General features: G+C 60.0%; 49 protein-coding genes and 1 pseudogene (1 of these 50 running past the window's edge). 11 read left to right on the top strand and 39 right to left on the bottom strand.

Features of this window, described 5'->3' with window-relative positions; all coding sequences use genetic code 11:
• The 22 genes from trbE to NKI96_RS26795 all read right to left on the bottom strand — a co-directional run.
• Positions 1-968: the start of a conjugal transfer protein TrbE gene (gene trbE, locus NKI96_RS26900; RefSeq protein WP_352807001.1), read on the bottom strand. The gene continues 1,483 nt to the left of window position 1, outside the view; only the first 968 of its 2,451 coding nucleotides appear in the window; it begins with the start codon at positions 966-968; its stop codon lies beyond the left edge, outside the window.
• On the bottom strand, positions 962-1,234 hold the full coding sequence (locus NKI96_RS26895) for a VirB3 family type IV secretion system protein (protein WP_352806999.1): 273 nt from the start codon (positions 1,232-1,234) through the stop codon (positions 962-964). The genes trbE and NKI96_RS26895 overlap by 7 nt, the downstream gene beginning before the upstream one ends.
• Complete coding sequence (locus NKI96_RS26890) at positions 1,231-1,542, bottom strand: TrbC/VirB2 family type IV secretion system protein (protein ID WP_352806997.1); 312 nt, start codon at positions 1,540-1,542, stop codon at positions 1,231-1,233. Before NKI96_RS26890 ends, NKI96_RS26895 begins: the two co-directional genes overlap by 4 nt.
• A 12-nt stretch (positions 1,543-1,554) precedes the next feature.
• Complete coding sequence (gene trbB, locus NKI96_RS26885; protein WP_352806994.1) at positions 1,555-2,523, bottom strand: P-type conjugative transfer ATPase TrbB; 969 nt, start codon at positions 2,521-2,523, stop codon at positions 1,555-1,557.
• The gene (locus tag NKI96_RS26880; protein WP_352807057.1) at positions 2,520-2,933 is read right to left on the bottom strand and encodes a CopG family transcriptional regulator; all 414 of its coding nucleotides are present in this window, start codon (positions 2,931-2,933) and stop codon (positions 2,520-2,522) included. The genes trbB and NKI96_RS26880 overlap by 4 nt, the downstream gene beginning before the upstream one ends.
• A 115-nt stretch (positions 2,934-3,048) precedes the next feature.
• Entirely contained in the window at positions 3,049-5,079 is a 2,031-nt protein-coding gene (locus NKI96_RS26875) for a conjugal transfer protein TraG (protein ID WP_352806992.1), read from the bottom strand.
• Between the two features lie 315 nt (positions 5,080-5,394).
• Entirely contained in the window at positions 5,395-5,844 is a 450-nt protein-coding gene (locus tag NKI96_RS26870; protein ID WP_023724113.1) for a nucleoside 2-deoxyribosyltransferase, read from the bottom strand.
• A gap of 7 nt (positions 5,845-5,851) precedes the next feature.
• Positions 5,852-7,474: an SIR2 family protein gene (locus NKI96_RS26865; protein ID WP_023724114.1), complete on the bottom strand. Its 1,623-nt coding sequence runs from the start codon at positions 7,472-7,474 to the stop codon at positions 5,852-5,854.
• Positions 7,475-8,641 carry a GIY-YIG domain-containing protein gene (locus NKI96_RS26860; protein WP_050593830.1) on the bottom strand — a complete coding sequence of 389 codons (1,167 nt, stop codon included), beginning with the start codon at positions 8,639-8,641 and terminating at the stop codon, positions 7,475-7,477. It abuts the gene before it with no gap.
• Entirely contained in the window at positions 8,641-9,222 is a 582-nt protein-coding gene (locus NKI96_RS26855; protein WP_023724115.1) for a hypothetical protein, read from the bottom strand. The genes NKI96_RS26860 and NKI96_RS26855 overlap by 1 nt, the downstream gene beginning before the upstream one ends.
• A gap of 63 nt (positions 9,223-9,285) precedes the next feature.
• Positions 9,286-10,185 carry a hypothetical protein gene (locus tag NKI96_RS26850; protein ID WP_031200395.1) on the bottom strand — a complete coding sequence of 300 codons (900 nt, stop codon included), beginning with the start codon at positions 10,183-10,185 and terminating at the stop codon, positions 9,286-9,288.
• Positions 10,186-10,196: 11 nt separating this feature from the next.
• On the bottom strand, positions 10,197-12,560 hold the full coding sequence (locus NKI96_RS26845) for a S8 family peptidase (protein ID WP_352807055.1): 2,364 nt from the start codon (positions 12,558-12,560) through the stop codon (positions 10,197-10,199).
• Positions 12,561-12,663: 103 nt separating this feature from the next.
• Complete coding sequence (locus NKI96_RS26840; RefSeq protein ID WP_023724118.1) at positions 12,664-13,746, bottom strand: AAA family ATPase; 1,083 nt, start codon at positions 13,744-13,746, stop codon at positions 12,664-12,666.
• Positions 13,747-14,225: 479 nt separating this feature from the next.
• Positions 14,226-14,705 carry a ubiquitination-like system serine protease family protein gene (locus tag NKI96_RS26835; protein WP_502900308.1) on the bottom strand — a complete coding sequence of 160 codons (480 nt, stop codon included), beginning with the start codon at positions 14,703-14,705 and terminating at the stop codon, positions 14,226-14,228.
• Positions 14,706-14,791: 86 nt separating this feature from the next.
• Entirely contained in the window at positions 14,792-16,291 is a 1,500-nt protein-coding gene (locus NKI96_RS26830; protein ID WP_352806988.1) for a phosphotransferase, read from the bottom strand.
• Positions 16,281-17,636, bottom strand: coding sequence for a HesA/MoeB/ThiF family protein (locus NKI96_RS26825; RefSeq protein WP_023724121.1), 1,356 nt, complete (start codon positions 17,634-17,636; stop codon positions 16,281-16,283). The genes NKI96_RS26830 and NKI96_RS26825 overlap by 11 nt, the downstream gene beginning before the upstream one ends.
• The gene (locus NKI96_RS26820; protein ID WP_023724122.1) at positions 17,633-18,010 is read right to left on the bottom strand and encodes an E2/UBC family protein; all 378 of its coding nucleotides are present in this window, start codon (positions 18,008-18,010) and stop codon (positions 17,633-17,635) included. The genes NKI96_RS26825 and NKI96_RS26820 overlap by 4 nt, the downstream gene beginning before the upstream one ends.
• The gene (locus tag NKI96_RS26815) at positions 18,010-18,246 is read right to left on the bottom strand and encodes a multiubiquitin domain-containing protein (RefSeq protein WP_023724123.1); all 237 of its coding nucleotides are present in this window, start codon (positions 18,244-18,246) and stop codon (positions 18,010-18,012) included. The genes NKI96_RS26820 and NKI96_RS26815 overlap by 1 nt, the downstream gene beginning before the upstream one ends.
• Positions 18,247-18,542: 296 nt before the next feature.
• Positions 18,543-18,701 (bottom strand): ribbon-helix-helix domain-containing protein, encoded by a 159-nt coding sequence (locus NKI96_RS26810; protein WP_245272483.1) that lies wholly within the window; start codon positions 18,699-18,701, stop codon positions 18,543-18,545.
• Positions 18,702-18,784: 83 nt separating this feature from the next.
• A complete protein-coding gene (locus NKI96_RS26805) occupies positions 18,785-19,156 on the bottom strand; it encodes a hypothetical protein (RefSeq protein ID WP_502900307.1) in 372 nt (123 codons plus the stop codon).
• A gap of 532 nt (positions 19,157-19,688) precedes the next feature.
• Positions 19,689-21,104 (bottom strand): mannose-1-phosphate guanylyltransferase/mannose-6-phosphate isomerase, encoded by a 1,416-nt coding sequence (locus NKI96_RS26800; protein ID WP_352807050.1) that lies wholly within the window; start codon positions 21,102-21,104, stop codon positions 19,689-19,691.
• A 240-nt stretch (positions 21,105-21,344) separates the two neighbouring features.
• On the bottom strand, positions 21,345-22,331 hold the full coding sequence (locus NKI96_RS26795; protein ID WP_023711832.1) for a nodulation protein NodZ: 987 nt from the start codon (positions 22,329-22,331) through the stop codon (positions 21,345-21,347).
• A 969-nt stretch (positions 22,332-23,300) separates the two neighbouring features.
• On the opposite strand from NKI96_RS26795, the gene gmd reads away from it, so the two are divergent.
• The 3 genes from gmd (at position 23,301) to NKI96_RS26780 (ending at position 27,087) form a co-directional block, all read left to right on the top strand.
• Positions 23,301-24,371: a GDP-mannose 4,6-dehydratase gene (gmd, locus tag NKI96_RS26790; RefSeq protein WP_023672397.1), complete on the top strand. Its 1,071-nt coding sequence runs from the start codon at positions 23,301-23,303 to the stop codon at positions 24,369-24,371.
• Positions 24,371-25,315: a GDP-L-fucose synthase gene (gene fcl, locus NKI96_RS26785; protein ID WP_023724128.1), complete on the top strand. Its 945-nt coding sequence runs from the start codon at positions 24,371-24,373 to the stop codon at positions 25,313-25,315. Before gmd ends, fcl begins: the two co-directional genes overlap by 1 nt.
• 350 nt (positions 25,316-25,665) lie before the next feature.
• Positions 25,666-27,087, top strand: a complete 1,422-nt coding sequence (locus NKI96_RS26780) for a phosphomannomutase (protein WP_023711834.1) — start codon at positions 25,666-25,668, stop codon at positions 27,085-27,087.
• A 186-nt stretch (positions 27,088-27,273) separates the two neighbouring features.
• Here NKI96_RS26780 and NKI96_RS26775 read toward each other — a convergent pair whose 3' ends face one another.
• The 4 genes from NKI96_RS26775 to pdxR form a co-directional block, all read right to left on the bottom strand.
• A complete protein-coding gene (locus tag NKI96_RS26775) occupies positions 27,274-29,670 on the bottom strand; it encodes a transketolase (RefSeq protein ID WP_023711835.1) in 2,397 nt (798 codons plus the stop codon).
• A 51-nt stretch (positions 29,671-29,721) separates the two neighbouring features.
• Positions 29,722-30,672 carry a PDR/VanB family oxidoreductase gene (locus NKI96_RS26770; RefSeq protein ID WP_023711836.1) on the bottom strand — a complete coding sequence of 317 codons (951 nt, stop codon included), beginning with the start codon at positions 30,670-30,672 and terminating at the stop codon, positions 29,722-29,724.
• 6 nt (positions 30,673-30,678) lie between these two features.
• The gene (locus NKI96_RS26765; RefSeq protein ID WP_023711837.1) at positions 30,679-31,170 is read right to left on the bottom strand and encodes an MOSC domain-containing protein; all 492 of its coding nucleotides are present in this window, start codon (positions 31,168-31,170) and stop codon (positions 30,679-30,681) included.
• A gap of 156 nt (positions 31,171-31,326) precedes the next feature.
• Positions 31,327-32,832, bottom strand: coding sequence for a MocR-like pyridoxine biosynthesis transcription factor PdxR (gene pdxR, locus NKI96_RS26760; protein WP_031198324.1), 1,506 nt, complete (start codon positions 32,830-32,832; stop codon positions 31,327-31,329).
• A gap of 74 nt (positions 32,833-32,906) precedes the next feature.
• On the opposite strand from pdxR, the gene NKI96_RS26755 reads away from it, so the two are divergent.
• Positions 32,907-34,139 carry a trans-sulfuration enzyme family protein gene (locus NKI96_RS26755; protein ID WP_023711839.1) on the top strand — a complete coding sequence of 411 codons (1,233 nt, stop codon included), beginning with the start codon at positions 32,907-32,909 and terminating at the stop codon, positions 34,137-34,139.
• A gap of 52 nt (positions 34,140-34,191) precedes the next feature.
• A complete protein-coding gene (locus NKI96_RS26750; protein WP_023711840.1) occupies positions 34,192-35,094 on the top strand; it encodes a dihydrodipicolinate synthase family protein in 903 nt (300 codons plus the stop codon).
• Positions 35,095-35,207: 113 nt separating this feature from the next.
• Here the strand turns inward: NKI96_RS26750 and NKI96_RS26745 are convergent, their stop codons facing one another.
• Complete coding sequence (locus NKI96_RS26745) at positions 35,208-35,396, bottom strand: hypothetical protein (RefSeq protein WP_156935522.1); 189 nt, start codon at positions 35,394-35,396, stop codon at positions 35,208-35,210.
• Positions 35,397-36,243: 847 nt separating this feature from the next.
• Here NKI96_RS26745 and NKI96_RS26740 point away from each other — a divergent pair.
• From NKI96_RS26740 to NKI96_RS26725, 4 genes are all read left to right on the top strand, one after another.
• Entirely contained in the window at positions 36,244-36,702 is a 459-nt protein-coding gene (locus tag NKI96_RS26740; protein WP_023711841.1) for a (2Fe-2S)-binding protein, read from the top strand.
• 3 nt (positions 36,703-36,705) lie between these two features.
• The gene (locus NKI96_RS26735) at positions 36,706-38,913 is read left to right on the top strand and encodes a xanthine dehydrogenase family protein molybdopterin-binding subunit (protein WP_023724130.1); all 2,208 of its coding nucleotides are present in this window, start codon (positions 36,706-36,708) and stop codon (positions 38,911-38,913) included.
• 366 nt (positions 38,914-39,279) lie between these two features.
• Positions 39,280-39,732, top strand: a complete 453-nt coding sequence (locus NKI96_RS26730) for a hypothetical protein (protein WP_156936514.1) — start codon at positions 39,280-39,282, stop codon at positions 39,730-39,732.
• A gap of 328 nt (positions 39,733-40,060) precedes the next feature.
• On the top strand, positions 40,061-42,124 hold the full coding sequence (locus tag NKI96_RS26725) for a carbamoyltransferase family protein (protein WP_023724131.1): 2,064 nt from the start codon (positions 40,061-40,063) through the stop codon (positions 42,122-42,124).
• A gap of 644 nt (positions 42,125-42,768) precedes the next feature.
• Here NKI96_RS26725 and NKI96_RS26720 read toward each other — a convergent pair.
• Positions 42,769-43,407, bottom strand: a complete 639-nt coding sequence (locus NKI96_RS26720; protein ID WP_023672382.1) for an FMN-binding negative transcriptional regulator — start codon at positions 43,405-43,407, stop codon at positions 42,769-42,771.
• Between the two features lie 49 nt (positions 43,408-43,456).
• Positions 43,457-44,101 carry a helix-turn-helix domain-containing protein gene (locus NKI96_RS26715; RefSeq protein ID WP_023704120.1) on the bottom strand — a complete coding sequence of 215 codons (645 nt, stop codon included), beginning with the start codon at positions 44,099-44,101 and terminating at the stop codon, positions 43,457-43,459.
• A gap of 89 nt (positions 44,102-44,190) precedes the next feature.
• Between NKI96_RS26715 and NKI96_RS26710 the strand changes: the two genes are divergently transcribed.
• Together NKI96_RS26710 and NKI96_RS26705 are read left to right on the top strand one after the other, a co-directional pair.
• A complete protein-coding gene (locus tag NKI96_RS26710; RefSeq protein WP_023685532.1) occupies positions 44,191-45,336 on the top strand; it encodes a trans-sulfuration enzyme family protein in 1,146 nt (381 codons plus the stop codon).
• Between the two features lie 549 nt (positions 45,337-45,885).
• On the top strand, positions 45,886-47,532 hold the full coding sequence (locus NKI96_RS26705; RefSeq protein ID WP_023704122.1) for an MFS transporter: 1,647 nt from the start codon (positions 45,886-45,888) through the stop codon (positions 47,530-47,532).
• A 406-nt stretch (positions 47,533-47,938) separates the two neighbouring features.
• Here NKI96_RS26705 and NKI96_RS26700 read toward each other — a convergent pair.
• The 10 genes and pseudogenes from NKI96_RS26700 to NKI96_RS26650 form a co-directional block, all read right to left on the bottom strand.
• A pseudogene (locus tag NKI96_RS26700) lies at positions 47,939-48,333 on the bottom strand (nodulation factor fucose acetyltransferase NolL); the annotation flags it as partial.
• A 1,287-nt stretch (positions 48,334-49,620) separates the two neighbouring features.
• Complete coding sequence (gene rlxS, locus NKI96_RS26690; RefSeq protein WP_023724133.1) at positions 49,621-51,588, bottom strand: relaxase/mobilization nuclease RlxS; 1,968 nt, start codon at positions 51,586-51,588, stop codon at positions 49,621-49,623.
• A gap of 186 nt (positions 51,589-51,774) precedes the next feature.
• A complete protein-coding gene (locus NKI96_RS26685) occupies positions 51,775-52,431 on the bottom strand; it encodes a lytic transglycosylase domain-containing protein (RefSeq protein WP_348524588.1) in 657 nt (218 codons plus the stop codon).
• Between the two features lie 17 nt (positions 52,432-52,448).
• Complete coding sequence (locus tag NKI96_RS26680) at positions 52,449-52,997, bottom strand: S26 family signal peptidase (RefSeq protein ID WP_023708048.1); 549 nt, start codon at positions 52,995-52,997, stop codon at positions 52,449-52,451.
• On the bottom strand, positions 52,994-53,263 hold the full coding sequence (locus tag NKI96_RS26675) for a helix-turn-helix transcriptional regulator (RefSeq protein WP_023672373.1): 270 nt from the start codon (positions 53,261-53,263) through the stop codon (positions 52,994-52,996). Before NKI96_RS26675 ends, NKI96_RS26680 begins: the two co-directional genes overlap by 4 nt.
• Positions 53,264-53,434: 171 nt before the next feature.
• Positions 53,435-53,758 (bottom strand): DUF736 domain-containing protein, encoded by a 324-nt coding sequence (locus tag NKI96_RS26670; protein ID WP_023672372.1) that lies wholly within the window; start codon positions 53,756-53,758, stop codon positions 53,435-53,437.
• Complete coding sequence (locus tag NKI96_RS26665; RefSeq protein WP_352806982.1) at positions 53,755-54,804, bottom strand: hypothetical protein; 1,050 nt, start codon at positions 54,802-54,804, stop codon at positions 53,755-53,757. Before NKI96_RS26665 ends, NKI96_RS26670 begins: the two co-directional genes overlap by 4 nt.
• Before the next feature lie 59 nt (positions 54,805-54,863).
• Entirely contained in the window at positions 54,864-55,631 is a 768-nt protein-coding gene (locus NKI96_RS26660) for a hypothetical protein (RefSeq protein WP_352806980.1), read from the bottom strand.
• A 265-nt stretch (positions 55,632-55,896) separates the two neighbouring features.
• Entirely contained in the window at positions 55,897-56,316 is a 420-nt protein-coding gene (locus NKI96_RS26655; RefSeq protein WP_023724610.1) for a DUF2958 domain-containing protein, read from the bottom strand.
• Positions 56,317-56,563: 247 nt separating this feature from the next.
• Positions 56,564-57,526, bottom strand: a complete 963-nt coding sequence (locus NKI96_RS26650) for an ArdC family protein (protein WP_352806977.1) — start codon at positions 57,524-57,526, stop codon at positions 56,564-56,566.
• Positions 57,527-57,671 lie beyond the last annotated feature (145 nt).

Below are 57,671 nucleotides of genomic sequence, written 5' to 3'. Positions count from 1 at the left end.
AATGCCTGCAGTGCTGCATCGGCATCGAGCGCCTTGTTGTCGGCGTCGCTGTCGACGAGAGGCACCGGTTCGTTGGTCACCACCTCGCGCAGAATAGCCGCGATCGATTTGCGCTTGGCAAACCATTGCCGGCGGAGCCGAGTCAGCGTCTTCGTGGCTTCCGCCTTGTCGAGAGGAATGAAGCGCGTTATCCACCGATAGGCGAAATCCTGGTGATTGAGCGCATCGAGAATCCCTGGCCGGGTGAGGTTGGGAAAGCCGAGAACGGTGAGCGTGCGCAAATGCTGCTCGCCCAGCATCGGCTCCAAGCCGCCTGTGAGCGGCTCATCGACAAGGACAGCGTCAAGATACATTGGGGTTTCCGGCACGGCGACCGGATGACGGCGGATCGAGATCGTGCCGTGCAGGTACGTTAGGGTCTCGGCATCGTCGAGCGCGCGCACCTCGGGCAGGAAGCCCGAAAGAAGATCGAGAACGCGGTCAGTCTCGTCTCGGAACCGGGCAAGCTCCTGGCGCCAGTCTCTTTCCCCTCCCAAGTGATGCGAGTCGACGAGAGCACTTTCCGCGCGCGCTTGGCCATCGGGCCCAGGCATGAAGACCAAGGTCAGATGATAGATGCTCTCGAAATGCGCGACCTTGCCCTCGAATGCCGCGCGCCGTTCCTCATCGATCAGCCATGAGGCAGCATCGGGAAGGGCCGAGCTCGGATAGCCCAGCGCTTCGATGCGCTCGGCCTCGAAGAACAATGCCCAGCCAGAGCCGAGCCTTCTCAGCGCATTGTTTGCCCGCGCGCAAATGCCGATAAGTTCGGCCTCCGTCGCGCTTGCAAGGTCTGGCCCACGAAACCGCAATGTCAGCTGGAAGCTGCCATCCTTGTTGAGCACGATGCCGGGCGCGACGAGTGCTGCCCAGGGCAGATGGTCGGCAAGCCGGTCGGCTTTGCCGCGGTATTCGGAAAGCTTCAGCATGCAAGCCAGCCCTTTTGACGAAGATGACGGACAAGCACGCTGGCAAAATCCGGATCACGCCGTGCGGCAAAGACCGCGAGCGTGTGGCCGGCGATCCAGAGGATCAGACCGGCAATCCACTGCTGCAGGCCTAGGCCGATGGCCCCGGCCACCGTGCCATTGAGGATCGCCACCGCCCGCGGCGCACCGCCGAGCAGGATTGGCTCAATCAGTGCCCGGTGGACAGGCACCTCGAAGCCCTCGATATGCTGCTCCCCGGTGCTCATCCGACCAGTGCTCCGCCACCGAAGGAGAAGAAGGAGAGAAAGAAGCTCGATGCCGCGAAGGCGATCGACAGGCCGAAGACAATCTGGATCAGCCGGCGGAATCCGCCCGCCGTGTCGCCGAAGGCAAGGGTCAGGCCGGTGGTGATGATGATGATCACCGCGACGATCTTGGCGACCGGCCCCTGCACCGACTCCAGGATCTGTTCCAGCGGCTGTTCCCAGGGCATGCCGGAGCCGGCCGCATACGCCGGTGCGGTGACAACAAACGCGAGCAAGGCGGACGAAAGAAAGCGAAGCTTCTTGCACATGAAAGTGACCTTTCAAAGCTGCTGGAGTTGCGGAAGGGTGAGCGGGGTGAGGGCGTAATCGCCGCTGCCGTCGAGACCCGTGACCTCGGCGATCGCGTCAACGCGGCGCGCGGATCCTCTTCCGGCAATAAAGATGACGAAGTCGACGGCATCGGCGATCAGCCGGCGGGGAACGGTGACAACGGCTTCCTGGGCGAGCTGCTCGATCCGATAGAGCGCCGAGCGTGCCGAATTGGCGTGAACCGTGGCAATGCCGCCGGGGTGACCGGTGTTCCACGCCTTCAGCATATCGATGGCTTCCGCGCCTCTGACTTCGCCGACGATGATTCGGTCGGGCCTCAGCCGTAGGGTCGAGCGCACGAGGTCGGCAAGCGTCACCGAGCCCCGCCTCGTCCTCAAAGCAACACAGTCCTTGGCCGCGCATTGCAGCTCGCGGGTGTCCTCAATGAGGATCACCCGCTCACCGCATCTGGCGACTTCTGCCAGTAGAGCATTGGCAAGTGTCGTTTTGCCCGACGATGTGCCGCCGGCGACCAGAATGTTGCGCCGCTCGCGCACCGCCTTCCTCAGGGCATCAGCCTGCAGCGGGAGCATGATGCGATCGGCGACATAGTTGGCCAGCGTGTAGAGTTTTGCCGCCGGTTTGCGGATGGCGAAGCATGGCGCCAGCACGACCGGCGGTAGCAGACCCTCGAAGCGCTCGCCTGATGGCAATTCGGCACTGACAATCGGATTATCTGCATGCGCCTCGGCGCGCACGTGGGAGGCAACCAGGCGGATGATGCGTTCCGCCTCGGAAGGATGCATGTGCACGCCGGTCTCGACCCGGCCTTCGCCCAACCGGTCGAGCCTCAGCGCGCCATCGGGATTGACCATCACCTCGATGACGGTCGTATCGGCGAGTGCCTCGGTGATCGCCGGCCCCATGGCGGTGCGCAGCATGGCGCGGCGGCGGTGGTCGGCCTCTGGATGAAAACTCATCCTTCCCCTCCCCCGTCGTTCTTGTTGCCAAGCGCACCCTTCCCGGAAGCAACCTGGCGCCCGACCTGCTCGACGAACTTGTCGAACCGCTCCTGGGCAATCGCCTGTGTCGCCCGATCCGGGACTGGGGTGTGGGCATGAAGCGTGATCGAAAAGCGGATAAAGAGCGCCAGGCTCTCCAGGATCATCTCGACATCGCGCCTGACATGGCCGAGGTCGCGGGAAAGACGGTCGAGCCGCTTGCCGTAGCGCTGATCGAGCTCGTTCTCGCCGCGCCGTTCGATGAAGGCCTCGACCGCTCTGGCCACGATCGCCGATTTGGTGGTCGAAGGATTGCGGCTGAGGGTCTCGAGCTTCTCGCTCAATTCGGGTTCGAGCAGAAATTGGTGGCGAATGCGGTGAGACTTCATGCGCTCGTTCCGATGGACCAGCGCTGATGCGCCGGTGAGAACGAGCATCGTCGAGATCCGCAAAATCGCTTATGGGCGTTATTTACGCCGAGATACGCCCGAGCCGGGGAAGCGCTCAGAAGCCGGGCACGATGTCCCTGTCGTCGCCCCGTCCCTCGTTGATGCCATAGGCGCGCGCGGCAGTGGAAATCCGATCCATGACGCGCTTGTCGGCGAGTACCTCGCTGTCATCGTCGGCGGGCTTGAACAGGTTGTCCTGGTGTGGCTCCTGCGCGACGATGGTCTGTTCGTCGGGCAGGCCGGGATGTCGCTGCTGTTGCACGCCGCCTTCGTCTTCGATCATCGCGCCGGGGCTTTCGTCGTCGGTGGCTAGACGGCGGTCAACGCTGCGGACCTGCCCAGACCAATCCTCTGGACGCAACGGAGGACGATCGACATAGGGACCGTCGAGCAGCGCCGGCGCAGGCACCACTCGCTCGGTGAAATTCCGATCCTCGTAGTAACGCAACTTCTTGGCGCGGATCGGCGGCAACCCCGAAACCAGCACCAGCTCGTCGGATGGTGGCAGCTGCATCACCTCGCCCGGAGTCAGCAGCGGCCGGGCAGTCTCCTGGCGGCTCACCATGACGTGCGAGAGCCATGGTGCCAGCCGGTGGCCGGCGTAATTGCGCATGGATCTCAGTTGCGTCGCTGTGCCCAGCGCGTCCGAAATGCGCTTGGCCGTTCGCTCGTCATTGGAGGAAAAGGCAATCCGCACATGACAGTTGTCGAGAATGGCGTTGTTTTCGCCATACGCTTTTGAAATCTGATTCAAGGATTGCGCGATCAGATAGGCGCGAATGCCGTAACCAGCCATAAAGGCGAGTGCGGTCTCGAAGAAGTCGAGCCGCCCGAGTGCAGGAAATTCGTCAAGCATCATGAGCAGCTGATGCTTTCGGCTCTTCTTGGGATCTCCCTCTAAGCGCTCCGTCAGCCGTCTGCCGATCTGATTGAGCACCAGTCGCACCAGCGGCTTGGTGCGAGAGATGTCTGATGGAGGCACGACCAGATAGAGCGACATCGGTCGTTCTGCATCCGTTAGATCGGCAATACGCCAGTCGCAGGCCGATGTTGCCGCCGCCACAGTGGGATCGCGGTAGAGCCCGAGAAACGACATGGCGGTCGAAAGAACGCCTGAACGCTCGTTCTCTGACTTGTTCAGCACCTCACGCGCCGCCGAGGCCACGACAGGATGAACCTTGGGATTGTCGGGCGCTCCAAGGTGGTTGGTCGTCATCATTCGCTGCAGCGTCGTGGCAAACGAGCGTTGCGGGTCCGACAGGAAGGTGGCGACACGAGCGAGCGTCTTTTCTTCTTCGGCGTACAGCACGTGCAGTATGGCCCCGACCAAGAGTGAGTGACTAGTCTTCTCCCAATGATTCCGCCGCTCCAGCGCGCCTTCCGGATCGACGAGAATGTCGGCGATGTTCTGAACGTCGCGGACCTCATCTGAACCCCTGCGCACTTCCAGCAGCGGGTTGTACCGCGCCGACCTTGGATCGGTCGGGTTGAACAAAAGGGAGTAGGTGAACTTCGACCGCCAGCCGGAGGTCAGCTGCCAGTTCTCGCCTTTGATGTCGTGAATGACGGCCGAGCCGGTCCAGGAAAGAAGCGTCGGAACAACTAGTCCGATGCCCTTGCCCGAACGTGTCGGCGCAAAGGCCATGACGTGTTCCGGCCCGTCATGGCGCAGATAGTGATGCTCAAGTTTGCCAAGGAAAACGCCGGCCGGCTGAAACAGGCCTGCCTTCTCGATTTCCCGAGCCGCGGCCCATCGTGAGGAACCATAGGTGGTGACCAACCCACTCTGCCGCGCGCGCCAGAGGGAGCCAGCTATTGCGGCCGCACAGCCCAGGAACCCGCTGGCTCCGGCAAGTGCGCCCGCCTTGTCGAACACCTCAGGCGCGTAGGCATCGAAATGGAACCACCAACCGAACAGTTGCCACGGCTTGTAGATCGGCCAGCCGGCTACGACAAACCATGGGGATCCGAGTTGCGACTGATAGTCTAACGTTTGGGCACACCATTGCGTTGCTGTCCAAACACCAAAGATGACAAAGGCGAAGACAACGGCGATCTGCCCAATTAGAACCTTGGTGGGTGTCATGGCGCTGTTCCTGTCTGTGCCTGAGGCCAAGCATCGAGCCATTCAACACGAACGCGAATGGCCGTCAGGCACTACCTGCTGCGATGGTATCCGATCGACGCTCGGCGTGGGGCAGGTAGCCGAAAAGCCACTCCTGCCTTCTTTTACGCCTCGCTAGCAAAGCCGATCATGGCCCGCCGGCAGCTTGCGCCCTGGAAATGGGGCCACACGGGGTCTTCAAGTTGAAGGAATTGATGAGGCAATGAAGCAACGTAATGAGTCTCTTTGCGGGTCGACGAACACCCCGCGATCATGACCGGGTAGCATGTCGCCCCTTCAACCTGCGTCGCGTGCGGAGAGAAATCCTCCGCGTAACCAGGCAACGAGTTCGATGGTGTTAGCAAATATCTTCTTACATCCTGCAACAATCATAGGATTGTCGCCAGAGGGTAGCAATGTTCGATCATCGGTCTTGAGACCAAGGCACAACTTGTTGAGCGCACGACCGTAGCCAATTTCAAATGCCACGCCTTCATCAATCGTGCGACCATCCAGTACAGCAACGATACAATCGCACCTTCTAATGGCATTGATGTCCGCCTCAAACACCAATTGCCTCGCAGCCTCCACTGGCATCCCTCCATCCACTAGATCGCGCATGAGCTTTCCGTCGCGTTGGGGAAGAAAAACGTGCGCCATAGGCTCAAGAAGGCTTGTCAGCCGCTCATTGAAGCTGCGCTCAATGTCGTTGAATAGCGGGGCTGCCAGATAGATACGCATGGACATTCGAGCATCATTCATAGCGCGCAATAATCGTGTTGAGCTCGGTCGGTTCATATTCCTCAAATAGAACGTGCCGAGCCACTTTGCGAGCAATGTCACCCGGACTGTTCTCATCAGTTGAGAGGACAAACGACGGATTGTAGATCGTTTTGAGGGTCATAGTCTGTGCATCAAAATAGGGTTGCTTGCCCGCCTCCTCCGGAGGGCGACCTCGCGCCATATTTCGCTTCACTAGTGTCTTGGAGTCAGCCTCAATAAATATGATCTCTCCTTTCTGAAGAGGCTGATCGCGAGTTACTAGATCGCGCAATGCATGAGACTTTATCTTATTCTCGTCATCGCTTTTAGAGAAGGCATAAAGATCCAAAGGGGCACGATCCATAAAATGAAGCCCCGCCGTCGCCGCATGCATACGACGATTCTTCTCCTTCAGTTCCGAATATATGAATTGATCGATAATTGCCTGCTGCTCTTCACCGATTTTACTCGACGCCATATACATCTCACGAGGAGGTGGCCGTGTCCATTCTTCGTGTGTGTGAAAGCATCGCAAGTGCTCAAGCAATGTCGACTTCCCAGAGGCGACAGGCCCCACTATATAATAGTGATACCGAGAGCGCCGATCCTCTCCAAGCGTTTCTACGGTTTCACTGAATCCTCTTTCATCAAGATTAAGGATCTCGAGAAAATCTCCGATCTCAGCAGACGTTAGAAATATCGTTACCAAGTTATAGAGTTCGAGATTGGCCTCAAATATGTCCTGCCTTCTCGCCTCTGATAGGGCCCCTTCTTCCTTGATCCAATATATCATATAGTGATGATTAGCTGGGCTCTTATCACGGTTGAGACGTAGGTAGTTTTTGAGAGAGCTGTCGGCAAGCGAATGACCAATCAACAGCATTGTGTTTTGAACAAAGCGAAGAAACAGATACTCAGAACTGACACCCGGGGAACGTGCACGAGCATCCGCGAAAGAATCTTCCGTGAATATCAGTTGGGGGCTGCGCTTCTTAAGGCTGGCACGGGGCAATATTCCGTTGACGTGATAAACTGTCGTCAGATTCCCTCGGTCCGTAAGAGGTGGTTGCCAAGTGACGCTTAGGGCGTTACCGGACTCGCTGCCAAAGGCGCTTTGCTTTACTTGCTCCCCTATCGCATCAGCCAGGAGGTCGTCGAAGTTGAAATTTATTACGAGTGATACTTTGCGAGAAAGGTCACGCAGCTGTGCGAGATAGGGATGCGTTTGTATAACCTCGGCGATTGTTTGCGGGACTTTCTCATAGATCGCCTTGTGAATAGCGTCGCCCCATTCATATTCGACCGTAGCGGACCTAAGCTCTGCCGGCTCCGTGACAGGACATGCCCCTCTAAAGCGATGATAGATGATCTGTCCGAGATATTCAGGTTGGAGCCCCGCCGCAACGTGTGCTGCTAAATCATCAGGGAGGCCGCCCTGAATCTCCGCAAGCCTTTTCAATAGGTCCTGCCATCCAGGCACCTTGGCGTCGATTGAAATCCCGGCTCCGGTCACCAGGTTCAGCCGTTGCAGTCTCAGCCTCTGGTAGAGGTGGCACAAAAATCGAGGGAGACGCGGTTGTCGCGCGATGGCGGCATGAAGATTACTAACCATCATTCAGACCTCGAATATCGAGGCGATTGAGCCCGCTGCGGCTGGATCATATTTCCCCCCGACCCCACGGATGTTCCATAGTCCAGATTGGCGGATTTGCGCTACAGGAGATTTAAGGCCGAGCCAGTCAGGACTGGGATAATCAATTGTCCGCATCGATTCGCTCAACAATGCAATCAGCTGCATCTCAACCTTAGCTCGCAAACTTTCCTTGCTAGGTTCGTCATCAACTTCGAGCAGAACCACCTCTAAACCCTGAAGATACCGAGAGACCGCAAGCTCATGCTCCATCTCCAAACTCTTCACCTCGGGGCGCGCGTCCTGACCCTCACCCCAAGTCGGAAGGCTGCCATGGCCGAGGCCGGCCTCCAGCATCGCTCTACCAATGTGCAGACGGAAGATGGAGCCACGATGGTTGCCGATCTGACTGGAAGGTCCTAGGTGATTGCGCAATCGACCCCGCAGAGAGGCCTTCGAGCCAGCGCTAACTGCGTGGGTACCGATCCGCACCACTCGGTAACCAGCGCCCCGGAAGTTCCGTTCCGCGCCGTCCAAGAAGATATAGACTCCGCGTTTTGGTACGGATCTCGACGAAAGTTCCCTGAACGAGAACACACGGTCCGCTATACGCTCTTCAGCAATCCAATTATAGAGCCGATCCAGGTCCTGTATCCTTGCGGCCATTCGTTTTGCTTCCGTTAGCCAAATGGCGTGGTCAGAGTATCCAAGCCCCAACCAAGGCGCGACGATATCCAACGGAGAGGCCCTAGCTCTGTTCAGCTCCAGCAACGGCATACTGTATTCGTTAGCAGCAAGCAGCGTCACCTGCCTGCTTTCAGCACGAGCAGCAAGCGCATCAAGCACCTGCTCAGCCCAATCGCGTTGATTGGCTTCAGGCAGATCGGGGAGATTGAGATCATACGGCGCGATAACCATCTCGCCCCCGACGATCCCATGTTTGCCCGACAAAATTGCGTAGGGCGCCCCGAGCGATCGAACAAGATTGATGCAACTTTTGAATCGGTCCGAAGTATAGAGCTGATCTGCGGGGGCGGCTTCTTGGCGCTTCTTTCGGCCGCACCCAATGACAATGAGTGGAACGACACCATTGCGACCCAGAACAGCTTCTCGGAGAAGCATGGTCGGAGCCTCGAACAGTTCGCCCTGCATCAAGGCAATCCTTTGGCTGGATCCGCGGCTTTCATGCTGTGGAATGGCTTAGCGAGAGCGAGCCGACAAAGGACCAGACCAGCCGTTAACGCCACTGGGTCCCGATCGACAACGATTCGACGAATCCTTGCGGCGCCTACGTCATGGCTATCACGCAGTGATCGGCCGACCTTAAGCTGAACAAGCCTGTGATAAACAGCAGCCTCAGCGCCATATGGCTTTTTGGTAAGGCTCGCGCGCTGCCAAGGAGCACTGGGCTGCGTCCGTGTGCGTGTAAGATCGGGTGCAATTCCTATGCAGCTGACTACGGCAGTTCTGTTTGTCGCCACCGAACTTCCAGAGGCTGCCGCGCCGCCTGCCTTCTTAGCCAATAGGTCTATTCGTGCGAAAACCGGGCTGACGTAAATATCGAGCATAGGCAGCTCAGCCGGCAACGTGGCGATGACCCCCAGATCGTCCAGCACCTCGTCAAGTTTGCGACTCTTGTGAATGGAATTGGGTTTCGTGCCGAGGAGAGATGGGAATTCTCGGACGCCCAAACCCGTCTTGCCAAGTCCGTCAATAAAGTCATCATAGGACATGATCGAGCACAGCTTCTCACACTCTGTGACTTTGCTGCATTGAACCATGTGTCCCCTCGACGCTCAAGGCGCTGCTTGAGCGGCTCGAGTGACCCCAAAGATCATGTAATTGAGAGCGATCGGGGGAGCGCCGCTGAGCTTGGGAGCGACAGTTCCGCTCTGCCTGCTAAAGACGAAATCGCTCCAATTCCAGCCGACCTCATTTGTCTGCACAACGACATATGAGCCTAAACGCAATTTGGCGGAAGTGGCCGTTTTCGAGAAATCCAAGCCTAGACCGAATGAAAAGACAGGCCGGTTGTTGCCTTGCTTCTCGATCGCACGAACAACGCCCTTAGCGAGCTGAACGAAGGGCACGAGCACGGGCTGCGCGGTGGTAAGAAGCGATAGCCCTTCCTTGAAAGCAGAGTTATCCAGCGCTTCCACCAACATGTCGGTTCCGCCGCTGCGAACGTTGATGGTGCGCCCTTCGAAGCTCAGGCCGTCGTTGCCAACGTTCACTCCGACGAAGATGGGCAAGCTTAGCAACGGGGCTGCGCTGCCGTCAGTGGCGATGGTCTTCAACGCAAAGCGCATCTCCTCCGACTTGCTCCCAGCCTGGTTCTTCCCCGTAAATTCGCACAGGATCTCATGGCGTCCGAAGCCCGGATAGTTGTGAACGTAGAATCGATCGAGGGTGATTTTCAAACTTGCGCCTCGGAGCTTTTCATCGGGCGCCATCGACGTTGCGTGAACGATGTCCAGTCTATCTCCTGCCGAAGACCCATTCTCAGGAATGAATCCGATCGCGGCGCCAGTATTGGCCCATTGGTCGTTGGTGAAGAAGGGAACGCTGATCGCCTGACTTCGAGCCCCCAGCTGATGGAAGCGGGAAGCCGCTTCATCATCACCGATCTCCTCCAGATAGGCGGCGATCTCCAAAGGATGCCGCTCTCCGATGCAATCTGATTTGTTGAATTCCATTCGGTCCCCTTTCAAACACGAACGCGCGGCCTTGGCCGGATGGCTTCGCGAACGGAGGCGTAGATGTCCTCCAGCACGGTGGCGCCGACTTCCAACGTCATCGCGAGCGCATAGGGAACCGCAGCCTGCTGGAAATTCCGGTGGGTAGCGCGCGCCTGGACTCCTATGAACAGTCCGCTGGAATCCATGAATGCAGTGCTGTTGCTTCCCTCAAGGATGAAGTGCGCCACGGTTCCGCGCCTTATATCATCTGGATGGGGCTGCATGATCGTCTTCACACCTCGCCAGAACTTACGCTTTCCGTCCTGGTCGACGACGTCCAGCATCACACCCCGATAGGCGATGGAGGTTGGATGGATCGGGGGCAGCCATGCGAGCGTCATCGTGATCCTACGGATCTCCCTTGAGCGGATCATGCTGGTTGGGATTGGAATACGGTACTCGTGAAGCTGCTCGTGGCTGATCTCATCATCGGCAAGCAGGGTGACACGGTTGACCGCACCTGATATCACCCGCTCGACCGCCGGCTTGCCGTATCCTAGGAATTTCGTGACCGTTGCCCTGCGCCGCCGCCATTGTTTCGTGCCCGGCGGTGGATAGGAGGCGTCAAGCAAGGTACCGGCATCACCCCACTGGGAGCCATGCACCAGCAATGCTTTTGTGGCGAGAGCCGCCCGTTTGAAATCTCGCAGGCTGACGCCATCTTCAGCCAACACCTCTTCAAGAGCGTCGACAATCTGGATACCTGAACGCGTTACGAGAGCTGCTGCGTTGCTCGTTCCGGTCGAGCGACGGGTACGCGTAACAGATCCGGCCGAAGGGTCGGGTGCTGCTGTCTCCAGTCCAATGTGTCCAATCTCGTCCGGCCAGACAAGGTGCCCATCGGCGTGATCGGCTGCCCTTGCGACCTGCCGACCTCCAATGTCCACAATCTCCGGCTTGAGTGAACGGTTGATCCCAGGGCCGATTGCCGATCCGAGATTTGGAACGCCAATCGGCGCGAATGGGTCAATAGTGCCTGAAGGGCAGGCGCCCGCCCCGTCCGCATGCACGGCACCCACGCTTAGGACATTCATGGCCTCGGCAGGGCTGAGCAGACCGCGAATGCCCTTGCTTGCTTCGACCGCACGAATTAGCGCGATCTGTCGTTCCAGCGGAGAAGCCGCGTTGAACGATGCCTGGTCTGGATATCCGGAGGGAAACCGTGCTGTTATATTTCCGGCGCTGACCACGAACAGGATGCCGTATTTGTGCGATAGCCAGTCAAGCAGCCGCGCCCAGGGAGTTGGCCGACGGACGAAAGGCCCTTCTGCGTCGCAGATCGAGTGATTGATGATCAGGACGTCTGGCCCCGCCGGCCCAGCGTGCTCGTGCCCTTCCTTCAGGGCGAAGACCGCCCGATAGATGATGCCGATAGGAAGAAGGTCCTGATCGGTACGCTCGTCATTGAGATGCTGTGGTGCGGCCAGGACAGGAACCGCCTTGAGGCTTCTCGTCAGTGGCGCCTCTCCATTTGCTAGATCACCGTGGATGATCAGGGAAGCAATCGCAGTACCATGATATCGCCGAGCGACGGGAACCGAGGCGCTCGGCACATCAACCTCGATGACATCCACCCGCCCATCCAGAAGCCCGTGGTTCTGCATTGGATATCCATCCAAGATCGCGGCCACCGCGGGACGCAGTCCGTTATTTGCGCCCTCACGCAGGCTAGTCACCGCAGAGTCCGGCTCTGAAAGAGGCCTAGTGGCGTATAGCGACTGGGGACGGATCGACATGATCGGGTCGGCATTGGCCAAGCGCCCAGTGCGGGAGCTGATCGCGCTAGCCTGTTGGGCCGGGACCTCAATCAGTGCCACTTGGTACCGGATGGGCTCGATCGTCACGAAATCGACAATTCTGCCATCGACCGCAGAAAGGATGCCGTCGAGCGCCTGCTTCGCATTCTTGCGGAGTTCCTCGTTCTCGTGGAACCACAGATCGAGTTCAAGGCGTACGGGCGCCTGCGGATCCTTCGCGAGACGGCGATGGATGAAGAACTGGGTGGCCGGTTCAATCCTGTCAGAAGCATTCCACAACCGGATCTTGGAAAGGTAGCCGAATATTTTCCACCAATCCTTTTCGTCTTCGCGAGGCGATAGCTTCGACTCGAACCGCCGCCACATGGCAAGCAGCTGGCGCATGCCGTTCTCGGTCGGCATGGTGAGGTAGAGGCGAGACATAGCGGAATCGGCATCTCCCGCGTCGTCCTGGTCCGCATCGTCCTCGGTGACAGGGTCGGGGTCGGGGCCGACGTAGTCCTCGGTCAGCCACTCAAATCCAAGCTGCTCGGCGGCGGCAACGAACCGTTCAACCGGACCGATGGTTTCGAACACCAAGGCCCGTTCGGGAGAAGCGAACGCTGCATTCGTGGTTGCCCCAGCTTCTAGTGATTCCTTTAGGAGGGCGATGCCCGGAGCCAGCCTCTTGGATTGTTCCTCAGAGGAGCGAGCCCTTGGGAAGCGAGCCCTTCGGCTCCCCTTTAAGCGCTTGAGCACGTTTTCGCTTCGGCGAATCCGTATGATCGGACGGTCTGCTATCTTCAGTCTCCCCCTGAATCGACCGTTTCCGCCGGAGCTTGGCCAGACCTTCAAGCAACGCTTGGTGGGCGGCAAGTTTTCCGCGAGACAAAACGACCTTCCTTCTCACGTCCAAAGTGAACGCTTCGATATCCGAGAAATTCAGGCCGTTCAATGTGCGTACGAACTTTTCCTCAATAAATGCAATAGAGTTGCCGTAATCTTTTTGGAGTCGATGGAACCACTGGGATATTTCCTGTGGACGTGGAAGTGGCACGTCCACTCGAAGCTCGAAGCGCCGCCATACGGCCCGATCAAGGAGTTCTGGGTGGTTGGTAGCGCAGACAATGACGCAGTTTGCCGGTATTGAGTCCATCTGCAGTAGCAGCGAACTTACCACGCGCTTGATCTCTCCGGTCTCCTGGGTGTCGCCACGTTCCTTGCCAACCGTGTCGAACTCATCGAAGAACACCACGCAGGACTGCCCGGCGACAAAATCGGTTAGCTTACGAAGGCGAGAGGCGGTCTCGCCGAGATAGCTCGCAATAAGTCCGTCATACCGGACGACGTAAAACGGCAGCCGCAGCTCGTGCGAGAGGATTTCGGCCAGACTGGTCTTGCCTGTTCCCGGCGGCCCGACCAACAGGACCTTGTGCCGAGGCTCGAGACCGTGGGATCTCAACAGTCCCATGTCTCCGTACTCGTCAATAAATTCCTGGATTTCTGCCGACGTGTCCGGAGGCAGGACGAGATCCTTAAGCCTTCGGTTCGGCCTGAGCTCGACAAGTACATCGCTCAGCTCTGGTGGGATGGCATATCCACGCACTCTCGACGCATTAGACCTCTTCCTACGGTTTGCGTCGATTGCGTCGACTATTCGCTCAGCGATTCCGTTCTGCTGTTGGGCCCGGGCCTCGGCAACAAGCGCCTGAAGCGGCAGCGAAGCACGATCGCTAGAAAAGCTAAGATCGTCATCCTTCCGTGCGATGCCGGTTCGCGCCATTATCCGTTACCTTCCGCGCTCGACTCGTCCCCAATACGGCGCTGTTTCCCGTAATGATAAGGCAATTGGCAGCCAGCGCCAGAGGCAGTGCCCAAATAGCTGCCCTCTCCTGACGATCTACTGTCGTTCGAAACCCATTAACGTTCGGTTTTAAGGGCTGCCACGGCGATTCGAAGGTCACACGGCTTCTATGAGACGTGCAGTACCTTCTTCCACGCCGCGCCGCCATTACGAAACGCTCGGGCGGCTTCTTGTCGACAGATGTTCCAGGATACCCTCTCACTGTACAACACTCGGGACTTGTTTGCACATGGTGACGATCAAGCGGCGCCGCGAACTGATCTAACATCCAGCAGTCCTGAGATAACTTGCAGACGATCACAGGTTCAGCCCTGGCAAGCTGAAGACCGACGGTCCGCCACGCTGTTGAGATGATCCAATGTCCCACTCTCGCTCTAGGCCGCCGGTCGCACGGCTGATTACCAACGCCTTTTCCTGGCCCGAGAGGTTGGGACGCTATCACTCGCCAGGCGGAAGCTGGACCGCTCGGCGCCGGTTCCTTCGACAGCGATCCCCGAGTTCACCAATGACCGGCATGCGTCGAGAACCGACCAAGGCAGTTCATCCACCGCTGCCGCAATATCAACGAAGCTCGCCAGCTCGTCAGTGAGTCGACCTTCGACAGCACGTTCGAGTGATGAATTGCGCCGCAGGATCCAGGCATCGTTGGTCCAATGGATGACGTTGTCCCAGACGATGAAGTGTGCCCCGCATCCAGTGTCTCGCCACACAGAAGGGAAAAGGGTCAACCCGCCCTCGCGTTGATAAAGGCGCCAGGCCGGCCCGGCACGACGGTCGAGGTTAACCGTCAGTATGTCTCCGCATCCATCGGGGCATCTCATGACAAGGGACCGCGGAACTCCGCGCTCTACAAGTGCAACGTCTCCGGGGTTATCCACCTGCTCGGTGGCTTCGGACTGACGTTCAACCGCGCCCTTGAACTGTACCGCGTGCGTTTTCTTGAGCACCCAACCGAACTCCCGACCTACCAGAGCGAAGGATTTGTCACGCGATCCAGAAGGTCCACCGCGCACTTGTAAGCAATGGCCGCATCCGGGGTTTTACCTTTGGCATAATAGAGCAGCCCGACGCAGATCGCGATTGTATACTCGCGCCTCAGATCGAACGAATGGGACTGACCTTCTTCAAGGATGGTCGTACGCAATGCAACGATCGCGTTGAGCCGATACTGGGCGTTTCTGCCTTGCAGGAGATGTTTAAGCGACATAGCGAAGAGATCTCCGGTATAAAAATCTTCCAGCACTTGTTCGGGCAGCGGTTGATCAGCCTGCAACTCCGCGTCGAACGCAAGCCCCATTTCCAAGCGGGCGACGTCGTGGGACAAAGGACGTCGAGCTGCCCGCGTGAAGTCGATCAGAACCGCTTCCGCGTCGCCGCAGACGAACACGTTGCGCAAATTGAGGTCGTCGTGAGCGCGACATACCGGATGCTCCTCAGCCTGAAGTCCAGCGAGACGAACAAAGAAGCTTCGTGGCGAAGCGCCAGCGTAACTCTCCTTGGTCAATCTGTCATAGGTGCGCTCAAGGCCTTTTAGATATGCGTCATGCCGTGCCGCAGGTAGAAACTCCTGAAGAAGGTCTAGTCTCTTTTTTTCGGGGTCTTTTCGCCAACGACCCAACACAGTTCGATAGATCGCCTGGATGAGCACTTTCACATCGCGGTTGATCACAACCTTGTCCAGGCGGACGGCATTCTCGACGAAGCGGGAGACCGCAAGCTGGTGCTCAGACCCCACAACGCAACGATCCAGGCACAAAGGCGCGCATCCGCGATATGGCACGCGGTCAGCGACCACGTCCCTGTACGTATTAATGTGTTCTTCCATCGCCGCCGCGGGGCCTGACTTTACGATGAAAGGTGTGTTTTGCTCCAGGCCTTCCGTCTCGACCTTCCAAACGGACGAAGAAGATTTGCCACCATTCTCCTCGGAAATAAGGATGCCCGAGTAGTCGTGAAACGCGCGACGGAACAGAAGCTCCAGTTCGGGCAGCAGAGGCTTCGGCAGCTCATTCCCATTTTTGTCGCGGATCGCCAGGCTGCTGTTCATAGAAGGGCCGCACCGGCATCGTGCGCAGGTCTCGGCAATGTTATCCCAGTCAGAGTCTGGAAGCACTGCGAGCTGCCGCAGCACCACACCAGTATGCTCTTGCCACTGCGCCAACACGCCTGCGCCCGAACGCGCCACCGCCTGTCCATTCGCTTCCTCGCCCCGTTTCGTAACGACAATGACGAGTATGCCGCGCTGTGCGGACGAAGCGGCGAGGCGTCGAAGACGCTTGACCAAATCCAATCGGCCCTCGTCCGCCGGCAGGGCACCGGCGAGCACGATCAACGCCCGGGCGCCTCCGTCATCAAGATCAGAAAGCGACACAAGCGGCTTCACGGCAAGTCGCCGGGCGGAGAAAGGCGTCGGGTTCACGGAACCTCCGTCAACCAAAACGGTCGTGCGCTCTTCAGCTTTCATGTTGGCGCCAAATCATGGGCCAACTGTCTCCTCTGGCCAGGGCATTGTCCTGAGCACATACAACGCAGGTCGGATCTGATCTTGAACTGACAGGCCGCACCGATCCTTCAATGGGCCGCCCAACAAGATGCCGCGCCTCCCCAGGGAACCCGGTCACTGCCGAAAGGAACATCGAGACGGCCATGGAAGAGGTTGCTGCGTTAAGGGAGATCACGGCCGGCTGCGGCTCGAAATGGCCGACGAAATACGGATCGGAGCGTGAATCGGCGAGAAGATCGCGTCTCACTGCGGCGGGATCAAGAAGGGAATGGCAGTTAAGGCAGGCCAGCGACTCGGCAAGCATTTGGACCCTAGTCGACATCGCGGCAACGACACCCTCCCGGGCGTCGATCCGCACTCCAACGTCGATCATTGGCAAACGATATTGATAGGCGATCTGATTGAGGACGGCGCGGCTGCCGTGCGAATCCGTGCAACACATGACAAAATCGCCGTCGAGCAACGTCCGGGCCACGGGCTCGTCAATAACGGATTCCGGTAAGGTCATAACCTCTATGTCGCGTTTCGCGCGTTGCGACGCTTCGGAGGCCACAGCGACCTTTGGTCGGTCAATGTCCTTCTGCTCGGCCCCCATCAATCGGTTGAGGTTGGTTCGCTCGACCTGTTCAGGATCAATCAAGTGCAGCCGACCAACGCCCAGCCGTGCGAGTTCCTCAACGACCACTGAACCGGTGCCGCCTACGCCGACAACCGCCACGGTGAGATCGTTGAGAATCCGCTGCCCTGCGGGGCCGAACGCTCGCACATTGCGGTCGAACACTTCCGGCAATGGGGCCGGATCTTCCGCGTCAGTCTCAGTTGGGTAAGATCGAACACTGCGCCCGATTTCCTGTATCCGATCGATGGTGAATGTGGTCTCGCCTTTGATATCGAAGAGGCGGCCACGAAATCCCGCCGGCCCGGCGATCAGGAATCCATGCGGCCCTTGCGGGCACCGAAAATGCAGCACCGGAGCCAAGAGTTGCTGCGCTGCGTCGTCGACCGATGAGAACGCCAGTCTGCGTTGCACAGGATGCGAATGCGCAAGAATTACGCCCGCTCGCTCCAGACGAGCGCGTTTGAGCACCCTCGACAGGAACATGGGAGTCAACGAGACTTCTATCGGGCTGCGGGCGATATAGTCGTCCGGAGCCGGGCGAATGATCTCTCTAACGATCAACCTCATCCCGCCTTCGAAACGACCACTGTCAACGATCAACGCAGCAGCAGTTTCAAGGGGGGCAGGCGCGATGAGGTCATCGCGAAGAGCCGTCCATTCTCCAGCCCGGAACATCAGACGGTTCATCGCGCCTCGCCCAGCCGCCGCCGGATTACATTCAAATAGGTAAGCAGATTGTCGCTGTTGGGCTTCCAGGTAGACGCATGCCAGGAAAACCACAGCCACTCCGAGGGCACTCCCGGGGTGGCCTGCTGCCCGGTGTTTTGCGGGCTTCCACCGTGTTCGAGGGCGAGCGCCGGCTCGGCCCAGAAGCAATCGGGCGCAGCCTGCGGATAGCCCGCAGGCACCACGAACTTTATGCCAACCTCGGCGCGGTTCCAGCCCTTTGGAAGCTGCACAGCCGGCATGCTGACGACTGCCGTACCTCCGGCCTGGAGTTCAAGGGTCGCGTTGGGGTGCTTTCTGCTGATATCCTGAAAGTGACGTTCGAGGATCGACATTAGCCAAACGTCGCCGGAGGAACCGTGTAGAAGTGCATTCCGTTCTTGAGCGTAACAGCTTCATTATCCCCAATCTGCCGATCGGCATCATGGCCGTGCCCCTCGAGGAACAACTGATATTGCTGGTCCTTGCCGGCGAGCTGCTTCAGCTCCGCACCGGTCATGCTTTCGCTTGTCGCTTCGATATGGACCCCATCAATATTGATGGAAAATTTCGGATGATCTTCTTTGGCCATTGTTCCCTCTGCAAAATGAACCCGAAAAAGAGTAGCCTCGGCTGTTCAAAGAGAATCAGAGCCGCTGCCTCGCTTTTATCGTGAAAGAAGTGATCGCAGAAGGCGAAATCAAGTTCCCCCGCCGCGACGAACACCCGCATTGACACGTCCTATGTAGGAACAGCACCACATTTTTTCACCCCCATTTCGTTGATAATGATGCTGCAATTCAAATCCGGCCCTCCAGAGTCATTTCGGCGTCGCGCCTGACGTGGTCGAGATCGCGGGGAAAGACGGTCCAGCCGCTTGCCGTGGCGCTAATCGAGCTCGTTTTCGCCACGCCGTTCGATGAAGGCCTCGATCGCTTTCGCGACGATTGCCGATTTCGTGGTCGACGGGTTGCGGCTGAGCGTTTCCAGCTTCTCGCTCAATTCGGGTTCGAGCAGAAACTGGTGGCGAATGCGGCGAGACTTCATGCGGCTCGTTCCGATTGACCGGCGCTGATGCGCCGTGCAAACGAGCATCGTCGGGGTCCGCAAAAATCGCTTATGGGCGTTATCTACGCCGAGATACGCCTCAGTTGCGGAAAGCGTTCAGAAGCCGGGGATAATGTTCTTGTCGTCGCCCTTCCCTCGTTGAGGCCGTAGGCGCTCGCCGCGGTAGAAACCCGGTCCATGACGCGCTTGTCTGCGAGTACCTCGGCGTCATCGTCCGACAGATTGAAGAGGTCGTCCTGATCAGGCTCCCGAGAGACGACGACGTGTTCTTCAGGCAGGTCGGGATGACGCTGCTGTTGCACGCCGCCGTCTTCTTCGATTGCCGCGCCGGCGTTTTCGTCATCGGCAGCGAGACGGCGGTCAACACTGCGGACTAGTCCGCTCCAATTGTCGGGGCGCGACGCAGGACAGTCCGCGCACAGACCGTCGCGCAACAGCACCCGTTCGGTGAAATTCGGATCCTGGTACTAACGCAACTTCTGGCGCGGATCGCGGTATGATGTGGGCTTAACCTGCGCAAATGCCCTACCGGATCAAGGGACAATATCGCCGGATCATTGTCATACTTGCCGCAAACTTGGTCAAGCATAGTGCGGGTCTCCAGACCAGCACTCGCGTGAATCTACTGCGCCCCCTTGGTTCTCACTTCCATGATCCGAAAGCCAAAGATTCCAGCGGCTGCTGCATCTGCAACGATGAGGATTTCATTGCCGCCTACAGGCTGAAATACGGCTGTGCCGTTGAACAGCTGAGCAACGGATCCGCCTAAGAAAGATGAGGTCTTCCTTACCGCGGACGGCGCGCTGTCAAGCGCTCACCGATGTTTTCGACCACGATCGAGTGCCTGATGAGAGTGCGGGGCGGATACTAGACACGCTCGGCCCGCTGCTTGCCAATGTCAGGCCCAGAACCCACGACAGAGATCCTTGAGCGACGCCTCGTCGTTTAACTTTTTTGTACTGTTATCTACGTTCGACCATATTCGTCGTCGAAGCGAACGATATCATCCTCGGCGAGATAATCGCCGCTCTGCACTTCGATGATCACCAGGTCAATTCTGCCTGGGTTCTCGAGCCGATGCTTATGGCCGCAGGGGATGTAAGTAGATTCGTTTGTCCCTAGGAACAACTCCTGCTCGCCATTGACGATCTTGGCGGAGCCGCTGACCACGACCCAGTGCTCCGAACGATGATAGTGCATCTGCAGGCTCAACTGGCGACCGGGCTTCACCTCGATGCGTTTGATCTTGAAGCGCTCGCCTTCCTCCAGAACCGTAAAGGTACCCCAGGGCCGGTGTACCGTGCTATGGACCAGATGGGCTTCATGTCCCGAAGCCTTGAGGCTCTCGAAGAGCTTCTTAACGTCCTGAACGCGGTCGCGGGATGTGACAAGCAAAGCGTCCGGGGAATCAACGATCATCAGGTCGCTTACGCCCACCGTGCCGATGACGCGCTTGTCGGAGCTCACATAGGTGCCGGTCGTGTCGACCATGTGCACATCGCCGCGTATCCTGTTCCCGCTTTCGTCGGGGGCGATTAAATCGGCCATTGCGTTCCAAGATCCGATGTCGTTCCAATCCATGTCGCAGGGAATCATGGCAAGTTTGTTAGTTTTCTCCATGACAGCGTGGTCGAGCGAGATCCGCGGCGCGGAACCGAAATGCTCAGGCGCGAGTTCGATTTTGGCAAAGCCTTGGCATTGACTGGCGCGGCCGTTCTCGTAGCTGTCGGCGACGGCCTGGAGCACCTCGGGACAATGCAAAACCATCTCGTCGAGCATGGTTTGCGCACTGAAGCAGAAAATGCCGGCGTTCCAGAAGAAGCGTTGAGACGCGACATAGGCTTTGGCTGTATCCAGATCCGGTTTTTCAACGAAACGGACGACGTTCTCACCATTTGCTTCGATGTAGCCGAATGCCGTGTCCGGTCTGGTTGGGGTGATGCCCAATGTGGCGATCCGCCCGAGCTTCGCATGTTCCATGGCCAGGCCCATGACGTCTAGAAACGCTGGCAGGTTGCTAATCAGGTGATCGGCCGGGAAAACGCACAGGATCGCGTCAGGGCCTTGCGTTGCCCTCGCATGGATCGCGGCTGCAGCCACGGCGGCGGCCGTATCCCGAGCTTCGGGCTCGAGCAGAAACGTGCGTGGCAGGACCACGGAATCCAGTTCGTCAAATTCGTCCTTGGTCAGGAAGAGGTGTTCCCCGGATGTAACAGCGACGAGTTCCACGACACCTTCTATCGAAGCGGCGCGCAGCACAGTGTGCTGAATGAGAGAATATCCATCCGCTACTTTGAGGAAAGGTTTGGGGTGCGATTGCCTTGAGGCGGGCCATAGCCGCGATCCGGCTCCGCCGCTGATGATCACGGGAATCACTTTCATAACCAACCTCGATTTCGTCTCTGGAGTGATCGTCCACGTTCTTTCGAGCGTCAGCGTCACGATCGCCGTCGCTCTGGCTTGTCTGCGGCCCCCGCGTAACGGCGAAGTTCTGGCGCGTTGCAGGCGGCGTCAGATGACGACGCTATCGGTAATGTACGACGCCTCCACTGGCGTCGGTGAGAAATGCGCATTCAACTATGCCTGTTGGTTGCGTCTGCCGAATTACGCAGGTGGCGGGTCTTAACTGAGATCAGAGACTTGGCTGCCTTCTATCAAAGTCAAACGACTTGGCTCTTTCAGATCGAATTCAATTACCCGTGGTGCGAAAAGGCGTGCATATCGTGTAAAGGCGCTCGTCGGGGGAAACCGAATTACGGTATCGCAGCGCCCGAGAAGATACATCTCAACGAGGGCGGAAATTCCGCCGTCAATCCCGAGTGCTGCAGTGTGTAAGGGGCCACCTTGATTGGATCCGAAGTGCTTCGGGACAGTGAGCAGATCGGGAAACCTGGCCGACAGAAGATCCAGTATCCGCGCGCTGTCCGTGCATAAGAACAGCCGCACAGGCCTGGGATGCGGTAACGCCTTAGCCTTGTCAATTGCAGCGCACACTTGCCGAACGGCGAGCTCCGGATCGGCCCAGTAGGGCGCATGCTCCATGATGTCTTCACCGTTACCGTGCCGAACATGAATCCCGATGATGCTGTGCCCCTCAAAACATTCCTGATAAATGGCATCTATGCGGGCTTGAATTTCTGGCCGAGGCTGGACACTCTGGAACACCTGCCGCTCTGCATCCTCATCGCACCGCCACATCAGACAAGCGTCACACACTACTGTGTTCGCTTCGACATCGTGTTCGGCCTGAAAGAGCTCGCCCAACTCATCGCGCTCTTGGAAAATCTGCTCATCTGGCCGGTAAAGGCACTCGATCGCCGGCCTGTTCCACCACTCCGGGAAGAATGGACCAGGGAAGGAAACGTCGTTGATCCGGTCGTCGGAAATAGCCGGCACCCCAGCGATGTCATTGATCGGCTGGAAGAACACCGGAAACGCATTTGTGAAGGGTTGGTCGAGGTAGCAGGCCCCCCGCCAGTCGATGACTAGAGTTCGTCCCGACCGCTGCGCGTAGCGCCAAGCGGCCGCCAACGACCACAGACAATCACCGAACCCCGTACGCCTCCGAGAGACGACGAACCGGCGCTTTTCCAATCCACTAACATGCATTTTCGGAAATCTCGTTTCGGAGAGGAGGTTGCATCCGGTTTGGAATCCTTAGTCGACACTAGTAGACCCTGACGCCGGGCCCTTGGCAGAGGCCGGGCCATAGGGCAGAAGAGCAACTCCGCTCGCAAAGCTTGAAGCCGATGCCCTCGCTTGGGGTTGCCCTCGCTTCCGGTTCAGCCTTCTCTACTGGGCCTCCGCCGCATATGTAAAATCTATTGAGTGGATGCCGGCCATCCATGTGTTGGATGCCATGATGAAGCGGCTCGGCTGACGCGGGCCCGGTCAATAGAGCCGAAACAGCCGGACGCTACGACACTGCCTGCCGAAGCAAATCATTCCGTCGACGCCGTACGCCAAGGGTGCAAGGCTGCATACAGCAACCGGTACCGGGCGAAATGAGGTCGACGGCTCGACGCGCCTGGAACCAGCTGATCGACACAATCCGCGGTCGGCTCCCAAAGTTCTGCACGACCTGTGCCGGATGCTGTGGTGACGCTCGCGGCCACGAACTTTGTCCTCGCCCCGAACGGAAGCTCGCGCTACGACTCCGGGCCGGCGATGCGCCCCCGCTGCTCGCTCAGACCATCCATTCTGTGGATGCACTTTATCCAAACAATCGATTTCACGGATCCAAACAATTCCCATTAGAAGACGCTGAAGCAAGAAAGAAAGGCGTCCTCACTCGCTGATAGAAGAGCAAATCAGCTGCAAGGTGCTGGGAGTACATGTCGCTCAGGGCGTGAGCTGAGCGGCACTCAGACCGCATGTACGAGTCCGACAGGTTAGCGGCGCGATTCTATTTTTGCTCGTGACTCTAAGCAGAGCAGGTGTGCTCGGCTGGCGGACCGTCAATGACGATCTTCGCGCCGCATCTGTCGAAGTGCTCCATAGGGCATGGGGCGGGCCGCACATTGTGTCGGCGTGGCGAGCCGGAGCCGAAACTTTAAACTTTAATTGAGCAGGAATAGAATGGGTGATAGCAGGAAAGTTGCTCTTATTACGGGCATAACTGGACAGGATGGTGCCTATCTTGCCCGTCTTCTTCTCAAAAAAGACTACATCGTTCATGGGATTAAGCGACGTTCCTCTTCCTTCAACACCGGTCGTATCGAAGACCTCTACCAAGACCCGCACGAATCCGATCCGCGCTTAATCTTGCATTACGGTGATCTCACTGATTCGACTAACCTCATCCGCGTGGTTCAGGAATCTCAGCCAGACGAAATTTACAACTTGGCTGCTCAGAGCCATGTCCAGGTGTCGTTCGAAACACCTGAGTACACAGCAAACGCGGACGGTATCGGTACATTGCGACTTCTTGAGGCGATTCGCCTCCTCGGTCTGACGGACAAGACCCGCTTCTATCAAGCCTCGACGTCAGAGCTATACGGCCTCGTGCAGTCCGTACCGCAGAACGAAACGACGCCCTTTTATCCGCGCAGCCCTTACGCCGCCGCCAAGCTCTACGCCTACTGGATGGTCGTCAATTATCGCGAGGGCTATGGTATGCACGCTTCCAACGGCATTCTTTTTAATCACGAAAGCCCCCTTCGTGGCGAAACTTTTGTGACGCGCAAGATCACCCGCGCTGCCGCTGCTATTTACCTGGGCAAGCAGGACAAGCTTTATCTCGGCAATCTCGATGCTCAACGCGATTGGGGCCATGCGCGTGAGTACGTGCGAGGTATGTGGATGATGATGCAGCAGGATCAACCGGATGATTACGTGCTGGCTACGGGCAAAACGACTCCTGTCCGCCAATTCGTCGAGTGGGCTTTCGAAGATGTCGGCGTCGAGATCGAATGGCGTGGCAAGGGTGTCGACGAAAAAGGCTATGATCTAGCGAGCGGCAGATGCCTAGTCCAAGTGGACCCACGCTACTTCCGCCCCACGGAAGTCGATCTTCTCCTGGGTGACGCTACCAAGGCGAAGGAGAAGCTCGGCTGGGTGCATGAGATATCCGTGCGCGACCTTGCTGCGGAAATGGTCCGCGAAGACCTGAAGGTCATGCAGACATCTGTAGTCATGAAGGAAGCGTAATGTATGATCTGAACGGAAAAACCGTGTGGGTCGCTGGCCACAAAGGTATGGTGGGCAGCGCTGTTGTACGCCGACTCGCGTCTGAAGACTGCAAAGTTGTGGCCGCCCCTCGGGGAGAGCTAGATCTCAAGCGACAGACCGAGGTTGAAAACTTCGTGGCAGTGATGAAACCGGACGCTATCATTATGGCGGCGGCAAAGGTAGGCGGCATTCTCGCGAACGCCACCTATCCGGTCGACTTTCTTTACGACAATCTGATGATCGAGGCCAATATCTTCGCGGCAGCCCACGAAAACAATGTCGACCGCGTCCTCTTCCTCGGCTCGTCTTGCATCTATCCGAAGATGGCACCACAGCCCATTCCTGAAAGCGCGCTTTTGACCGGCCCACTAGAGCGCACCAACGAATGCTACGCCGTCGCCAAGATCACCGGCATCAAAATGGCTCAAGCCTATCGCAAGCAATATGGCCGCGATTACATCTCCGCTATGCCGACGAATCTCTACGGGCCAGGCGACAATTATGACTTGCAGTCAGGCCACGTCGTCCCAGCGCTGATCCGGAAAGCGCATGAAGCTAAGCTCATAAGTGATAAGCAAATCACCATCTGGGGCACGGGCACACCACGTCGGGAATTCATGCACGTCGATGACTGCGCCGACGCATTAGTCTTCCTTCTGAAGAACTACTCTGACCATGATCACGTCAATCTCGGCTGCGGACAGGACATCACGATCCTAGAGCTGACAAGAATGATCTGCCGTGTAGTCGGATTTACTGGGGAGATTGCGCATGATCACTCTAGACCTGACGGTACACCGCGAAAGCTGATGAGCGTCGACAAGCTGCGCACTTTGGGATGGGCAGCAAAGATCACTCTCATGGAAGGCATCGAGAGTGCCTATCATGCATTTCTGAACGGGAGCTACACCGAACGGCGATAAATAAAAGGATTTGCTGTGTCTCAGGCCTGTACGCGCTTTCGGGACCCAGAGCTAATGTGGACTGAGACAATCACTCGATGGCGAGCGCTCATGTGAGCCAGCCGCGAGGAGCCCTGCCGGATCTCAACCCCATCCGCTCCAACCTCGTCGCCATGAAGGTCACGGTGCGCTGCCCACGACGACGCCGACCGCGCCAATCCTCACAAGGGTAACCGTACAGAACCGAACGCGTCTACGCTAACGGAATGTACTTCTTGTTCTCGTCCGAGGGATCTGTCGATGGGCATTCCGGACGAGCCAAGGTTTGAGCATGTCACCTTTAAAAACCAGTTAGCAACGTCGGATTTGGTATGAAATTCGGAACAAGTGGATTACGGGGCCTAGCGACAGAATTGGCAGGAGCCGCCTCTGCCCTATATGCAACGGCATTCGCGACATTCCTGCTGGAATCCGGCCTGGCCAGAATTGGCGACGAGATACTCATAGGGCGCGACTTTCGCGCCTCGAGTCCGGCCATCGCCGCCGTCTGTGCGGCGGCACTGTCGGCGCTCGGCTTCATCGTAATCGATTGCGGCGCAGTCCCCACCCCTGCCCTGGCACTGTATGCTCAGGCGCGTAAGAGTGGTTGTTTGATGATCACAGGCTCGCACATTCCGGCCGACCGTAATGGAATAAAATTCTATCGACCCGACGGTGAGATCGACAAAGGTGATGAGCGGGAGATAACGCGCATCGCCTTGCAGTTGGAGAAGCACGGATACGTCCTTGAAGGTGCTGTTGCACGTCGGCAGCACCGGGAGGCCGAATGCAAGGCCTTTTTCATGGCGCGCAATCGAAAGCTTATGGAGAATAATGCTCTAAAGGGCTTAACGGTGGGCGTATATCAGCACAGCACAGTCGCGCGCGATCTCTTGGTTGACATTCTCTCATGTCACTGTGCGACGGTCGTAACCCTGGGACGTTCGGAAGGTTTCATTCCTGTCGACACTGAAGCGGTCCCTGTCGAGACTGCTCAACAGTTCAAGCTCTGGGCCAAAGAGCATCGACTTGATGCGATCGTCTCGGCAGATGGCGATGGTGACCGCCCACTGGTAGTTGACGACCACGGAGACCCCCTTCGTGGTGATTTGTTAGGCCTGGTTACGGCGAACTTCCTGCAAGCGAAGACGGTCGTCACGCCGGTCACATCAAACTCTGGTATCGAGACCGCAGGTTCTTTCAAAGTTGTACGTACTAAGGTTGGATCGCCATTTGTTATTGCTGCCATGCTCGATTTGGTTGCGTTGGGTCACGAGCGCGTGGTTGGTTTCGAAGCAAACGGTGGTTTTTTGACCGGCACGGACTTTGACCCGAACGGAACTAAACTGCCAGCGCTACCCACACGCGACAGTTTTCTCCCCATCCTTGCGGCACTTTCCCTTGTTAATACAAGTGGGCAGCCACTGTCGGAGATTGGCAGTTCCTTTCAATTGCCAGCGGCGGTGGCGGATCGCTTGGAAAATTTTTCCGTCGAAAGCAGCACTCGCCTCATGACATACCTTCGTACAGCGGAAACTAACATCGCCGCCTTCGTCGGGTCGATTGGAGTGGTAAGCAAGGTTAGCGATGTTGACGGGCTTCGTATCACTCTCGCGGATAAGCGTGTCTTGCATTTGCGTCCATCCGGAAATGCCCCGGAAATGCGGTGCTACGTCGAAGCCGAAAATCGGGAGGACGCGGAGCTTTTGCTCCGGACTGGACTGGATCGAATTCGTAATTGGACGCAAGGCTAAATAAAAGCCGCCTCCCTGCGTATTCCAGGTGACCCTGGGGGTCGCACGAGCTACTCTAGCGCGATCAGAACGTCCACAGTGTCCCTGGCAGCTGTCGCTTTGAAGCGAACCGGAACGCCCGTGGAAATGGCGGGGCGGTGGACGTGAGCCGATCCGTACCGGCCCGAAGCGTCCGGTAGCTCATGGTCAAGGCAGCGCCTTCCGGTAGCGAACAGCCGGTCCCGCACTCACCGCCTGTGCCGCATGTACGATGGCGTTGGTGTCCAGGCCGTGGTGACGGTAGAGGTCCGCAATAGTCCCCGTCTGGCCGAAATGCTCGACCCCGAGCGCCTTCACGCGATGCCCGTTAACCCCACCGAGCCACGCGAGCGTCGCCGGGTGGCCGTCGATCACGGTGACGATGCCGCAGTCACGCGATAGCGGCGCGAGCAGCCGCTCGATATGACTCAGGGCGCCAATCGCGCCACGCTGCCGGGCTCGTTCCGCCGCCTGCCAGCCCGCATTAAGCCGGTCCGCGGAGGTGATCGCGAGCAGCCCGACATCGCGCCGGTCCTCCGCCAGAAGACCCGTCGCGGCAATCGCCTCCGGCGCGACAACGCCTTGGTAAGCAATGACGACACTCGCGTTCGGCCCGGGCGGACGCAGCCAATAGGCGCCATTGACGATGTCCCGCGCGAGCGCCGGTTTCATGTCGCGCAGCGGCTGCTCGAGCGGCCGGGTTGACAGGCGAAGATAGACCGATCCTCCGGTCTGATCACGCAGCCACGTCGTTTCATCCGGATTTCCCTCGCCATTACGTTGCATGTAATCGAAGGCAAAGCGCATGATCACGGACAGTTCGTCGACGAAGGCCGGTTCGAAGGCGCAAAGCCCATCCTGCGCCATGCCGATCAATGGGGTGCCGATCGACTGGTGTGCCCCGCCCTCGGGCGCCAGCGTCACGCCCGAGGGCGTTGCGACCAGCATGAAGCGCGCATCCTGATAGCAGGCGTAGTTTAGCTGGTCGGCCGATCGGTAGATGAAGGGATCATAGACTGTCCCGATCGGCAGTAGGCGCACGCCATTAATCGAGTGCGAGAGACCGAGCGCCCCGAGCATGATCATCAGGTTCGACTCGGCGATCCCGAGCTCGAGGTGCTGCCCCTTCGGCCCAAATTCCCAGGTAAAGGTCGACGGAATGCGTTCGGCCTTGAAGGTGTCCGCCATGGTCTCCCGGGCGAAAAGGCCGCGCCGGTTGACCCAGCCACCGAGATTGGTCGAGACCGTCACATCGGGCGAGGTGGTGACAATGCGGTCGGCAAGCAGACTGCGCTCTCGTGCGATGTCGTTCAGGATCTGGCCGAAGCCCATCTGGGTCGAGAGCGGCTTGCCGGGCTGCCCCGGTGACGGAAGGGTTTCGGGCACCGGCACCGACGGCGCAGACAGCCTCCTACGGCCCTCACTGAAGAACGGCGCCTTTGCGAAGAAGGCGTCAAGTTCCGCTTCCGGCAAGTTGGCGGCCGCCCATTTGTCCCACTCCTCACCCCGCTTTACGCCCATCTGCAGGCGGTAGTCTTCCATCTGCGTGGGCGTCATCTGCCCCGCGTGGTTGTCCTTGTGTCCGGCAAGCGGCAGACCGTAGCCCTTGATGGTGTAACAGATGAAGCAGACGGGACGGTCATGCTTGGACGCCGCCTCGAAGGCTTCGAGGAGGCTCGGCATGTCATGCCCGCCAAGGTTCGTCATCAACGCCTGCAACTCGTCGTCGGAGCGGCGTTCGATCAGAGTGGTTACCCGCCCTTGGTCTCCGATCTCGTCGAGCAGCCGCTTGCGCCAGGCAGCACCCCCTTGGAAGGTCAGCGCCGAATAGAGCTGGTTCGGACAGCGCTCTATCCACTCGAGCAGCTTCTCGCCCCCCGGCTCGGCAAAGGCAGCCTCTTGCAGAGCGCCGTGGCGCAGGACCATCACGTCCCAGCCGAAGTTGCGAAAAATCTGCTCGAACCGCTGCCAGAGGCCCTCCCGGATCACGGCGTCGAGCGACTGGCGATTGTAGTCGACCACCCACCAGCAGTTCCTGAGCCCGTGCTTCCAGCCTTCGATCAGGGCCTCGTAGATGTTGCCCTCATCCATCTCGGCGTCGCCGATCAGGCTGACCATTCGGCCCTCGGCACGCTCCTTCATCCAGCCGTGACCCGAGACGTAGTCCTGCACCAGCGACGAGAACAGCGTCTGAGCAACGCCGAGACCCACCGACCCGGTCGAGAAGTCGACATCGTCGACATCCTTCGTCCGCGAAGGGTAGCTCTGCGCGCCCTTGTAGCCGCGGAAGTTCATGAGCTTTTCGTGAGTCTGGTTGCCCGCCAGATACTGAAGTGCGTGGAAGATCGGCGCCGCATGGGGTTTGACCGCCACCCGATCCTGCGGGCGTAGGACCGAACCGTAGAGCGCGGTCATGATGGTGCTCAGCGACGCGGACGAGGCCTGATGCCCCCCGACCTTGATCTCATCGCCCTCGCGGACGTGGTTGGCGTGGTGGATCGTCCAGGCTGCGAGCCAGGAGACGCAGCGCTCGATCTCGTTCAGATATTCCAGTTTCCTCGTCATTCAGTTTCCCGCAAATAAGCTGCCGGTCTCACAGGACCCCCGCCCAAATGGTCAAAGATCGAGTTTCAACAAACCTGTCGCGCGCGACACGCAGGGGATGAAGCGGTGGCCGCGTGCCTCCTTGGACAGGACGGCATCCCGATGGATCGGCTGTCCCGCCAGCATTGCGCATTCGCAGGTCCCGCACACCCCATTCTCACACGAGGCCATCAACGGCACACCGGCCGCGCGCAGGGCCGCGAGCGCCGTGGTCTGCGCCGAAACCTCGACCATCCTGCCCTCACCCAGTTCTATGACGAATGGTTCCGGTGGCCCGCCATCAAACTCGGGAGGCTGGAAAGTTTCGAAATGAACAGTACCCTCGGGCCAGTGTTCGGCCGCGCGCCCCACAACCGCCATGAAGCCAGGCGGCCCGCAATAGTAAACCTGAGCCTCGGCCGAACGGTTCGCCAGCAGCGCGGCGATGTCCTGCCGGGTCTGAGGCTCGTCGTCGAAATGGATCCGCACATTGCCGCCAGGAAGATCGCGCCCAATCGCCGCCAAGAGTGGCGTGAGCGCCCGGCTGCGGGTGAAATAGTGCAACTCGAAGGGCTTGGCCTGCCGGGTGAGCGCGCGCGCCATGGCCAGAATCGGGGTGATCCCGATTCCCCCTGCCAGCAGCAAAGTCGGCCCCTCGCCTGACTTGAGCGCAAAATGGTTGCGTGGCGCGGAGACAGGCAGTGCGGAGCCGACGGCAATGGTTTCGTGGATCCACGCCGAGCCGCCACGGCCGTCATTCTCGCGCTTCACCGCGATGGTGTAGCGGCCAAGCTCGGTCGGGTCGCCGCAAAGTGAATACTGACGCACCTTCCCTTCAGGCAGATGGACGTCGACGTGAGAACCCGCTTCGAACGCCGGCAGCACAGGTTTACGTGGGTGTTTCAGGTCGATGACCAGCACGTCGCCCGGCTCCTTGCGGACGGCGGTCACGGTCAGCTTCATGATAATACGCGGCGAGGCCATGGCGTTTCACTCGTCGATGGGCAAGATCAGATCACCAGGGCGGATCACGCCCCCGACGTCGATTGTGCAGTTCAGGCCGGAGCGGTTCAGAAGCCCCTCGTAAAGACCCGAAAGCCCGAGCAACTCCTCGATATACTTGCACGGCACATTCATCCGGGCGGCCCTGAGAATCGTTTCCCCGACCCGGAAGCGTTTGCCGACAAGATGGCTAAGCGGAACGCCTCGTGTCGTAAGATTGCGCCGGTGATCTTCGGGTGCGAGCTTGGCCTTGAAGCCCGGAATTCTGGGTTCGCCCTGCGCGATGGCGTCCAAGACTTCAGCTTCGATCAGCGTCACTTCGCGAACGTCAGGACGCGCGGAATAGGTCCCCGTCCCCAAGTAGTAGCGGTCTCCGACAATGCCTTGGCCGGCAATAAGCTGCGCCTGCGCCAGCTCCTCCATTTCATAGGAGGCAGCGGGCGCGATATGGACGTGAAGCAGCTTTCCTCGCCAGGTCATCATCGCTCTCGGAATTCGTCTCGTGGAACCTGCTGCAAAACTGGCCTGATCAACAGCGCCAGTTGCATGGCATTTTACCGGTCCAGTTGGCTGTCTGGAAAGAAATACGAGGGGTCTCGGACCGTTTTCAGCGCCAGCTTTCGACGTCGCCCCGTCTCAGTTGTTCCGCGCCGGCATCGCGTCTTGCACCTGCTTGACAACCTCTCGCAGGACCTCAACGCCCTTCCCGATCTGCCGAATGCTCAAGGCGGCATAGCCCATGACAAGTCCGACGCGATCGGTGCGGCCTTCGTCCGATGGCCGTACGTAGAGCGGCGAGATCAAGTGTAGCCCCAGGCCAGCGTCGCGGGCGGATTCGACCAAGGCCGTTTCCCGCGATCGTGGCAGGTCATTGAACCAAACCGCGACGTGCAGTCCCGCATCAGCTCCCTGGACAGTGATGCGATCCCCGAAGCTGTGCTGCAAGGCACCCAACAACGTTTCCCGACGCTCGCCGTTCAGCCTGCGCACACGGCGCACATGGCTTTCGTAGCCGCCGCTCTCGATCAACGATGCCAGCGCTTCCTGTTCAGCGACCGGCGAATGCCGGTCTGCGAATTGTTTGGCGGTTGCGAAGACGTCCTGCAATTCGGGCGGGAGGACGAGGTAGCCGATGCGCAGCATCGGCGAGAGCGTTTTGGAGATCGTGCCGAGATAGATGACAGCCCCGTGGTCCTCGAGACTGTGCAGCGGAGGGACCGGATTGATGTCGTAGCGATATTCGCTATCGTAGTCGTCCTCGATCACATAGGCGTTGTTGTGCCGCGCCCATTCCAGAAGCTGATGGCGGCGCGCGATCGGCATGACGCCGCCCAGCGGAAACTGATGCGATGGCGTCACATAAGCCAGTCGTGCTCCGATCCCCGCCAGCAACTCGGTCCTCATCCCGTCTTCGTCGACGATGACCGGGATGGGTGAAGCACCCGTACTGGCAAAGACCTGACGCGCCATCCTGTAGCACGGATCCTCGATGACGAAGCGGTCGGCGGGATCGAGAAGCAGGCGCGCGCACAGATCAAGGCCCTGCTGCGAACCGCTGACGATGACGATCTGGTCGAGGTCGCAGCTCAGGGTCCGGGCGCGCCAGAGATATCCCTGAAGCGCCTGGCGGAGCCGGCGCGAGCCGCGAGGATCGTCATAGGCAAGACGCAGCGGGCGCTGCCCCATCGCCTCGTTCATCGCGCGTTTCCAGACCAATGATGGGAAATCCGACGGTGCCAGGTCCCCATAGCGGAACTCGACCTTCAGCCCAGTCGGCAGATAATCTGACCAGGGTGACGTCGCGCGCAGCCGCTCGCCATATGCGGACAGGTGGATTGGGCCGACCCGTTTCGCGTGAGTGCGGCCCGTCTCATGGCCGATCAACGAAGACGCAACGCGAGGTCGCGCGCCTTGACGGGCTTCGATGAAACCCTCCGCAGCCAGTTGCTCATAGGCGACCGTCACCGTGGTTCGCGAAACGCCGAGGTCATTTGCCAGGGCCCGGGAGGATGGCAACTGACTGCCGGTTTCGTAGACGCCGCCGAGGATTTGCTCGCGAAGGGCTTCGTATATCTGGCGTGCACCCATCGCATGCAAGCGCGCTGCAGACCCGGCACTTGAAGACTGGACCATCTCTTTCATCGCCAACTGGATATTTCACATTGGCCAGGTTGCCGTCAATCTTTCGGAACCCCAAGAAAGATCGCAGAGGCCGAATGACCAGCTCCCATCAATCCGAAACCGATACTCCCACGGGGTCGCTCAACCGCACCAGCCCCGGATTTGCCACCCGGGCGATCCATCATGGCTACGATCCGGCCGGCTTTTCCAATGCCGTCCAGCCGCCAGTGTTCCTGACGTCAACCTATGGGTTCGAAAGCGTGGCAGCAAACGATGCCGCCGCCGCCCTTGGTGGACGGCTCTATGCGCGCGAATACAATCCCACGACCGAGATCCTCGAGCAGCGGCTCGCGATTCTGGAAGGAGCCGAGGCGGGGCTGGTTGTTGCCTCGGGGATGGCGGCCTTCGGCACTCTGATCCTGTCGCTCCTGTCCCAGGGCGATGAACTCATCGTCCACAAGACGCTTTATGCGAACACGCTTGCCATGGTCGAACAGGCGGTCCCCCGCTTCGGCATCAAGGTCGTCGCGGTCGATCTGTCAAATCCCCAAAATCTCGACGCTGCGATCACCGAGCGGACGCGACTGGTTTTCTTCGAGACGCCGGTGAATCCGCTGAGCCGCATCCTCGACATAGCGGCAATTGCCGAGCGCGCTCACGCGCGCGGTGTAAGGGTTGCAGTCGACAGCACCTTCGCCTCGCCCGCGCTCCAGCGACCGCTTGAGCACGGGGCGGACATCGTGCTCCATTCGCTGACCAAGTACATCAATGGTCATGGCGATGCCCTTGGCGGGGCGCTTCTCGGCGACGCCCAAACGCTCCGTACGCTGCATGAAACGGGCCTGCGCTACATCACCGGCGCAGCGCTCTCGCCGATGTCAGCTTTCCTGATCCTGCGCGGTCTCAAGACGCTGACGCTGCGTATGGAACGGCACAGCGCCACGGCCCTTGCGGTGGCTCGGGCGCTGGAAGCGCACCCGGCGGTGGCATTTGTGAGTTATCCGTTCCTGGACTCGCACCCTGATCAGGTGACGGCGCGAAAACAGATGTCCAACGGATCGGGCATGTTGGCCTTTGGCCTCCACGCTGGATACGAAGGAGCGCGCCGGATGATGGACCGGCTCAACCTGATCATTCGCGCCGTCAGCCTCGGCGATGCCGACAGCCTCATCTATCATCCAGCAAGCCTCACCCGTGCTCGGCAGCCGATCCGCAAGGATGCCCATTTGGCCGATGGAGTGGGCGAGGACCTCATGCGTCTTTCGGTGGGGCTTGAAGACGCTGATGATCTGATCGCCGATCTGCGGCGGGCTTTGGACGTCTTGTAATGACCTGGCGTGCGGTCACCTCTGCGCTCACACATAGATCTGGAGCCTTGCCATGGCATTCCTGAGCGGTCTTTCCGCGTTCCCCATCACCCCAACCAATCGTGACGGCCGCGTCGATAGCGTTGCCCTGCGCAGGCTGATTGCTCGGCTTGGCATTGCTCAGGTCGATTCCATCGGTCTTCTCGGCAGCACCGGCACATACATCTATCTGTCGCGCGAGCAACGGCGGCGGGCGCTCTCCGAGACCTTGGACCAAACGGCGGGGCAAATGCCGGTCGTGGTGGGTGTGGGCGCGCTGCGCACCGATGAAGCCGTGGGGCTCGCGCAAGACGCCAAGGCCCTTGGAGCAGCTGCGGGTTTGCTTGCCGCCGCCTCCTACACCCCGCTTACTGATGACGAGGTGTTAGAACATTTCTCCACTGTGGCGCGCGAAAGTGGCCTGCCGATCGTCGTCTACGACAATCCAGGAACGACGCATTTCCATTTCAGTCCACCCCTTGTCAGCCGCCTGGCAAAGGTGGCTGGGATTGTCGCCATCAAGAATCCGACAGACAAAAGCGATGCGATCAAGAACCACCTGACCGCCCAGAGGCGTACACTGCCGGAAGGGTTCTCGATTGGTTACAGCGGCGACTGGAACGCCGCCGAGGCCATGATCGCCGGCGCCGACACATGGTACAGCGTCCTCGCGGGCATCCTGCCCGAGGTCTGCATGACGATCGTCACAGCGGCGCAACAGGGCGATGCGGCCGAAGCGCGACGGATCAATGCCGCGCTGGTCCCGATCTGGAGCCTCTTCAAGGAGTTCTCGAGCCTTCGCGTCGTCTATGCACTCGCTGAATTGCTCGACGTTTGCAGTGCCGAACCCCCGCGTCCCATCCTGCCTCTGCCCCCAGCAGCGAAGCGCCAGATCGCCGCCGCGTTGAAAGGTTTGCCATCGGATGCCAGCCGGTGAACAGCAAACCCCGTTCGGCAAGTGAAAGGTATTTACCCGCTCATTTCGAGAACTGATCGAAAACAACGCACTCGGCGTGCTGATAGCCATGGCTGGAGCGGTCTCGACGCCAATCACACCCCCTTCGAACTCGACAATCGACTGCGGAGGTACAGACTGCGCAGGCACTCCGCCCATGCCGCACCGTTCGCCTTCAAACTAGGAATCGGTGGTTTATCCATTGGAATGGCATCGAGCCGGCGCTTTACTTCCGGCCCGGTGCGCGCATTGAAGCCAGTGCCAATGCCGCCGGCGAACACCATATTTCCGTCCTCGACATTCGCCAGAGCACGCTTCCCGACCGCCGTAACTGTTGCCGGGTTCGCAGCCGATGACGATGAACTCATCACTCAGCACGCATTTTGTCTCACCCATTCTTGGCGCCGGCCGGATCGATATGGACTGACACGCAGCTTGGAGACGATGCCCTCGAGGCCGAACTGGGAGACTTGCGCGAGAATGTCGCTGCCGCCGCTGATCTCGTCGCTCAGAACGATGCCGTTTGGCGGCGTCTCAGCAGGTTAACTAGCGCTTTGCGCCGATCGACGAGTGGCCGATCGCAAGACGATCTTGAGCAGGTCGAAGCCGGCAAGCATGGTCCTGACGTCTCCCGCCGCGGCCAAGACCCGCTGAAGACTGGGAATGCGCGACAAGCCTTCTGGTCAACGACGAACGCCTCACCGTCTACTATCGCGTCCGAGGCGCCGAGCTCGGCCACCGCCCGGGACGATAGCCGGAAACCTGAGGGTCCAGTCGTGGAGGTTGCGGGTCGAGGTAGGCCCCCATCGATAGTAGTCCCATTTCATTTCGTGTAGCCAATCAGGGCCCTGCCGGACGCGGCCGACCAGCGGTCGATGTTCGCGACGACCCGAATGTCCAGTCTCGTGTAACCCAGCCTAAAGCGGCCTGTCCGCCCAAAAAATGACATTCAGTTGCCTCCAGCCTTTCGACACGACCCACTTCACGATCTCGTAACTCGCCAACCTAGCGGCTTGTTGCTTGAGCTGCGCGTTCCTACGGTGTGGTCGCTAGGCCTCAGCAACAAGAGCTCGGTTGCCAGGCGGGCGGAGGCTCAACGAGATAGCCAGCTCAGGACAAGGAGAGCAAGCAATGGTCGCTTTTACCCTCAATGGCGAGGCGCGAACACTTGACGTCGATCCAGAGATGCCGCTGCTCTGGGCGGTCCGTGACGTCATCGGACTCACGGGAACAAAATTCGGTTGCGGGCTTGCCCAGTGCGGCGCTTGCACGGTTCACGTTAACGGCATGCCGACGCGCTCGTGCCAGACCGCAGTCGGCGACATCCAAGGAGCCTCGATCACCACCATTGAGGGTGTGTCGGGCAAGATAGGCGAAACGGTCCAGGCCGTGTGGGCCGAGTTCGACGTACCTCAATGCGGCTATTGCCAGTCTGGCCAGATCATGTCGGCCGTGGCCCTCCTTACAGAAACGCCTAAGCCGTCGGACGATGATATTGATTCGGCGATGAGCGGCAATCTCTGCCGCTGCGCCACCTATCATCGCATCCGCGCGGCCATCCACGAGACCGCCAACCGGCTGGAGACTTGAGGCATGTCGCAGTTTCTCTCGAAGCATAACTCCGTGCGGCCCACGCGCCGCCGGTTCCTCGTCGGCGCGGGCGTCACCACCGCTGGCCTCGCCGTAGGCTACCGGCTAGTGCTGGCGGCGTCCGACATCGCACAAACGACTACTGCAAAGGTTCAGGCGAACCCCTTCCAGACCTATGTCGAGATCACAAAGGAGAACCGAATCATCATCTACTCCTCGCAGTTCGAGATGGGACAAGGCTCCTATTTCGGCATCGCCACCCTGGTTATGGAAGAGCTCGACGGCGACTGGGCGCAGGTGGACGTGGTCGGCGGATATGGCAATACCGCGCTCTACGGCAATCTCGCCTGGGGCGGGGCCGCACAGGCAACCGGTGGCTCCACGTCGATGAGTTCGTCGTGGGAACGCTACCGCAAGGCGGGTGCTGCCGCACGGGCCTTGCTGGTGGCGGCCGCGGCGCAGCGGTGGGATGTGCCAGCCGGCGAGATCAAAGTCGCTTCCGGGGTCGTGTCGCACGCCTCAGGGATGCAGGCGCGCTACGGTGACCTGGCTGAAGCCGCAGCGGGAATGCCGGTGGACGACGTGCCGCTAAAGCCGCGCGACAAGTGGGCCCAGATCGGATCGGACAGCCTCAAGCGCTACGATTCCGCCGGCAAGACCAACGGCGCGCAGACCTACACGATCGACCTCATGATGGAGGGACTCCAGACGGCCGTTATGATCCATCCGCCGAAGTTCGGCGCCGAGATCGAGAGCTTCGACGCAACCAAGGCGAAGGCACTCGACGGCATTGTCGATGTCGTCCAGACGCCGCGAGGCATTGCCGTGGTTGGCAGGGACACCTGGACGGCGCTCAAGGGCCGCGAACTCGTGGAGGTGACCTGGAACGAGGAGAAGGCCGAAGGGCGCGGCACGGCCGAGATCATGGCCGAATACAACAAGGCAGCAGACGATCTGGGCGCGGCCACCGCGCGCGACGACGGTAACACTCCCGCAGCGTTCGCCAGTGCTGAGAAAATCATCGAGGGGCACTACGAATTCCCCTATCTTGTCCATGCTTCAATCGAGCCACTCAACGCGGCCGCCCGCATCAACGAAGACGGCACCATCGACGTCTGGGGCGGACACCAGATGCCCGACCTTTATCAGGCGGCTGCCGCTCAGGTAGGCGGCACCACGCCGGACAAGGTGAGGCTGCACGTGATGAAGACCGGCGGCAGTTTCGGCCGCCGCGCGGTCTTTGATGCAGATGTCATTATCGAAGCTGTTTCCACAGCGCGTGCACTGGGACGCGGCAAGCCAGTGAAGGTGCAGTGGACCCGCGAGAATGACATGCGGGGTGGGCGGTACCGGCCGGCCTATGTGCATGCAGTCAAGGCGGGGCTCGACAAGAAAGGCAATGTCGTCGCTCTCCATGACCACATCGTGGGCCAATCGGTCTTGGGCGGTTCGACCTCTGCGGCGATGATCAAGAACGGCATCGATCCAACCTCCGTAGAGGGCGCCACCAACCTGCCCTATGCGATCCCGAACCTGAAGGTCGAGCTGACCACCACGGACGTGAACATCCCGGTGCTGTGGTGGCGTTCGGTAGGCTCCACCCACACCGCTTACGCGGTGGAAACCCTGATCGATGAGCTCGCCGCCGCTGCGAACCGTGATCCGGTCGACTTCCGCTTGTCAATGCTCGGTCACCATCCACGGCATGCCGCCGTGCTTAAAGTGGCTGCTGAGAAGGCAGGCTGGGACAAGCCTCTGCCGGAAGGCCGTTTCCGCGGCGTGGCCCTGCATGAAAGCCTCTCGACCTATGTCGCCGATGTGGTGGAGATCACCCTCAACGATGAAAATGGTTTCAAGGTCGACCGCGTCGTCTGCGCGGTAGATTGCGGCACCGCGATAAATCCTGACCAGATTCGCGCTCAGATGGAGGGCGGTATCGGATTCGGGCTAGGTGCGATCCTCCAGGAGGAGCTGACCCTGAAGGGCGGTGTCGTAGACCAAGAGAACTACGATACCTATACACCGCTCAGGATCGAGCAGATGCCGCGAGTCGAGGTGCACATTGTGCCGTCCGAGGAGCCGCCCACGGGAGTTGGTGAGCCAGGTGTGCCGCCTATCGGCCCGGCCGTCGCCAACGCGCTACGGGCGGCGACGGGCAAGACTATCCGCAAGCTGCCGATTATAAAGAACATGTCAGGAATGACACCATGAAACAGCCGCGATGAAGATCGCGCCGTTTTCGAAACGCCTCCTGACAGGCGCTCATCTCCATGGGTCAAATTCCGGCGGCTGCCCGCTCCAATATCCGGTTTGGAGACGGCACCCCGTGTTCTGAACGACCACAGACGGGCCTTGGCGCCGGTTCCACTGAAGAACCGCTTTCGAGACGCAAATGCGTCCACTCCATGAAGAGCACAACCGTATAGCACCAGGAAGGCTAGCTACCTCCATCGCTCTCCATCGCTTCGGAGACCCAGGCCCTCTGAAAACCGAACCTCCCGAGCTCAGAGGCGCTCGTGATCACAATCGCGCTGGTGCGTGGATCATTGTTCAAGGGTTTGCCGATAGGCAGGCGAGATGGCCGATCGACATGATCTTCGCCCGATGCTCTACAAACACAATGCCAGCCGCTGTCACGGAGTCGCGAAGACGAAGGCAATGTGGGTCGACGCCGATACTCATCGTTTGGTTGACAGAGCGCTTGGAATGCCATGCGCTTCACATCGGAGTAGCCATCCGGGAAGCCTGAAGCGCTTTGAAAACGCATGTGCTGCGGCTGTTATTCATAGCGTGGATGACTTTGATCAAAACAATCGATTTCATCACCCTTCCGGAATCGTGCATGGACAAAAAAGAGCCTCACGCACCAATCACACGCTGCTCTATCGCGTGACGAAAGCTGCCTTAGGAATAATCCAAAGGAGAAAATCTTCCATGCGCCCTGACGTGCAGTGGAGGTCGTGCCGAGAAAGTGAGTTGCAACTGGCCGACAATGTCGGGCGGTGCGACCATGGTCGCTTCGGAGAATGAAATCGGGCCAGTTCACGGGGCGGTACTGTTATTCGTCGACGGCCGCCCTTCCCAAGAACAGGCGGCATCGCAAGTTGGTTCTGCCGATCAAAACGACATTGCCGGATACATGTCAGCAGCCGCTCAGGATTGGACGATCCAGCCAAGCTCTCGGCGTGATGGCACCGTAGGTGTCACAGTCGAAGCATCTCATTGATCGTTTATGAGGCTTTCTTCGATGCCGCTGATGCCTGACGGGCGGTCGCAGCTGCAGGCGACAACACGGCCTATTTAGTTGGAACAGTCGAGGTAAGCCAATTTGGCTTCCCGTTACTATTTGGAGAAAGAAATGCTGTGTCTAGGAATCAGCGGCGGACTTGACCAAGTCCATGAAAACCGATTCGAGCGTCCGAACGCCTTTATGCACGATGGCGCCGCGGTGCTCGTCCGAGACGGAAAGGTGATAGCCGCCGTAGAAGAGGAACGCCTCAATCGAATCAAGCACTCGAACAAGCTGCCAAGTGGTTCGATTCAATACTGTCTTTCGACGGCCGGGGTTCAGCTCAGCGACATTGATCGTGTCGCGGTCTACGCCAGCGAGCCCTACGCCAACGCCATGCTTGAAGGTATGTCCGCTTCCCAACCAGACATTCTCTCCATTCCGTTGGATGCTAAAATGTTGGTGCAGAACCTGTTAGCGCGTGAGTTCGGCACTAAGTTGGACAGTTCACGTATTTCATTCGTAGGTCATCATCAGGCGCACGCCGTGAGCGCCTTTGCAATGTCGGGCTTCGAACAAAGTCTCATTCTAGCGATTGATGGCTGTGGTGATTTCCTGTCGGGCCTTGTGGCGGTAGGGTCTGGCACAGAAATTACGCAAATCGAGGCTTTCCCGGAGGACAATTCTCTGGGGCTGTTTTATCTCGAGACGATCCGCTGTCTCGGCTACGGCTTGTTCGACGAGTATAAGGTAATGGGACTCGCGCCCTATGGCGACCCCGCTCCCTATCGCGAGCTCTTCGAGCAGTTCTACGAGCTCTCCGCCAACGGTGGCTACCGTGTTCACCTCGACCGCATCGGTCCGGCGTTGCTCCGCAACATCGAGATCAGGCGAAAGGGAATGCCTTTCACCCAGCAGCATCGAGATGTGAGTGCGTCACTGCAGGAAGCGCTTGAGCGGATCGTGTTCCACATTCTCCGGCACCACCGTGAGGCCACCGGCATGAAGCGGTTGTGTCTGGCGGGAGGGGTAGCCCACAACTGCACGATGAACGGCAAGCTGCTGTATTCAGGGCTTTTCGAAGACATCTTCGTGCAACCCGCGTCTCACGACGCTGGCTGCGCATTGGGAGCTGCGCTGATAGTCTCTAACGAGATGGGCCGCCCCGCGCCGCGTGAGCGACTGCAGGAGGTCTATTGGGGTCCTGATCTCGGGAGCGACCGCGCCGTGGAACAGGAACTGAATGCATGGGCCGGACATCTCGAGGTTGAACGCTCTTATGACGTAGCGATCAGTGCAGCCGACTGGATCGCCAACGGCGCCGTGATCGGCTGGGTGCAGGGTCGTTCGGAGTTTGGGCCACGTGCGCTGGGCAACCGCAGCATTCTTGCCGACCCTCGGCCCGCTGCGAACAAGGACCGGATCAATGCCATGGTCAAGAAGCGCGAAGGCTACAGGCCTTTCGCACCATCTGTGCTGGAAGAGGATGCGAGCGAATTTTTCGACCTCCCGGACGGTAAGCACGAATTTCCATTCATGAATTTCGTCGTTCGCGTGCGTGACTCAAAGCGCGCCTTGTTGGGTGCCATTACGCACGTCGACGGTACGGCTCGGCTGCAAACAGTATCGCGCGATGCCAACCCAGCTTACTGGGAGGTCATCAATGCCTTCAAGAAGCGGACAGGCACTCCAATTCTGCTCAATACGTCCTTTAACAACAATGCTGAACCGATCGTGGATACGGTTGCAGACGCGATTGCCACATTTTTGACGACAGAGCTGGATGGACTTGTGGTCGGGCCCTTCCTGGTAAAAAAACGGGCTGCAACGCTGCAGGATTGGACTGCGCTTGCGATTTCATTGCCTCCCTCAGTCTCCCTCCATCAAACCCGTGCTTACACAGCGCGAGATCATCAGGAGACTGTCTGCGAGATTATTCCGAACCACTCCAGCATTGACAGTGTGCGAATTTCAAACGACTTGTTTAATCTACTGATGCGGATCGAGGGCGAAGCCGTGTTGCGAGATCACCTCAATATGATTGAGCCGGATCAGGCCAGGCATGCAGCTCTAATGGAGGGCCTGCGAAGACTGTGGGAGCAGCGCCTGGTTCGGTTGCATCCCTCACAAGCTGGTCGGATGGATCATGGGTCCGATCAAACGCTGGACCAGCCCAATAAGCAATCAGCCTGATAGAGATGCACCTCAAGCTCGGCCAATCAAGGGTGTTTGTCGACCCCGCCTGCGAGCTCCCGCTGTGATTACGGGGTCGTCGCCTACGCGGCGGCGCCCACCAACATCTCCATCAGTCGCTTCGGCGACAAAGCCAATCATCTCCCGTAAGAGCAAGTGCTTTCGGGCAAGGTCTGCAGGTTCAAGGAGTTCGTTGAAGGCGCCGCCAGCTGGAGCTGCGTCGAGCGCATCATCGCGCATGGTCGAGCTCGGCGCCCAAGGGAAATCGCCCAATTCGACACGCGTGCGTTTGCGCCTCATTCAAAACCGCTGCGCGGGTGGTCGAGGTGAAATCGGAAGTCCGTCTGTGCCAGCCGACGACGTTCCCGCAGCGCATCCTGCACATCGCCCTCGATCGCATTCCTCAACTCGCGACATACGACGGGGCGCAGGCGCCGGAAACGAACCCGCCCACCGCAACCTGCAAACTCCCGCCTGTCCTCACGACGGAGCAATCCTGTCGCCTGACCAGGCGCGTGGAAAAGCATCACAAGGGTGACCACAGCGTCGCTTCAGGCCGTCAAACGCTATTGCCGTGCGTCAAGGCGGACTAGGTGACCCGTCGGGAAGCCGGCACCAGCGGCTTTGTCGGGACAAGACACATGCTATTGGGATTTGACCGCCGCAGCCGCGAGCATCGCTTCTCCCATCGCAATGGCCCCTTGGGCACGCAGCATTTCGCCAGGGTTCTGAATGTCGCGCAACTCTTTGTTCTGGCTGAGTTTTGATTTTCCAACCAGGCCGGTGATCTCGATCTCCAAGGCGACGATTGCCCTGACCATCGTGTCGATGAAGTCCTTCGGCGCGTCGCCCATCTTCCATGGGACCGGCTGCGAGGCTTCTTGCATGTGAGTGAGCTTCGCCACGTTGCGGCGCACATACCGCTCATCATCCCGGACAGTGATGCGTCCGTGGGCATGGACGACGAGATAGTTCCAGGTCGGCACCTGCTTGTGGAATTCATGCTTGCTCGGATACCAGTTCGGCGAGATGTAAGCGTCGGCCTCACGGAAGATTACGAGAACCTCATCGCCATTGGCGACTTCCTCCCAGACTGGGTTCTTGCGAGCGACATGGCAATTGAGAACGCCCTTGTCTCCCTTCGAGCGGTCAAGCTCGAAAGGGAGGTGGTTCGCGTCCAGCGTGCCTTTGCTTTGGGTGACGAGGATACCCAGCGGGTGTCTCTCGATAAGGTCAAACAGGGCGTTCTGATCAGGGACGGCAAAATGAGGCGGAACGTACAACGGTTTATCTCCTGTCGCGAATGTCGGGTTTTTGGTAATCGGCGGGGCCTTACGGAACGTGCCCCTGAATCTTCGCTGCCGTCGACGAGTGCCCCGGATTTCGGTGTCCACCACGCTCAAGCACCGCCATCGTGAAGTGGGCGGGCACATCAGATGCCGCCGCATATGAGTGAGGTTGGTCAGTGACAAGCCGCGCACTCTCGCCTTCGCTTAAAATTTCCACGTGGGTACCTACCACAACGCTCAGGGCACCCTGACTGACCGAGATCAGCTCGCGCGTATCCGGACTATGAGCGTCCGCGGAAAACACATCGCCCGGCATCATGACCCAGCTCCACAGTTCGAACATCGTGCGTCCCGAGGTCGACGAATGCAGTTGCGCAGAGCTTCCCTTGGCGCTCGTCCAAAGCCTCCTGGTCTCTGTCCGCTCGATGGGAAGGCGCACCGTGGAAGGGTGCTCGTTCAACAAATCGGCCACCGAGAGCGAAAACGCCGCCGCCAGCCGACACAGTATGCCGATACTGGGGTTCGCCCTACCCTGCTCCATCGCGACCACGGTTCCCTTCGATAGGCCACTTAGTTTAGCCAGGCGATCCAGGGTCAGGCTTTGGTCACGCCTCAAGTCTCGGATCCGGGCTGCTATCGCTTGCCCAAGCGCTTGCTCGGCATCAAACGCTTCCGTAACATTGGTCATTATATTGACTTGGGTCCTCGGCTCACGTATTGCGGTCAGTATAATGACCGGCACGAAATTGCAACTGCCCGTTAGGAAGGAAATAGCCGATGCGTTTTGAGACGAAGGCGATCCACTGCGGCCGAGGTGTCGACGCGTCCACGGGGGCCGTATCCATGCCGCTGCACACCAGCACCACGTTCGAACGAGGCGCCAACGGGTCATTTCCGTCCGGCTTCGAATACACAAGGGATGGAAATCCGACACGCAATGCGTTCGAGGCGGCCATGGCGACGCTTGAGGGAGGGGGAGACGGCATCGCCTTCGCTTCGGGCATGGCCGCAATCGCTGCAGTTTTCGAGAGCCATCCGTCGGCGGGTCGGATCGTTCTGCCGGATGACATGTATTTCGGCATTCGTTCGCTGATCGAAGAGACCGACATTGGGTCTCGCTTCGACTTTGCCCCCGTCGACATGCGCGATTTGGACGCTTTGCGCGCCGCGGTGACATCGAAGCGGACTGGCCTCGTCTGGGTCGAGACGCCGTCAAACCCGATGATCCGCGTTGTCGACATTGCGGCCATCTGCGCAATCGCGCACGAGGCAGACGCGTTGGCGGTGGTGGACAATACGTGGGCCACCCCAGTGCTTCAACTGCCACTCGAAATCGGGGCAGACGCGGTGATGCACTCGGCGACAAAGTACATTGGCGGCCACTCGGATTTGATGGCCGGTGTCGTCATTGTCCCAAACGCGTCACCCCTCGGTCGCCCATTGCGGATGGTCCAGAAACACAAGGGCAGCGTCGCAGCGCCCTTCGACTGTTGGCTGGCGTTGCGGGGCCTGCAGACATTGCCGGTCCGCATGCGCGCCCATTGCGAAGGCGCCCAGAAAGTGGCCGAGGCCCTGGCGTCTCATCCGCGCGTCGAAAAAGTGCTCTTTCCTGGTTTGCAAACTGATCCGGGACACGATCTTGCTACGCGGCAAATGAGCCATTACGGAGCGATGCTATCCTTTATCGTCGAGGGCGGAGCCGATGCTGCAATGGCCGTGGCCGGCCGCCTGAAGATTGTTGTCCGGGCGACAAGCCTTGGCGGGACGCATTCTCTGATAGAGCATCGCGCATCCGTTGAAGGTGCGAAGTCCAAAGCGCCAGGCGGATTGCTGCGAATTTCTGTAGGGCTTGAACATCCTCAGGACATTATAGATGACCTGATGCAGGCCCTAGGCGAAACCTGCAAAGCGGGAGTCCAATGACGGGTGCAAGAACTCTGGCGCCGCTTTACGTGACGGCTGGCGCAGCCGACGATCGGCAGAACAATGTTCCTGCTGAGTAGAACGCACGTCCTCTGGTGAACCGCTACCGCCGTGCCGCATTGTCTCGGGCGTGGTGGTCGCCTGGGTGATGAACGTCTTCGGGTTTCCGGACGATGGCCACGCGCTCGACCGGATAGCGGAAATACCCAGATTTGCCGTTGACCTACTGCTTGCTCGACCTCGTCGGAGATCGCGGTCAACAGATGGGATGGATGTGCTGGCACTACGGCAGTTTGACAAGCCGGCCATCGGGGCGCTAGCACCGTCCAAAGCCAAGAGTCGCAGGGCAGAACTGACCGCACCCAGCGGGCTGCGGGACCCATCAGCTAACAGCCAGGTTGGTACCTCAAGGCGCATCGGCACCATGGATGTCACATTGTCCTTGTTGCGAGCGCGATTTCGGAACTTCGTTGTGACGCAGTCTGTGCACAGAGCGCACCGCTGTAAGCAAATGAGCGGACGAACGACACCCAGTGGAGGAGAGAAGTGATGCGGCGTCAAGATCCTCCGCGCTTTGCGGCAAACACACTGATCCCTCTTCACAACCCGGTCTTTCGTTCTATCTGGACAGCCACGCAGATATCCAGCCTTGGCTGGCTGGTGCAGAGCGTGGCTATAAGCTGGCTCATGGCGACGATTTCAGCCTCCGATCTAATGGTTGCGCTCGTACAGGCTGCATCGACACTGCCCGCGTTCTTCTTGTCGATCCTTGCTGGAGCCATTGCAGACAGCTTCAGCCGCCGCGGCGTGATGCTTGCCGGACACTGCCTTATCGCACTGGCATCCACAGCGCTGGCACTCGCTGTGGGACTGGGCTTTGTTAGTCCATGGCTGATCCTGGGACTGAGTTTCTTGGCCGGATGCGGCTTTGCCTTGAACGATCCAGCATGGCACGCGTCGGTAGGCGATATCCTGGAAAAGCGCGACATACCCGCCGCAGTGACGCTGATGTCGGTGGGCTACAACGTGGTTCGGAGCATAGGACCGGCGCTGGGCGGTGTAATCTTAGCTTTGCTAGGCCCCCTTACGGCTTTCGCCCTCGCTGCGCTGAGTGACCTGGTCCCGTTGAGCGCTGTTCTGCGCTCAAAGTGGCAAGTTCGCTTTTCGCCTCTTCCGCGCGAGCGGATGACTACGGCCATTCATGATGGCATGCGATTCACGGCAATATCCTCAGAGATCAGAGTGGCGATTGTGCGTGCAACCCTATTCGGGCTGTCAAGCATCTCGATCCTTGCTCTGCTCCCCCTCCTGGTTCGCGACCAGCTGGCGGGAGGGCCAATTGTTTACGGGGTGCTATTGGCTGGCTTCGGCACAGGCGCCTTCATAGCCGGCATTGGCAGCAGCTACTTGAGACGCATTACGTCCCAGAACCGATTGATCACGCTCGCATCCGTTGCTTGCGCAACGTGTTGCCTTTTGATGGCCCTCACATCGTCGGTGGCTGTGGCGGCGATCGCGCTTGCAATCGGTGGCGCTGGCTGGGTTGTCACCTGGACCGGAACCGACGTGTGTGTGCAGTTGGCAAGCCCAAGGTGGGTCGTTGGTCGGACCCTGTCCATCTATTACGCCCTGACCTACGGCGGCATGGCAGCGGGCAGCTGGATCTGGGGTGCTGTCGCGCAGTACTATTCGCTGACGTGGGCTTTGGAAGGTGCTGCAGCGGCACTGTTGCTGGTCGCGGCTGTGGGAAAGCTATTGCCAGTGCGGCTATGGGAGGAATCGGATCAAGCGGCCGTCGACTTCAGGCCACCAGAACTGGCCCTCCCTTTGAAGCCCAGGAGCGGTCCGATCGTGATCAAGGTGGAGTACTCGATACCCGAGGAGAGTATCGATGAATTTCTGAGCTGCATGCGCGAAAGGCGGCGCGTTCAGAGCCGCGCCGGTGCGCGGGACTGGACCCTCCAGCGCGACCTTCAGAAGTCGACGCTTTGGACCGAGACATTCCGCACGCCGACATGGACGGACTATCTTCGTCTAAACCATCGGCTGACGGTGAATGACAGGGAGGTAGGCGAGCGCCTTGCCGCTCTGCACATGGGTGATTCTCCGCCTCGCATCTCACTTTCAATCGAGCGGTCGACAAGCCCCGCCCCCGGCAGCCAAGTCCAGCCTGTGCCTTTTGTATCGCGCCCGTGAGATAACCAAGACTTGTCTGGGCTTGGACACGGAACGAGCTACTCCTTGATTTGTCGAGCCTGCCCGGATTGCAAATCGTTCCGGCCGGTTAGGCGAGCATGAGGATTCGCGCGGCAATTATGTCAATCACGGGTCCCATGTTCAGCCCGCCCCCCCTCTGCCGCCAGATCGGCTTGAGCACGGATTCAGGTCGCCCGTCCTTTGCATAGCGGCGGGCAACGAATAGCAAGGGGGCGGAGGGTATCCCCGTCTGCGAAGCGGGCAGAGGAGGAATCCGCAAGGCGGGTTGCTGGGGAGAGGGGTCGCGCGCCTCTTTCCGCCTCACTTAGAAAACGTGCGGCCAAGCACGTTCATGTCGGCCGTGGGCGGCCGCAACAATCCTACAAGGCGCAAGCGTCGTCACATATTAAGCGTAGCCGCGCGACAACCATCCGTGGTCACGCGCAATCCTGCGAATTGTCAAGCGGAGACAACGATCGCGGCACCAAGCAAAGTGGCGAACCCGATTCTGCTCGGGAGATCCCAAAGCTCTCCGAACCCTATTAGATCCATGAAGCGAAACACGGCGCCCTGAAGCAGGTAAAGCAGCAGTGTGCTCTGACCAAGCTCCACCGCAACAAAGCGAGCTACGCGAGTTGAATGGCCAACTCTCCAGCATAGGAACATAAGCTGCATTGTGACTGCAGAAGTTGCTACGGAGCCAATGAACATCAGCAACACTTGTCTCGCCGACTCTCCATCGTAGATCGAAACGAGATTGTTGTAGACGTAAGTCTCCCTTCCCCAAACAAGAAAGCACACTCACGGCGTGCCGAGCAGCTTGGCCAAGGAGCCGCACTGGGGCCTCCGGAGTGAGTGTTATTGCTCAAGCAGCCACGTCGGCGCGGCCTAAAATCTTCGATGAGCGCGTCAGGAGAGCGTCGATCTCCACATTTCTTCCAGGAGATCGTTCCCACATCATCATGGCCACGGCTCTAACGGGCTGGTGCCCTCCCTTTCCCGTTTTTGTCTCGACGCTCGGTTGCGCCGCCCGCCGGGGCAAGGCAAAAAAATCGTCGAGGCTGAGCCCCCACTGCGGCTTCGGCGAAATATTCATCCACGGGTTCGCATCACCGCGGGAGCGGGCGAGTTCGTCGATAGGAGTGCGGATGGAAGTAGGCGATGCACATCGTCACCAGCGGCTCAGATTGTGTGAGGTCCACGGCTCGCTGGTTTCCGCCGACGACGGCGCGGACGGCATCGGTATGCGCAGAGCGGGTCCGTCGGCTTGGCGTCAGTTTCGGGGCAAGGGGCTATTGCTGGTCGCGCGGCGCTGAGTTGGGCGGAAGGATCGACGGCGCAACCCGGGGCTCCCGCGCGACGAGCAGGTTTTTTTCCCGGTCTGACCTGGCCTCGACTCCAGATGTCGCGATGACCGACGTGGCCGGCGCGATTGAACGGGTCTCATGCTCAAAGCTGCCTCGGTGCCCAGTAGCGGCACCGCATGACCCACCCGGCGCTGCTCGAAGTAAACCGCGGCCAGCCAACATCCGAAGGTGCGCCAGACCCGATGTCGCGGCGGCCTGATGGCTCCGGCGCCGTGCCGCGGCAGAAAGCTGCCGATCTCGTCTGGCATGGTCGCTGACCGCATCGTCACCCGGGCCATCGCAGCGACTTTTCTCCGTTACAAAGTCCCCGCGGGACGGACTGCCAGTTCACGCCAGGGCCAACAGCACCCGCAGGGGCGACCGCCGCGTCTGCCGGTCCTGCGAGTAGAATAAGATCGGGAAGTGCGGCTTCATCCTCGATGCCAGAGCTCGCTTCGCCGTACCGCGGCCGCCATAGCCCCTTGAGCTATCACGAGTCAGCCCACCTTTCTAGCTGGCAGCCATCGGGAGCCGATCCGCAACCACAGGGCGGCACCTGTCGGCCCGGCTTCCGTGTCAACGCAGAACATGATGCATATTCCCAGCGCTTTTTGACAGAGCGAACTACAAAATGCAGAACACTGACTCTCCGCCAAATGAATGCTGCGAGCAAGCAGCAGGCGGAGGAACTCCGTCTGGGCTGAGTACCTGTTTCAACGTGAACAAATAAATTGTAGCCAGTTCACGAAACGCCAGGCCCGCTCCTCTGCCGTCCGATCGTCCAGGAAATCCCCTCGGCGCGCACCACGCCAGACACCTCCTTGCCGATATGATGCTCAAGCACCGGCCGCCAGGGCACCAGCGTGAACTCGCGCGATTTCTCGATGACAGCGTATTTTCCGCCGGCGAGCTCGACGCAGCGGCGCAGCGTACCGTCTATTCGATTGCCATGCTGCGCTTCAGAATACGAGAGCCCGAGTTCGTCCGAGAGCTGACTGGCAACACGGTTCAGCTCTCGTTGGCGCAGCATTGAAAGCATGTTGGCGCGATAGATGACCCGATCCTGCGCATCACGGGCAAGACCTTGCGCGATCAGCCACTGCTGTCGGCGGGCCTGGACCTGACGTACTTCTCGACCGAAGCCAGAGTCGCGCAAGGACTCAGGGTGGGCTGATACCAGCTCCTGGTCGATCCAGGTGGCGCCGTCAAAGCCTACTTGGCTCTCCAGCGGCATTGATGAGAGCTTGTCGACGACAACAGGCTGGGCCCTCGCTCGTTGACGCTCGTAATCCGCGACGCGGTTGAGATGGTCGGGCGCGACTGTCCATGTGCCGTCCGGCTCGCGCTCGACGCCACCGGTCGCACGGCGGATCGCCTCCAGTCGCCGCACGTGCGTTTCGGCAAAGCGTTCGGTGGCCGAGGGGTCATGCTTGAGATGGATATCGATGCTGTAGCGCCCGTCGTTGACCGTGGCGATGCCGGCAATTGTGCGGTCGACTTTTCTTGGCCCGGTGTCCCTCGGCCTGATCCGCACTATGCAGCCTTCTGGTGTCGGTTGGGTGGCCTCGCCTTTGCCGATATCAAAATAGTGGCTTTTGCCGTCCACGCCGTCGACGACGAGGTAATGGCGGTCAGTGATTTCGTCGGCCAGCCCGCGCCCGACGACACGTCCGACCACGGTTTGGGCCGACCCGTCGGATCGATCGTGGATAAGATAGTCGGCGGCACTGCGGACGAGCCCCTTGCCGGTCAGCTCGCGATGGATGGTCTTGACAATGTCGCCGCGCTCGCCGATGCGGCGTAGCGTGGCTTCGAGATCATCCTCCAGGCGCCAGCGACCCGAAGGCATCTCCTCGGCGAGGCCCATCCGCTCGAGCTTGCGCAGGCGGCCCTGGTGCAGCGCCTGGCGAAAGGTGTCTCGGCTGGCTGGTGAGACATGCCCCTCGTCGCGCATGCGCATCAGCTGCCGGTCGATGCTGGTGAAGCGTTCCTGCTCCATCTCCTGGCGCAAGCGCTGCTCGATCTCGCGGTCGGTGCGCGGGCCAAGGTCGAGGCTAACCAGTTCGGCTGCGCGCTCGCGCAGGCCAGAGGAGATGTAGTCCCGCGCGATGACGAGGTTTTCGCCGTGATCGTCCCTGCCGCGCACGATGATGTGGGTGTGAGGATGGCCGGTGTTGAAATGGTCGACGGCCACCCAGTCTAGCCTGGTGCCGAGGTCTTCTTCCATTTGCGCCATGAGGCGCCGGGTGAGCAGCTTCAGGTCATCATACTCGATACCGTCTTCAGGGGCGACGATGAAGCGGAACTGATGACGGTCACCGTTCGCGCGATCGAGAAAGGCCCTGCCGTCCGCGTGGTCTTTGTCGGCAGCGTAGAGCTCGCCACGCTCGCCTTCCCGGGTGACGCCGTCGCGCTGGAGGTAGCGGAGGTGCGCACGAGCTCCGTCGACTCCCTTGCCGGCCAGCTTGACGATGCGTGCCTTGACGACTGCGCGCCGCTGCCGAAACGCCGCGTGGCGGTCGCGTGCTCTAAGAACGGCGGCAGCAGCCCCGCCGCGCCCCACCCGGCTTCCGATGAAACGGCTGCCGCGTCCGCTCCTGCCGCCTGCTCGGCTGACCGCGGCCTGGACCTGGCCAGCGTAGCGTTTGCCCGCCTTCGAGCCGCGCGAGCCAATTTTGCCGAGCCTCGGCGTGAATTCGTCATCCTGCATGCGGCCTCCGATGAACCAGCAGCAAAATCAGAGGCTTGCGCGCCAGACCCTCCTGGACCCGCAGGCAACCTCCCGGGAAAACGATGTGCAGACAAACACTTCGCCGCCTCAGGAGGCGATGCCTTTATCTTGCCTTCCGCGGACCTGCCTCCCTGCCCCCCGCCCGAACCGCGGTAGCCGCTGCCCTCACCTGCGATCCGGCCGGCCTGACCTTGCTCGCTCCGATCCGAGCGGCACCAGGAGGTGGCCATTCGGGCCGGTCACGGAAACACCGTTTCGGAGGAAAAACAGCGACTGCCCGGAAGGGATTCCCGGCGCGCTTTTGGAACGGGATTTGTCGGTGAGCGCGTCCATATCGGCGGCCGAAATGCCCGCCGCCTTGACCTCTTCCAGATACGAAACCGTCTCGCTGGGCAGTGGCCGCCCACGCTGCAAATGCTGTTCGTAGCGCTCCGGCCCGGCGTTATAGGCTGCAAACAGGCCTGGAAATCCGAAGCGGTCATACATGGCGCGCAGATAGGCAGTGCCTGCCAGAATGTTGTCGCGAGGGTCGTGCGGGGCGGCTCCCAGGCCAAGCTCTGCGCGCAACTCCTCGTAGGTGCCTGGCATCACCTGCATCAGGCCAATGGCACCGGCGGTCGACGTGACCGGCCGTCCATTGAGCCTTGTCTGCCCCCGGCTTTCGGCATCCATGACGGCATAAATCCAAGTCTGTGGAATGCTGAAACGCCGGCTTGCTTCGGCTACGAAGGGCTGCCATCTTGCAAGCTGCGGACTATGGGAGATGACGACCGGCTTCGTGTTGGTCGCCGCGGAACAGGAGCATGGTGCGAGAGACACCATGCCCAGCATCAGGAGGGTCACTCGGTCCATAGCGGCACGAGCCTCCCGATGATATTTTCGGTCGGCACCGGCCCGAAATAGCGGCTGTCGAACGAGCGATTTTTGTCGCTGCCGAGTAGGAAAACCTCGGCAGCGGCGAGCTTTCGGCAGGCATTCCACCAAGGCAGCGGACGGTGCTGCGTGTCGGTTGCAAGCCGGCGCGCGACAATCTCGCCGCCGATGATGATGGCGTCGCCGAAGGCGCAGACATGCTCGCCAGCCAGCGCGGCAAGGTGCTTGACCAGCGGCACGTTGCTGGGCAGATAGAAGCGTTCGGCGGCCAGATCGACGACCGGTTTTGGCGGGCGGACGAGTACGAGATCACCAAGAGCCGGCGATCCGGACGCGACGCGATAGAGGCCGACCGGCGCACTCGCCGAGGCGTTCCAGACCAGCCAGGGCGATGGTTTGCCGAAGGCGGCGAAGCCGATCAGGGCAAGGCCCATCGTGGCCATGGCGATCGTCTTGCGCGCCCGAATGCGCCGCAGATGGCTGCCGATCAGATGGATGGTGGGACGCCGGCTCATGAGCGGCCTCCCTCGCCGGCCGAGCCGGAATCGTGCCCGCCGTCCTCGGGCCCGGTCTCCTGCGCGTGCCCCTTCGACCAATCGTCGAGTTCGTCGATGTGATAGCGGACATAGCGGCCGTGCTTGCGGAATTGCGGGCCGCCGCCTTTGAGGCGCATCTTCTCCAGCGTGCGCTGGGACAGCCCGATATAGAAGGCCGCCTGCGCGGTATTGAGAAACGGACTGCCCTTCTTGGCGCGGGCTGCGCGTTCGTTTTCGTCGTCCATGATGATCCTCGTTTCGCTACGGACAAGCCAAGGCGAGGATCGGCGAGCGAGATCGTTTTGGGGACGGGCGAAGAGTGGGGGGCGAGTTTTCGCCGCCCCCTTCGGCGGCCTCACGGGTCCTGAGAGAGGACCCCGCGCCGGTGGCGGCGCGGGGCTTTCCGGATCGGCCGGTTAGTCGACCGGGTTCCAGATGATGGCGTAAGTGTCGTCGTCATCCTGGCCGGCGGCGCGGCCGAGATTGGCGTAGAGCTTGCGGGGGCCAAACTCGGGGGCGGCAATCGACAGGCTCACATAGTCCTTGCCGGAGGTCTCGCCGGTGCGGATCCAGCCCGCACCCACTTCGACCCCTTGCGTCAGCACCCGGAAGTCGGGATGGGTGTCGGCGCTCTTTGCCTGATTGGGCACGATATCGATGTCGGCGCGGACGCTGAGCGTCTTGAGCTGGCCCTTGTAGCCGCCGTTTTCCTGTTTGGTGACGTATCCGATCGCGGTCATTTCCAGTCTCCTCTTGGTGCTCGCAAGGGACCATTCCCCTGCGATGGCGGACCGTGATGGGCGCGTCCGGACCGCCGGAACCGGGACGGCCGCAGCGATAGCGGAGGACCCGCGCGGGCAGCTTTTTTGAAGCGAAGCGGCGCGAGGAAGCCGCCGCAGGCGGCGGGGAAAAAAGCTGCCGGCGAGGGTTTCGGGCGGGCCTGATCCGCCCATAGGTCGACAAGCCAGCCGCAGGGAATGGTCCCCGAGACACAATGGAGACAGGTGGCGCGATCGGTGACACAAGAAGCCGGCCGCAATGCAGAGCGCCGGCTGCGCGGGCTCTGTCGGCAACCGGATCGGACAATTGGCCCCATGGGCCTTTGGCGCCTCAGCAAGCAACCCGGCGCGGTGCGGGGCTGCCGAAATGGGGCGAACTGGCGTCGGAATTTCTCGCGCGCGGCACTGGCTCGACAAGACGCCCAATAGGCAGCCGGCGTGGCCCGTAGCGGCGCGCGCGACCTGAGCGGCGGTAATCGAGAGAACCGCCGCTCGGGCCCTGATCGACTATTCGCGCACGAACAGCGGCTGCACTTGTGTCCACTGATCGGCGGTGCGGAGCCGCTGCGGCTGGTGTAGCTTTCGGCCGGGAATTTCATCCAGCGCGGCAGCCAGGTCTCGACCCAGGGGCGGCCATTCTCGCCCGCCAGGAAGTCGCGGATGATGTTCTTTTGCGTCTTGACCTTCTCGGCGACATTGCCGTCCGCGACCAGCTTGCCGCCGACGTCGGCCAGCATCGAATTGGCGATTTCCTTGTCGCGCAAGAGGTCGAAGAAGGCATCGTCCGGTTGCCACCATATGCCCATGTCGACGTTCAGGTGGTTGCCGAGCGCCTCGACGACGGCGCTGCCGGCTGCAAGCGTCTCGGCCATGACAAGGGTGAGAACGCGCATGACATCGTCGTCGCAGAGCGCCAAGAGGCGCGCGAACACGCCGGCGATAGCAACGGCGTCGCCATTGCCGCCGGCGACCAAGCTATCCTCATCCGGTGATCCGAGCAGGGCCAATACCTCGCGCCGCTTTTTGCCGAATGCGGCTTCAGCCTTGCAGCCGGCAAGGCTGGCAGTCACCGTCTCGTTGGCTGCGCGCTGCGGCTCAGGCCGCACCTGCCACAGGCCCGAACCGGTGATGGCGTGCGCCACCACGAGGCGCAGCGCCACGGCGGGATGGTCGAGCATGGCCGCGGGCGGCATGGCGATGCAGATCGATATAGTTGTGCATCGGGCCGGTGACTTCGGGGCGCGGCAGCTTGGCGGCTGTTTCTTCTTGCTCGCCGCCCTCGCGGGCGCGGCGGGCTTCCTTGCGTGACAGCCAGCCCTCGTGACACTCGACCTCGCCGCGATGCGAGACAGTGATGACGATCTTGCCGCCCTTCTTCTTCGGGGTCTTCTCGTGGTCCATGCGTGGAAATACTGGCCCGGTTCCAGCGCACAACCTCGCTCCAGCCCTCGTTGAGATAGGTGTCGCGTTTGGTGGCAATCGCTTCGTTCTGCTTTTGCCAGAACAGGTCGGCATCGGCGAAATAGCTGTCGTCGCCGAACAGGTCCGAGGTGATCAGGCCGGGATACTCCTCGATGGCAAACAGTGCCACCTTGGTGGAAATCGACTGGCCGCCGAACAGCCATTGCTTCAATTGATAGCCACGCGGCGCGTATTGATCGGGATCGGCACAGAGTGCCAGCCAGTCCTTCTGCTGCGCCTTGGAAGACATGGTGAGATGGCGCACCGGCTCGGTGTCGATCTCCTCGCGCCGATAGGCTTCGCGGATTTTGGGCAAGAGGTCGCCAAGCGCCAGAATGCGTTTGACCTTGAGATCAGTGATGCCGAAGGTCACAGCGATGTCGAGAACGGTGCGGCCTTGCCTGACAAGCCGCGAAACGTCTCCCATTGCCATACTTCGTCAGGATCGAGGCGGGCGAGGTTTTCGATCAGGAAGCTTCGAGCGCATCGGCGTCGTCACCGTCCTCCATGATGGCGCAGGGCAAGGGATCGCCTTCACCGCGCTCGTCGGCAAGCGATTTCGCGGCGAAATAGCGCCGCCTGCCGGGTTGTCCCCGCCGCGGAGGCCGAAGGCCGACGCGGCGGGACGGTTTTTGCGCCTATCGGCGCTGCTGTTCCGCCGTGTCGGGCGGAAGCTCGGAATGGGGCTTTGATAGGGCGTCTGCTGCCTGCCGCAGCAGTCGCTCGGCCCGGTGACGTGGCCGCAAAATGCGGGCGGCTTCGGCATGGACGGAGATCGGAAAGCGCGCCTGGAAATGCAGGTCGCGCTCTATGCCGAGGCCAAGCGGCCCTTTTACGGATGCAAGCTCGGCCAGACTGACGCTGCCAAGTTCGGGGAAGCCGAAGCCGAGATCGCAAAGACCGAACAGCGTGTCGCCATCGGCGTCGAGTTCGCTCAGAAGCGAGGTCGCGGCACCTGTCGGATCCAACAGTTTCACAACGGGAAAATGGTCGATGTCGGCGCCGGCGGCGCCATGGGCGAGCAGTCGTGCGCGCAGTGGATTGGTGATCAGTATCATGGAAAGACTCCTTGTCAGAACGGGTCGCGTTGACTTCTTGCGTCCGGCGGGAGAAAGGTTCACCGGACCTTCCTCTGATCCGCCTCCCCATTAGAGACCGACCTCGAGCAGCTTTGCGCCGCGCGCGGACACATCGGCGCGTCCATCAGGAGGGTTTGCCCGCGTGGTGATCGGCTGGACGCCGGGGAATGAGCGTCTGCTCCTTTGCGGCGTCGGCTCGGTCGCGGTCAGTTGAGGTCGCGCATCGTCATGCCGCAATGCCTTCTTGCGCCTCGCCTTCCGCATCGGCCGGAAGGCCAAACAGGAAATCAGCGGCCTTCGAAGCTAGGCTGGCGGCACGGAATATAGCGCGGTTGTCCTCGCGCAGCACCTTCAGCCATGAGCCGATGTAATCGGCGTGACGCACGGTCGGCTCGATGCCGAGATTGCTGCAGACGAAGGCGGCAGTGATTTCGGCGACCAATTCTTCACGCGCGTAGGCCTTGGAGCCGAACGAGCCGGAGAGGTCGCGAGCAAGCCGCGTCGGGTGGCCGGTCCAGTGGCCTAGCTCGTGAAAGCAGGTCCGGTAATAGTCGATCTGCTGATGGAACGCTGGCTGCGGCGGCACCTGAATGTGGTCGCTGCACGGCATGTAGAAAGCGCGATCGCCGCCGACCCTGAAATCCGCACCGCTGGCGAGAATGAGCGTCTCGGCCTGCGGCACGATCTCGCACTGTGGCAGCGGCTCGGCAGGGGCATGGAGGTGTTCCGGAAGATTGTCGCATTGCGCGACATTGAAGACGGTAAAGCGCTTCAGAAAAGGCACGGCCTGTGGTGCATCGCCCTCGTGGCGTGCGCGCTCCTTCTCGTTCTTTGGGACAAAGCGGTCGGCATGCACGATCGTCGTGCCGCGCTCGCCCTTCCTGACATTGCCGCCCAGGGCAAGCGCCTGCCGGAAGGTCAGCCAATTCTGGCTGGGATAGCTGCGCTCGATGACGGCGCCCCACAGGATAAGGATATTGATGCCGGAATAGGTGCGCCCCGTGGACGCATTCCTCGGCGGGCCGAGGCCTGCTTTTGCGCTGCCCCATGGCTTGACCCATGGCACGGTGCCGCGCTCCAGCTCGGCAATGATGCGGTCGGTGATCTCCTGATAGAGGCTTGCGCCTGGGCGCCTGCCCTTGCCTGCGCCAGCCTCTCCGCTGGTGGTACGCTTGCTGTTTGCACGCATGTGTTATCCTCCGCTCGCCAATCGCCGCGCCTTTCCCCGGAAGCGGGGTGGGCGGCGAGTCGCGACCGGAAAGGCCCGCCGTGGTAGGCGGACCGCATCCGAAGGACCGGAACGAAGAGGAGGACCCTGAGCGGCACGCGAAGGG

The organism is Mesorhizobium sp. M0292 (genome assembly GCF_040321695.1).
Lineage (GTDB): Bacteria > Pseudomonadota > Alphaproteobacteria > Rhizobiales > Rhizobiaceae > Mesorhizobium.
Note: the sequence above shows the minus strand (reverse complement) of the source record. Positions and strands in the feature narration are given on the sequence as shown.

What these genes read in the sequence shown, in the direction of transcription:
- NKI96_RS26895 (WP_352806999.1), bottom strand. Translation starts at nt 1,234, where the DNA reads ATGAGCACCGGGGAGCAGCATATCGAGGGCTTCGAGGTGCCTGTCCAC.
- NKI96_RS26890 (WP_352806997.1), bottom strand. Translation starts at nt 1,542, where the DNA reads ATGTGCAAGAAGCTTCGCTTTCTTTCGTCCGCCTTGCTCGCGTTTGTT.
- trbB (WP_352806994.1), bottom strand. Translation starts at nt 2,523, where the DNA reads ATGAGTTTTCATCCAGAGGCCGACCACCGCCGCCGCGCCATGCTGCGC.
- NKI96_RS26880 (WP_352807057.1), bottom strand. Translation starts at nt 2,933, where the DNA reads ATGAAGTCTCACCGCATTCGCCACCAATTTCTGCTCGAACCCGAATTG.
- NKI96_RS26875 (WP_352806992.1), bottom strand. Translation starts at nt 5,079, where the DNA reads ATGACACCCACCAAGGTTCTAATTGGGCAGATCGCCGTTGTCTTCGCC.
- NKI96_RS26870 (WP_023724113.1), bottom strand. Translation starts at nt 5,844, where the DNA reads ATGTCCATGCGTATCTATCTGGCAGCCCCGCTATTCAACGACATTGAG.
- NKI96_RS26865 (WP_023724114.1), bottom strand. Translation starts at nt 7,474, where the DNA reads ATGATGGTTAGTAATCTTCATGCCGCCATCGCGCGACAACCGCGTCTC.
- NKI96_RS26860 (WP_050593830.1), bottom strand. Translation starts at nt 8,641, where the DNA reads ATGCAGGGCGAACTGTTCGAGGCTCCGACCATGCTTCTCCGAGAAGCT.
- NKI96_RS26855 (WP_023724115.1), bottom strand. Translation starts at nt 9,222, where the DNA reads ATGTCCTATGATGACTTTATTGACGGACTTGGCAAGACGGGTTTGGGC.
- NKI96_RS26850 (WP_031200395.1), bottom strand. Translation starts at nt 10,185, where the DNA reads ATGGAATTCAACAAATCAGATTGCATCGGAGAGCGGCATCCTTTGGAG.
- NKI96_RS26840 (WP_023724118.1), bottom strand. Translation starts at nt 13,746, where the DNA reads ATGGCGCGAACCGGCATCGCACGGAAGGATGACGATCTTAGCTTTTCT.
- NKI96_RS26830 (WP_352806988.1), bottom strand. Translation starts at nt 16,291, where the DNA reads ATGAAAGCTGAAGAGCGCACGACCGTTTTGGTTGACGGAGGTTCCGTG.
- NKI96_RS26825 (WP_023724121.1), bottom strand. Translation starts at nt 17,636, where the DNA reads ATGAACCGTCTGATGTTCCGGGCTGGAGAATGGACGGCTCTTCGCGAT.
- NKI96_RS26820 (WP_023724122.1), bottom strand. Translation starts at nt 18,010, where the DNA reads ATGTCGATCCTCGAACGTCACTTTCAGGATATCAGCAGAAAGCACCCC.
- NKI96_RS26815 (WP_023724123.1), bottom strand. Translation starts at nt 18,246, where the DNA reads ATGGCCAAAGAAGATCATCCGAAATTTTCCATCAATATTGATGGGGTC.
- NKI96_RS26810 (WP_245272483.1), bottom strand. Translation starts at nt 18,701, where the DNA reads ATGAAGTCTCGCCGCATTCGCCACCAGTTTCTGCTCGAACCCGAATTG.
- NKI96_RS26800 (WP_352807050.1), bottom strand. Translation starts at nt 21,104, where the DNA reads ATGAAAGTGATTCCCGTGATCATCAGCGGCGGAGCCGGATCGCGGCTA.
- NKI96_RS26795 (WP_023711832.1), bottom strand. Translation starts at nt 22,331, where the DNA reads ATGCATGTTAGTGGATTGGAAAAGCGCCGGTTCGTCGTCTCTCGGAGG.
- gmd (WP_023672397.1), top strand. Translation starts at nt 23,301, where the DNA reads ATGGGTGATAGCAGGAAAGTTGCTCTTATTACGGGCATAACTGGACAG.
- fcl (WP_023724128.1), top strand. Translation starts at nt 24,371, where the DNA reads ATGTATGATCTGAACGGAAAAACCGTGTGGGTCGCTGGCCACAAAGGT.
- NKI96_RS26780 (WP_023711834.1), top strand. Translation starts at nt 25,666, where the DNA reads ATGAAATTCGGAACAAGTGGATTACGGGGCCTAGCGACAGAATTGGCA.
- NKI96_RS26775 (WP_023711835.1), bottom strand. Translation starts at nt 29,670, where the DNA reads ATGACGAGGAAACTGGAATATCTGAACGAGATCGAGCGCTGCGTCTCC.
- NKI96_RS26770 (WP_023711836.1), bottom strand. Translation starts at nt 30,672, where the DNA reads ATGGCCTCGCCGCGTATTATCATGAAGCTGACCGTGACCGCCGTCCGC.
- NKI96_RS26765 (WP_023711837.1), bottom strand. Translation starts at nt 31,170, where the DNA reads ATGACCTGGCGAGGAAAGCTGCTTCACGTCCATATCGCGCCCGCTGCC.
- pdxR (WP_031198324.1), bottom strand. Translation starts at nt 32,832, where the DNA reads ATGAAAGAGATGGTCCAGTCTTCAAGTGCCGGGTCTGCAGCGCGCTTG.
- NKI96_RS26755 (WP_023711839.1), top strand. Translation starts at nt 32,907, where the DNA reads ATGACCAGCTCCCATCAATCCGAAACCGATACTCCCACGGGGTCGCTC.
- NKI96_RS26750 (WP_023711840.1), top strand. Translation starts at nt 34,192, where the DNA reads ATGGCATTCCTGAGCGGTCTTTCCGCGTTCCCCATCACCCCAACCAAT.
- NKI96_RS26745 (WP_156935522.1), bottom strand. Translation starts at nt 35,396, where the DNA reads ATGGTGTTCGCCGGCGGCATTGGCACTGGCTTCAATGCGCGCACCGGG.
- NKI96_RS26740 (WP_023711841.1), top strand. Translation starts at nt 36,244, where the DNA reads ATGGTCGCTTTTACCCTCAATGGCGAGGCGCGAACACTTGACGTCGAT.
- NKI96_RS26735 (WP_023724130.1), top strand. Translation starts at nt 36,706, where the DNA reads ATGTCGCAGTTTCTCTCGAAGCATAACTCCGTGCGGCCCACGCGCCGC.
- NKI96_RS26730 (WP_156936514.1), top strand. Translation starts at nt 39,280, where the DNA reads ATGGCCGATCGACATGATCTTCGCCCGATGCTCTACAAACACAATGCC.
- NKI96_RS26725 (WP_023724131.1), top strand. Translation starts at nt 40,061, where the DNA reads ATGCTGTGTCTAGGAATCAGCGGCGGACTTGACCAAGTCCATGAAAAC.
- NKI96_RS26715 (WP_023704120.1), bottom strand. Translation starts at nt 44,101, where the DNA reads ATGACCAATGTTACGGAAGCGTTTGATGCCGAGCAAGCGCTTGGGCAA.
- NKI96_RS26710 (WP_023685532.1), top strand. Translation starts at nt 44,191, where the DNA reads ATGCGTTTTGAGACGAAGGCGATCCACTGCGGCCGAGGTGTCGACGCG.
- NKI96_RS26705 (WP_023704122.1), top strand. Translation starts at nt 45,886, where the DNA reads ATGCGGCGTCAAGATCCTCCGCGCTTTGCGGCAAACACACTGATCCCT.
- rlxS (WP_023724133.1), bottom strand. Translation starts at nt 51,588, where the DNA reads ATGCAGGATGACGAATTCACGCCGAGGCTCGGCAAAATTGGCTCGCGC.
- NKI96_RS26685 (WP_348524588.1), bottom strand. Translation starts at nt 52,431, where the DNA reads ATGGTGTCTCTCGCACCATGCTCCTGTTCCGCGGCGACCAACACGAAG.
- NKI96_RS26680 (WP_023708048.1), bottom strand. Translation starts at nt 52,997, where the DNA reads ATGAGCCGGCGTCCCACCATCCATCTGATCGGCAGCCATCTGCGGCGC.
- NKI96_RS26675 (WP_023672373.1), bottom strand. Translation starts at nt 53,263, where the DNA reads ATGGACGACGAAAACGAACGCGCAGCCCGCGCCAAGAAGGGCAGTCCG.
- NKI96_RS26670 (WP_023672372.1), bottom strand. Translation starts at nt 53,758, where the DNA reads ATGACCGCGATCGGATACGTCACCAAACAGGAAAACGGCGGCTACAAG.
- NKI96_RS26655 (WP_023724610.1), bottom strand. Translation starts at nt 56,316, where the DNA reads ATGATACTGATCACCAATCCACTGCGCGCACGACTGCTCGCCCATGGC.
- NKI96_RS26650 (WP_352806977.1), bottom strand. Translation starts at nt 57,526, where the DNA reads ATGCGTGCAAACAGCAAGCGTACCACCAGCGGAGAGGCTGGCGCAGGC.